Genomic DNA, 56,797 nt, shown 5'->3' with positions numbered 1-56,797 from the left:
GCGACGCCGACGTCCTGTACACCCTGGCGTCCCGCGCCTTGCACACCCTGATCCTCATCGCGCTGGACCGGCCGAGCCCGCTGGTTGCGGCGCTGCCCAAGGACTTGTACGAAACGATCGACGCCGCGGACCATGCGGCTGCCTCAAATCCGGCTCACTAACGCAAACGAGGCGACTGAGACAAAATTGCCTAGTCGCGTTCCATCAAGCAACGCCCAAGTGCACAAACGCCCCTGCACCGCGATTCTAAAAACGAGTCGTGGTGCAGGGGCGCTTTTGCTTTGGGCTAAAACCGCTTGATGTCTCAGCCTCTCGTTTTTATGATACTGCCCGGTGTTTGGCCTCGCGACTGACCAGCCAAATCAGGTAGATGCCCACTGCCAGGTGGACCACTACCATGACCCAGAGGAACAGCTGGTCCTGCCAATTATCCCCAATGTAAGAGCCGGCACTGGCCCCGCCCGGGGAGAAATAGTAGGAGAAAGCGTCAAAGAAGGCATGCAGAAAAATGGTGAACCCAAGGTTGTGCGTCAGCAGGTAAATGCCGGCGGCGCCCAGCCCCAAGGCCGTGGCGTACAGCACCTGGATCAGCGTCTGCTTCAGATCCTGGTTGCTGCCCAAATTGGTCAGGTGAATCGCCCCAAAGCACAACGCGGACATCACCCCGCTCCACCAAAACGCTGACAGGTGCCGCGGCGTGTGGCGATAAAAGAGAAACAAGAGCAGACCGCGCGTTATTACCTCCTCAAAAATGCCAGCGGACAGCCCGAACAGTACCGCCCGCCCCAGCCGGTGCGCCGAAAACGTTGGCAGTGGCCCGTAATCCAGGCAGCCGACGACCAGCATGGTCATCACCGCCAAAATCCCGAGGCGGACGTGTTGCGGCTTAGCCAGCAGCGGCAGGTGCAGCCACCACATCGCAAGGGTCAGCATCACCAGCCCGCCGGCAATTTCACCCAGGCTCTCCCAGGTGTCGCCGTTCAGGCCAAGCCTAGCCGTCAGCAGCATTTCCACAAAGATCCCGACGATACCGGCCACGATGATTGCCGCCATTTTAAACCCAAAGTGTTTGACCTGCGGCTTAAAGAAATCCATTTTCCCCACCCTTTCTCATCGCCTTCATTTTGCCCCTCAGCACGCGGATTGCCAAATAAAAAACCGCCCAGGGCAGCTGGACGTTCGTCTCACAGCATCAGCGCCGCGAGGTTGTTCAAAAAATGGAGGAACATCGAGTACCGAATGTCGCCGGTGTAGGCATAGGTCAGCGCGAAAACCGCGCCCAGAGCACTGTAAATCGCCCAATTGAGCGGATCAGTGAAAGAAGTGTGCGCCAAGCCGAAGACCATCGAGGACAGGACCACAGCCACCACGCGCCAGCCAATTTTTTCCTGGTGCGGGAAGCTGTGCATCAGCAGGCCTCGGAATAAGAGCTCCTCAACAGCCGGGCCGCCGACGCAGGCAATCAGCGTCATGGCCAGCGGCGCCTGCTGCATGATCGCCATCAGACTGCTTTGGTTCGCCGGCTCGCTAGTCGCGCCGTGCGCCTGCAGCAGCCCGCCGGCGATTTGCACCCCGTACATCAGCAGCACCATCAGCGCCTCAAACCCGACCATTTTTAAATCCAGTGGTTTACGGTGCCAGTGCGCGGCATCCTCTTTGCTCAGGAACCACTGGTAGGTGCGCCAAAGCAGGAGCAGCAGAATCCCGAACACCACCGTGAACAGGCCGGCAACCACCAGCGTGCCGGCGCGCCCGTGGGAGCGAAGCGTTGGCACCAGCACCATGTACTCGGCGTAACTGTATGCCAGAAATAGCAAGAAGACGATGCCGAGGCGCTTCAGTGTGGTTTTAATCATGGCTATCCTCCTTCGCGTCACTCGGCGACGATGTCCGCACCCAAGCTGCCGGCGATCACCGCCGCCTGAAACTGGTTGATTTTCAGCCCCTGCAGCAGCGCCGGCGTGAACAAGAGACTGTCAAAGCGCGTTTTGGCCAAGTTGACCTGCGAAAGCTTGGCGTCGGAAAAATCCGCACCGGTCACGTCGCCGCCGAAAATTTTGAGTCCGGGCTTAACCATGCTGGCGGCCTGAAAACTGCTTTCGGTCAGCTTGGTGTCAACAAATTGGACGTTCTTGAGCTTGGCCTCGGCCAGGATCAAGTATGTGGCTTGGCAGTCCTGCACCGTCACCTCGCGCCAAGTGCTGCGCGTGAAGTCGGCGCCCATCAGCTGACAGCCTTCAAAGCGGCAGCGGTACATCACGCTGCCGGTGAAATCCGCGGTGAGAAAGCGACTGCCTTTCACGGTGCAATCCAGCCACTCGCCGCCGCGAAAATCGGTTTGCGCAAAGCGGCAGTTGGCGAACGTCACGCCGGAGAGTCGAATGTCTTCGCTGGACACCGTCAAGCTGCAGCCGCTGTACGTCTGGTCCTCTTGCACCTCGTCTAGGCTCAGGGTCTGCCCCTTGATCATCGCTGCCACCGCCTTGTCAATTATGAGTTCCATCCTAGCATACTTTTAAAAATGGCGAAAAAATAGGCCCGACATCTCTGTCGGGCCACCGCAGCCGTTTACCGGATTTGAACCGGTGACCTCATCCTTACCATGGATGCGCTCTACCTGCTGAGCTAAAACGGCATGGGGTTGTTTACCTAAAAACAACTGCCTAAACAATATACTATATATCCCCAGTGCCTTGCAACCCTACACGCCTAAAAAGTGCCTCATTTTTCGCCACGCCACTCGGCGCCAAACTCAGCCAGGTAATCTGTCATCACCTGCTGGCGATGCGCGGCGAGCCGGCGAGCGGCTGGCGTGTTCATCTGAGCGGCTAAGTGCAGGAGCTTTTCGTGAAAATGGTTGATGATGGTGCTTTCGCCTTGCCGGTAGCTGGCCGCGTCCAGCTGCGTGCGCGGCGGCAAGGCCGGGTCGTACAGGCGGGTAGCATGCGCGCCGCCGTACATCATAGTACGGGCAATGCCGATGGCGCCGATGGCATCCAGCCGGTCGGCGTCTTGCACCAGCTGACCTTCCAGACTTAGCGGCTGTTTACACGCCAGACTGGCCTTGAAACTCATGTGATCGATGATGGCGAGCACGGCGGTTCTCTGTGCCGCCGTCAATCCGGCTGCGGTCATCGCCGCCACGGTCCGCTTTTTGGCTGCGGCCACATCGGCCACCAGTTTATCGTCGTACGTATCATGCAGGGTCGCCGCCGCCAGCGCGATGGTCGCATCGGCAGCCGGCGTGCCTTTGAGCAGCGTCTTAGTGGTCGCCACCACCCGGCGAATGTGGTCCATGTTGTGGCCGCTCGCGTCTTTGCCAAGCACCTTTTGTGCGTAGGCCATCAATTGTTCTTCTTGGGTCATCAGCCGCTCCTTTTCCTTTGCGTTTCACGCCTTCATCTCGGTATGCTTAAGATAGTGACCGAAAGCCCGCCGCGAAAGGACGTGGTACTGTGAAATTGCGCCATTTACAAATCAATCAGACCCTGAATCAGTTTAGCCGCCTGACGCCCAGCGACGGCGCCGAGGGCCGCCCCGTTGCCCAGCAGAACCTGCTGTTTTGGGTTGCGGCGGAACCGGTGCCGCCAACGCCCACTGAGCTTGCTGAGGCGATGGGCTTGTCCAAGGCGGCGATCACCAAAATGATGGGGCCGCTCCTCGATGATCAGCTGCTCATGAAGACCATCGACCCCGATGATAACCGCAGCTTCACCCTGACCCTCACTGAGGATGGCAAGCAGGCGGTGCGGGACATGAGCGATGACTACTTCAAGCCGATGAACGCGCTGCGCGAAGGCCTCGGCAAAAAGAAGTTCAACAAGCTGATCAATCTGCTCGATCAGGCTAATGAGGTCCTGGTCGGCGCCGATGAGTGATCACTGCGGCAGGTGAAAGCCCTGCTCGCGCAAAATCTGACCGATCTCCAGGCGATGATGGAGGTCGGTTTTTGTATACGCCAAAAGGCTGTCGGTGAACGTCTCCTCGCGGGCGTTCCACGCCCGGGTCCGGTAATAATTGTTCAGGGTGGTATCATAATCTTTAAGGTCTTGGGCAGCCGGATAGGCGTTTTCACCGACCACAGCGGCGTGCGGCAGCCGCGGCTTCTGCTGCGGTGCTTCCGCCGGCACGCCGACCATCAGGCCGAGCACTGGGAACGTGAAGCGCGGCAAGGCCAGCAAGGCGAGCATCTGCCGCGGATCATTCAAGACGCTGCCCAGGAAGCACCCACCCAGCCCGTTTCGCTCGGCTTCAGCCAGCACATTCTGCGCGGCCAGTTCAGCGTCGGCAACGCCGCCGAAAAAGCCGGCCCAACCGGTAAAATGAGCCGCCTGTTCTTCTGTCAGGTGAGCAGTTTCGATATTGCGGTACTGGTCCAGCACAAACACGTAAAGCAGACCCTCACCTGCCACAAACGGGCAGTTCGTGAGGTCTGCAATGCGCTGACGCTTTTGCGGATCGGTCACCTTAATCAGCGTGACCTGCTGCAAGAAGTTGCTTGAGGCTGTCGCCTGGGCCACGTCCTCCAGGGTCTGCTGCTGCGCAAGGCTCGGAGCCGCACTGAATTTGCGAATGCTGCGGTGATGCAACCCGCTATGATTATTGGTCATAAAAGTCACTCTTTTCTCAAAGAAGGTTTTCTAATGTCTAAGTCTACCACGATTCCAGAAGCAATTAAGGTGCGCGGGGCAGCCGTGCACAATCTCAAGCACCTCGACGTTGACATCCCCCTGCACAAGCTGGTCGCCATCACCGGCCGCTCCGGCTCCGGCAAGTCCTCACTGGCGATGGGCGTCCTGTACGCGGAAGGCATGCGGCGGTATGTGTCCGCCTTGTCGACCTACACCCGGCGCCGCCTGGGCCAGGTCGGCCACGCGCAGGTCGAGTCGATCGAGCACATTCCCAGTGCCATCGCGCTGCGCCAGCGGCCCGTCGTGCCTGGCATACGCTCCACCGTCGGCACCACGACCGAGGCGCTGAATGTGCTGCGGCTGGCTTTTTCCCGGCTCGGCTCGGTGCGCTGTCCCAACGGCCACCAGCTGCCACCAACGCTGACGATCGCCCGCCTCATGGATCTGCCGAATCAGCCAGGCAGCGGCATGGGCATGTTGACCTGCCCCGTTTGCGGGGCGCAATTTAAGGCCTTTGGCGCCGAGGACTTCGCCTTTAATGCAGCTGGCGCCTGCCCCACCTGCAACGGCACCGGGGTCGCGCGCACCCTTGCGCCAGAGCGGCTGATTCCTGATCAATCGCTGACCATCCGCCAAGGGGCCGTGGCTTCATGGCGCCTGCCTGGCCGCAATTTTATGATGAATGTGGCGCAGCAGATCGGCATCGACATCGACACGCCGTTCAAGGATCTGCCTGCGGCTCAGCAAGAAATGGTCTGGCACGGCAAAAAGCAGACCTACGCTATCAACATTCCGTCCAAGACTGGCAAAATTTTCCACATGAACAACGCGATGTACGAAAATGCCTTTAACGCCGTTGAGGACTCGATGGCCACCACCACTAACGAGCGGGCCATCACCCGCCTGAACCGGTTCTACCGCTTCGACGTCTGCCCGACCTGCCATGGCTCCCGCTTTCGTCCAGAGCTCCTGCACCAGCTAATCAACGGCAAAAACATCGCCGAGGTCTCAGACATGACTCTCAGCGAACTGGAAGCCTTCATTCCGACCATCTACACCTGGCTGCCGGATGACATGCAGGCGCTGGCGCACGATGTGCTGCGCGAGCTGACCACGGTGCTCAAACCGCTTATCGACCTCGGCCTGTCCTACCTGCAACTCAGCCGCGCCGGCGCGACCCTGTCCACCGGCGAGCTTCAGCGCATCCAGCTGGCCCGCACCCTGCGCACCCAAACTACCGGCGTCCTTTACGTGCTGGATGAGCCTTCCATCGGCCTGCACCCGGCTAACGTCGCCGGCCTGATCGACGTCATGCGCAGTTTGGTCAACCAAGGCAACTCAGTCGTTGTGGTCGACCACGACACGGCCATCATTGACGCTGCCGACGAGGTGCTGGAAATCGGCCCTGGGGCCGGTGAGGCGGGCGGTCGCTTGCTGAATCAAGGCACGCCGGCCGCAGTCGCCAAACAGTCGAACTCACTGATTGGGCCGTACCTGACCGGCCGCGCCAAGATGATCGTGCGCCCAACCGCTGAGGCAAAGACAACCACCGCCAAAAAGTGGTACGGCCTGACCGTCACGGACCGGTTCAACCTGCACAACCTGACCGTTCAGTTTCCGGTCAACCAGCTCAGCGTGGTGTCTGGCTTTTCCGGCTCCGGGAAGTCGACGCTGGTCTTTGACGCGCTGGTGCCAGCGCTGACGGCCACCAAAACCAACCCGGCCCCGAGTTTTGTCAAAGACCTGCACCGCGGCGGGCTACGGCGAGTCGTGGCCATCGACGCCAGCCCAGTCGGCAAGAATGTGCGCTCCACCGTTGCCACCTACACCAACATTTTGGACCGCCTGCGCGACTTGTTCGCCAGCTTGCCGGAAAGTCAGCAGCGCGGCTACACCGCCAGCAATTTTTCCTACAACGTCACTGCCGGCGCGTGCCCAACCTGCGGGGGCACCGGGCAGATCAGCTTGGACATTCAGTACCTGCCGGATATGCAGCAAGTCTGCCCGACCTGTGGCGGCCGCCGTTACAACCCAGAAGTTCTGGACGTAAAGTGGCACGGACAGTCCATCGCGGATCTGCTCGACTTGTCGGTCGACGCCGCGCTGCCTGTCTTTAAAGGCGAGGCTGCCATCGAAGCGACGTTGCAGACACTGCACGACATGGGCCTTGGCTACCTGCACCTCGGTGAAAGCACCCCGTCCCTATCCGGCGGGGAGGCCCAGCGGTTGAAGCTGACCGCCCACATGGGCCGGACCCAGAAAGGCACCTTGTTTGTGTTTGATGAGCCTTCCGTCGGCCTGCATCCCCTGGACGTGGCGACCCTGCTGCAAGTGTTCCAGCGCCTGATCGACGCCGGCGGAACCGTTTTGACCATCGAGCATGACTTGGATGTGCTCGCCAACGCGGATTACCTGCTCGATCTTGGGCCGGAAGGTGGGCGGTTCGGTGGCCAAATTGTCACCAGCGGCACGCCAAAAGAAGTTGCACAAAGCACTGACGGCCACACTGGTGCCTTCCTCAAGGCGCACCTGGCCAAATTTACCCATTAAGGCACAGAAAAACGCACCGGCTCGCTTGGCTAACAAGCTTGTCGATGCGTTTTAAGTTTGGCTACGGCACCCGCCGATGCTTCTTGACGGCGCGCACAATGAGCGTGATCACCAGGGCGACTGCCGCCACCGCAACGGCGATGATCCCAGTGTTCTGCCACCAAGCGCGGCGGTTGCCGCGGTCGGCCTCCTTGGCGGTCGCCTCAGAGTACGGCACCCGGTGACCGGTGACCAGCAGGCGGTGAGAATTGATCCCCACCGGGGTGCAGGTCATCAGCGTGGCCAGATCCCGTTCCGCCTCGATCTTGAGGCTGGACGTGTCATCGGGCTCGATCACCTTGATCTGGTGGACCTTGTAAGCCAGGTGCTTGTCGTTCACCGTGATGATGAACTGCTGCCCCTTGTTCAGGTCCTCCAGGTCATCGAACAGCGTCTTGCTCGGGACCCCACTGTGCGCCGAGATCACCGTGTGGGTGCTCTTGCCCCCGGTCGGGTAGCTGGTCCCTGGCAGCACGACGGCGCCAGAGGCCAGCAGGGTGTCACTGACGGTGTCGTACAGTGGCACGTTGACCTTCAACTTGGGGATCGTGACGGCGCCAATCAGGTGCTTCTTCAGGGCGCTGACGTCCTGGATCCCTTTACCCGGCTGCCGGAAGACATCGGCGTTCGGCCGCATCCCGGTTTCTGCCAGGCGCTTGTTGAATTCCTTTTGTGCCTTCTCGCGGTCCGCGGCGTTCTTTTTCGCGGTTTCGGCGTCCCGCTTGAGGCGGTATTCCACCACCACGAAGTTGACGGCACGGGCCACGAACGGATAAGCGAAGACGGCCAAGCCAATGAAAAAGACGATGATCACGAGCAGGTCCGTGAAGAGGGTCGCTTTTTTACGTTTCTTTTTGGCCATCCAGCCTCATCTCCGTTTCGTTGATTACGCGCGGCGCTTCTTGATCATCACCGCCGTGCCCATCGCTGCCGTCCCCACGATCAGGAAGGCCACGATGCCCATGGAACCAGTGATCGGCAGAACGCCGTCGATCGGGGTGTTTTCAACTTCGGCATACAGATTATTATCGGTGTTCAGTTCAAGCTTGCCATCTGCCCCTTTGGTGATCGAGAAATCCAGCGGGGTATCAGACTTAGCGTAGCCGTCTGGCGCCTTGATTTCGTGCAACTTATAGTCACCGGTTTCTAGCCCTCTGATTTGCAGGTTACCCTCGTTACCTACTGAACTACCCGTTTCAAAGGTTGTCCCTGTCTCATTCCAGACAATGTCATCCGTTGCGTACACCCCATCGACATTCTTGAGGGTTGCCTTACCATCAAACTCGGCATACTCAGTGATATCACCGCGTTGGCGTGAAACCTTAAAGGTTGCACCGGCCAGCTTAATATCGTCGTCATTGGAGTCTACCTTAGTGAACTTGTAGCCCCCGGTTTCAACTTCCTTAGCCTTGGCCACAATTGATTCATCACCAAGCGTTACCCCGAATTCGTTACCGATATCTTGAGTCGGTACCGCATATTCGTTAATCACAACAGTATAGGTAAACTTCACCTGCGTGCCGGCAATCGCATTCAGCAGTTCAGTCAGCTTATCCTGATTAGCCGTTGCAAAGTCAATATTGTATGTAAACCCAGCCTTGCTATTTGCGTCACCTGATATGATTGTTCGTTGTGCTAAATCAGTGAAGAGCTGCGTCACGTCCTCCCCATCGGCTTCGATTTTATCAATTCCTTTAAGGGTCGTTCCCACTTCGGTCATTTGGTCCTTGATGTTAAGCTTATTGTAGAGGTATTCTCCGTTGGCTTTCTTATCTTTAATGTTACCCGGAATATTCACGCGAGCATCGTATGAAATTTCTTCACCAACTTCGAAGTTATAGACCTTTTCATCTGAAGAATTTTCATCCTTGGTGTTTGTGATTTGCTTTTCGATGGCACTATTTTTGGCATACAGGTGAATATCCTCGAAGTACTTACCCTCATCGTCCGTGATAGGCATCCCAAAAACTAGCGGCAAGCTCATGAACATGTTGCTGTTACCTAGCGTTTCGCTCCGAACTTCTTCAGCTAGGTAGATTTGATACTTATCACCCGTCTTGGTGACCACGTTATTAAACTTGGCAACACCATCATTGCCTGTGATCACACTGTCGCCCTTTACAGCACCGGCGCCAATCCAGGTGCCCTTGTTTTGCGACCATTCATGACTAATTTGCGTTGTTGCTTTCTTAATCGCCTCTGTCAAAGTCAGTGATTCGTCTTTTTCCATCAAGTCCGGTACCATGGAATCAACTAACCCACGAATGTTATAAAGATCAAACTGAACACCCGGAACAGGCTTTGAGCCTTCAAAAGTCATCTGCGCCCCAGTGTTTTGCTGAGGGGTTGAATCAGCATCAAGGAAGCTGAGCTTATGTACGTTGACGGTGACCGTTTCCGGTAGCTTATTGTCTGTCTTAGCCTTCGCCGCCGTGGTCACGTTTGGGGAAGTTGCGGCAACTGTGGTCATCGTGGTGAGGGCCATCGAGCAAACCATCAGGCCTGCCATCGTGAAGCGAGTCAGTTTAGTTGCTTTTGTCATTGTTGTGTTCTCCTTATCGGTTGAGTTGGTGGCGACGCGTTGTCCGCCAAGCGAAGAGCATCAGAAGCATTCCAAGCGCAATCATCGCAAAACTGATCAGATTGCCAGTCTGCGGTAAGCGGCCGGAAGACGGCTTGTCCGGGGTGGTCGGAGCCGCTGGGGTCGTTGGCGTCGTCGGTTGGAAAGGGTCGGTCTTGCGCGCGTTGTAGACACGCGGGCGGCCCTTTTCAATCGTCGGCTTCAGCACGACACCGGATTCGGTTTCGTCCATTGGTTCCCCGTTGATCAGTACCGGGTTTTTGCTGCCGTCTTCCTTTTCCCAAGAAGTGGGAATTTCAACTTTAACGCCCTTATCACCCAAGTCATTCACATAGCCTGGCACGGAACGCAATTCTTCGAAGTAGTACGTGCCCGACGGAAGGAAGCGTTCGCCGGTGTTCACAAGGCCATCCTTGTCGGAGATGAACTTGTTCACCTTGTCATCGTTGAGCGGGTCTGCGGATTCAACCCATTCGTTCTTCAGGTCGGTCACTTCGGACATGCTCAGGTAGCGCTTCTGCCCATTTTGAATCTCGTAAAGGGCAAACACGGCACCTTCCAGACGAACATCCTCACCGGTCGCGGTCCGGCCAAACTTGAAGAAGTACGGATCGCGAACATAGCCGATGTTCTTGGAGTAGATGTGAATCGTGCTCAAGTACTCATTGGCCGAGTTGCGCTGCGGCAGGACCACCATGAGCGGCGCTGCCTTGCGTGACAAGTCGACGTTGACAAGTGACTCCGCACCAACCCCGGTTTCAATGATCAGGTAGGCGGCGTATTGATCACCCACTTTGGTCGGCACGGTGAAGCGGGCAATCCCGTCTTCAGCCTTGCCGGCAACTGTGCTAGTTTCGGTTGTCTGCTCCGCGATAGTGGCGAAATCCGCTTCGGCTTCTTTCAACGCCTCGCTACGTTTCTTATTCGCCCACTCGTCGACGAACGCTTTCACCGGCTGGCCCTTCGCCCGCGCTTCGTTGTATGCCGAAGTGGCATCAAACAGCTTGAAGGTCGCGCCGTTCAGGCCGAAGGTGTTGTCGGTTTGAATCTGGTCAAGAAGTTCCCCGGTGTTGTTGTAGTTCCAGGAGAAATCCCCCCATTCATCATCCGGCCGGGCGGTGGTGCGAATATCGCGGTTGATCCGTTTGTGGATCACGATCTCCGTGTTCTTAGGCGCCGCCTCGGCCGCAGCCGTGGCCTGCGGTTTCAAAAATGGGATCGCCAACGCCGCGGCGGCGGCAAACAGCAGAAGTTTTTTCAACATGTTAGCGCACCTCCATTTCGCGGGTGTGGCGGAAGAAAAGCCAAAGGCCAACGGCAAGGGCCACGATCATCGCCGCCATCGCGACGAAGGCTGACGTGCCCGGACCACCAGTTGCTGGCAGCACCGGATCGATTGGCTCGTTGTTCACGGTCATATTGATCTGATTATGGGTCACACTGACCGCGGTTAGCTCGGAATCGAAGGTGTAGCCCTTATCCAGCGCAATGTCATCGGCACTGTATTCCAGGCTCACTTCGCCGTTCTTGCCGATAGTCAGGGTGAACTTACCTTCCAGCGTTTTATAGCCGCTTGGTGCGACCAATTCTTCAAGGGTGTAGACACCAGCAGTGAGATCGGTAAAGTTTAGCTTGCCGTCCTCGGTGGTTGCCTCTTTGTCATAGTCGTCGCCAGTGATCTTGAAGACCGCCCCATTAAGGTAGTCCTCAGGTTCACCCTTCTTGGTCAAATCAAGGCGGAATGGCTTAAGGGCATTCTTAAACTTTCCGGCTTCACCCCACTTGGTATCCCAAGTAATACTACCGTCGGCCTTGATCTCTACTTGAATACCTTCTGCTGGCAATCCTTTATGACCAGTCGGGGTCTCAATTTCCTTCATGGTGTATTTTCCCGGACGCACCTTGGTGAAGTTAACCACGCCGTTATCTCCGGTGATGTTGGAAACGTACTTTTCAATCTCATCATCGTAGAGGGCAAACTTTGCACCCTTCAGCGTTTGGCCTGCGTCGCCGATCTTGGTGAAGGAAACATCGACTTCTTCCTTTTCTTGGAAGATTTTGACCATGTTCGTTTTCTCGCTATAAACCTTTTCCTCTTGATTCTTTTCATCTTGCATAAACCATTCGGAGGTGGCAACGTTCTCCATCCAGAATTTACCATCTGGCAGGTCAGCTTCTGCAGTGGTCGGCTCAATGGCCAAGCGAATACTGAAGAATCCCTTAGTAAATTTGAGCTGTTTGATCTGCTCCGCATCAAGCTTCACTGTCACCCTCGTTCGGCCGCCTTCGTCTTGCGTGACGATTTGGTTAGCTGGTAGGGAAATGACGCGAGAAGCGCTGGTTACCGTACGATCACCAAACAAGCTAACTGCTGGTTGCGTGCGGGAGCTCGAAAGCTTAACCCCTGCTGGCAGCAGATCAGTAATCTCAATTCTGTCTGGCCGAGCGATGTAGTCACCAACCTGGCTGTACAGCTGTTGGTTGAGGTAGTAGTAAAGTTGCTTGCCACCTGCGTTATTTTGACCGGTTTGCGGATTAACGTAATAGTCGTTGACCTTCTCTCCGTCCATTTCGTTAGGCGTGTAGATCGCACCTTTATCACGGATGTCTTGCTCCGTGCCACCACCCGCATCAGAATTAGTCGTGACACTCTTATTGACTGCAACGTCCGGGTTAAAGAGCTTGATGTCCCCACTGGCATTGGCCAGCCACGTTGAGGTCGCCTGCGAGCCAGTTCCGCGAACAAACTTAAATGTGTGACCAGTCAGGTTGAAAGCGACGGCACCATACTCAAACCGGTCGCCAGTGATGTTATCGCCCCACTCGTCGTCTTCTAAGTTGTTAGGATTGTCCCAGTTGCCCCAGTAACGAGCCGTGTACCCCGTGACATCGCCTGCGCCTGCCTTATCGGCTTCGACCCAGGTGTTAGGCGGAGTCCCATTACGCCACGAATTAACGGAAGTTTTACTGTTGCTCGGCCCAAGCCGGGTTGCGTTAAACGCGGTGTTTTTTACCCAGTCGGTCTTAACAACACTCGCCGTCAAGCCTTGCATTGAACCAGCGAATTCCCCTGGGTTAAGTGACGTGAACGTCAGTTGAGGACTGCCAGTCGCGTTTTCGGAAGTGACAAAGTTGATCAAGCGGCTCGGATCGTTCGCCTGGAAGAACTGAACCTCCCAGTCCAGGGCAAAGATATTCGCGATCGAGATCCCTGAGTAGAAGTTACTAGAAAAATCGATTCCCATCGGATTAGGGTAATTCCATTCGAGGTTGTTCTGGCGCCGTTGGATATTGTTTACCGTCACATACGCGCCAATGTCGACCGGATTGAGATTTGTATCCAGAACTTGGCCGACGTTGCTGTAATAAACGCGAATTTCGAATTTTGTCGGTGGGTTAGTACGCGAGAAAATCACTGCGGCTGAAGTGCCAGTCGTGTAATCAGTCGAGACCTTTTTTTCCATGTCTTCCCGCGAACCATACTTGCCACGGCCAGCCTGACTGTTCACGCTTTTGTCGTAGTAATTAACACCTTGACTATTGTTGAGAGGTATTTCTACGCCGTCAGAATAGGCGGCTACCCGGAAGTTCTGGGCCTGAACCGAGCTACTGAGCATCAGGTTAACGGCATTGAGATCTGCGCCGCCGCCTGGCTTGGTAATATTGCCGATCGCTTTTGTTTCTGGCAATACTGCCGCCAGTTCTTCGGCTGCTTCGGCCTCGTCTTCAGTCGCTTCTGCTTCTGGCGCTTCCGGAGCAGCTTCTTCAACTGCCGGGGCTTCCGGCAGTGCCACTTCGTGCGGGCCGGCCTGATCCTCGTTCAGGATATCAGCTTGAACATCCGCATCAGGGTCGGCGTCGGCGTCAGGGTCGGCATCCCCTGCCGCGGCTGCTTCATCGCCAGCGGTGTGAACCGCAACGCCCGCAGGCATCTGGGCGGTTCGGCCGCCTTTTTGGTTAGCCTGGACAGCGACGAAGATCTTGCGCACGTCCTTGCGGGTCGTATATTTCAACGTGCCCTTAGCCGTTTGACTATAGTCTTTTTCAATTTGCCATTGTTCCGCCGGGGTCGTGGCCTGGGTCGCTTGAACCAGATCATTCTCCTGCGGTGCGAGCTGATCGTTGCCCGCCTCATCGGTGCTGACCCGCAGCTTTAATGCGCGCAGGTCAGTGGTGTGATAGCGCTGATAGTTCAGCGTCCAGGTGATCTCATCGCCTGTCTCCTCGCCGCTGACCGTCACCCGCTGCTGCTCATCATCCAGGATGACGTGTTCTTCGGGCGGAGCGACCGCATTGACGTTCACTCCGCTCAGGCTGGCGGCCTGAGTCAAGAGCAACACCAGCACCATGAGGCCGTGCATGATAGTTTTTTTCATGTGGTTCCTCCTTAACGTGTGATCCCTACCTCAGCGAGACACGCTAACCGTCGTCATAGTACGGTTTAAAAAAACGCATACATTCCCCTCCAAACTTATGAATACGGTTATTTTTTACCTATTTAAATCCTAGCATGTTGCCTCACTCACAAGAAAATCAGACATTTGTTATTTATATAATTATGTAAAGAAAAAGCCCGGACCCCTTTGATAAGAGAATGCGGGCTTTTTGGCAATTGATGATAACGTCTAGCTACTTGATGATTTTCTCAATTTCCGTCAATTCATCAGGAGTAAAGTCCAGGTGTGAACAAGATCTTAAGTTATCCACTAAGTGATCCGTACTGGTGGTTCCAGTGATCACGCTGGTGACGACCGGATCACGCAGCAGCCAGGCCAGCGCCATCTGGGCCAGTGTCTGGTCGCGGCCTTTTGCCAGCTCGTTGAGCGCATTGATCTTGGTGACGACAGCGGCCCGCCCATTGGCAAACGTGGCCTCGTTCGTCGGGTGGATCTTGAAGGTCTCCGGAATGCCGCCGAGGTAGCGGTCAGAGAGCAGCCCCTCCGAAAGCGGGCCGTACGCCACCAGACCGGCCCCGGCGTCGCGCAGCACATTAAGCAGCCCGCTGGTTTCGACGCTGCGGTTAAACATGTTGTAGCTCATCTGGTCGACCACAAACGGGGTGCCGAGGTCCTGGAAAAGAATGAACAATACAAAAAGGCCTGCATCCCTGATTTAACAGGAATACAGACCGATAGTTAACCTAGTGAATCTTATCTGTTAGCTAATGATCTTATCGATTGTCGCCAACTCATCCGCCGTAAAGTCCAGGTGTGAACAAGCTTTCAGGTTATCCTCGAGGTGCGCCACGCTAGTCGTGCCAATGATCACGCTCGTGACGACCGTATCCCGCAGCAGCCAGGCCAGCGCCATCTGTGCCAGCGTCTGGTCGCGTCCCGCGGCCAGGTCGTTCAAGGCATTAAGCTTGGTGACCACCGAAGCGCGGCCGGCGGCAAAGGTCGCCTCGTTGGTGGGGTGGATCTTGAACGTCTCCGGAATCCCCGTCAGGTACCGATCGGAAAGCAGGCCCTCAGACAGTGGCCCATAAGCAACCAGCCCTGCCCCGGCATCACGCAGCACGTCCAGCAGGCCGGTGGTTTCGACACTGCGGTTGAACATGTTGTAGCTCATCTGGTCGACCACAAACGGCGTGCCCAAGTCCTGGAACAAGCGGATTGCACGCTTAGCCTGCGGCGTGTCATAGTTCGAGACCCCGATGTACAGCGCCTTGCCCTGCCGCACGACGTCATCCAGCGCCCGCACGGTTTCGGCCACATCCACAGTGTCGTCGAAGCGGTGCGCGTAAAATAAATCGACGTAATCTAACTGCAGGCGCTGTAGCGAGTCGTCGATGCCTTGCAGCACCGCCTTGCGCGAGGTGCCCGTGCCGTAGGGGCCGGGATGGATCTCGTAGCCGACTTTGGTGGAAATCACCAACTCGTCGCGATACGGTTTCAGCTCATTGCCGAGGATCTGGCCCAGTAAGCTTTCGCTGGAGCCAAAGTCCCCGTCGCCGTAGTGGTTGGCCACATCAAAGTGGAACACCCCGCGGTCAAAAGCAGCCAGGATGACCTCCCGGCGCGCTGCGAGTGGGTCCGCTGAGCCGAAGTGCTGCCAGAGCCCCAGCGAGATCGCCGGCAGCATCAGGCCGCTTTTCCCGGCATGCCGCACTGGCACGTTCGCGTAACGATTTTCGTCTGCGTGATACATGTGATCACTCTCCTTTAGTTTGCCTTAACGGTACCACGAAGCCGGCCAAAAGCATAAGAAAAGCGCCGCTGGGTGCGGCACTCACAGCTTGAAGTAATCAGCCAAAAAGTTAGCCAGGCCGTCCTCGGTGTTGGGGCCGGTTTCGTACTTGGCGGCCGCCTTAACGGCTGGCACCGCGTTACCCATCGCGACCGAGATGCCGGCACTTTGCAGCATCCCGATGTCATTTTGCCCGTCGCCAAACGCAATGGTGTGATCTGCCGGAATGGCGAGCTTTTCCTGGAGTTCGGCGACCGCGTTGGCCTTGTCGACGTGCTTAGGAATCAGCTCGATGTTGTTGGTGAAACTGGCTGACAGGTGCAGCAGGTCTTGTTGGGCGAGTTCGGCTCGGACCGCGGCTAGCTCACCATGGTCGTGCAGTGAAAACACATTGCCGTTGATGATCTCACCGGCGTGCGCCACCAGGGCGGAAACGTCAGGCAGCTGTGTGACCGCCATGGCCAGATCTTTGGGCGCAAAAGAATACATGTACTGCTTCAGCACGGGATCAGGGTCACTGACGTAGTACACGGCATCGTCGGTGTAGTAGACACCGGTCAGTCCGTGCTTGGTCGTGGCGGCCTCAATAGCGGCCAAGGCTTTGGCTCCCAGCAGATGGTGAACCCGACCGCCTGGGGCGTCGTAGGAGGCACCGTTAGAGGCGATGATCTCGGCCCGCGGCCCGATTTGCTTGGCCATGTTTTCGGCCAGCGCGTGCATGCGCCCGGTGGCCAGGTAGAACTGGTGGCCGCGGTCCAGCAGCTGATTGATCACCGCGCTGGTGCGCGCGGTGATGGTGGTGTTGTCGATGGCCAGGGTACCGTCGACGTCTGAAACGATCAAATATGGGGTCATGCTCTCGCCTCCCAAAGAATATCAGGTTATTATACAGGAACCCCGCGCATCAAAAAAGCAGTGATCACTCACTGCTGCAATGGATTAACGACCTTGCGGGGCCTTTGCAATCGTCTTGTCGTACCATTCCGACCATGGCTGTGCGGGCTTCCCGTTGGCGTTAAACTTCGCCTTCACGGTCGTCAGCAAGGCGGCAAAGTTGTCGCTGCGGTCACGAACCAGGCCATCATGCAACTCGTCCGGCAGAAATGAGTCGTTGACCAGCAGCCACTGGTTAATATCGGCAATGTGTCCGGTCAAGTCGATCTGCGCCAAAGCGTCTAGCCCCTCGTGCTGGTACTGATCAATGTAAAACGTGGCAAAATCCGAGATCGCCGTGTGTTTTGCGGCATCGCTCAGATCCTTGAACAAAAGTGTGGTCTCAGCCAAAAATCGTCATCCCTTCTCGTTTTCTTTCCTCTATACGATAAGCCTTCTACAGGCTTTTTGGCAAATCATTCTGGTTCGAGAAAAGTTAAGCAATATCTATTGCTTTCACCCTAGTGATGCGTTAGTATCCTTCCTATCCGTTAAGGAATAGAGCGAAAGGAACTGAAAGTCATGAAGAGAGAAGAAATCCTGCTCGGCGATACCGTGAGAGCCAAAGTCAAGGAAGATATGGCGCACGTCTTCACTGGCACCGTGCAGAAAAAGTACGAAAACTCAGCACTGCTCAACATCACCGACTATGATCCCAGCGACAAGCAAAACGCCGCCGAACTCAACTTCAAAATTGTCATCAACTTCAAAGCCGTCACCAAAAACCTCGGCGGCGGCCATCCCGATCCCGAGCCAGAACCGGAAGACCAGCCGGCTCGCAACGCCAAAAAGTAAAAACCCTAGCGCCTGAAATCAGGCGCTTTTTTGATGCCGCAAGCCGCGCTCCAGCACGGTGCCGACCACCAGGCCCAGGACGGCCGGCACGACCCAGCCGAGGCCGTAAGCAAACCCCGGCAGAAAGTGACCGAGCCGCAGCAACTGGGCGATCCAGCCATGGTGCAGACCAGTGGGCAGCGCGTTGAGGCCATCGAGCAGCGCCGGCACCAGGGTGAATAACGTCACCGTGCCAAACAAGCCGCGCGCGTGGCCCAGCCACGGCGTCAGCAGGCTGAGCAAGATCAGCGTGATCGCCAGCGGGTACAGGAAGTACATCACCGGGGTGGCCACGCTGAGAATGGCATCGAGCCCAAAATTCGCAAACAGCAGCGCGGCCCCAGAGGCCAAACTGATCAGCGTGAAGTAGGAGATTTTCGGAAACAGCTCGTGCAGCGCATCGCCGAACGCGGAGATCAACCCGATCGCCGTTTTCAGGCAGGCCAAGATCACAATCGCCGCCAGCAGCATCGCCCCCACCGGCCCAAAGTAGGCCCGTGCGACGTTCGCCAGAATCGGTCCACCGTTGCTGGCCCGGGCAAAGACACCTAACGAATCGCGGCCTAGCAGTGCCAAGAGCGCGTATAAGATGCCCATCAACACGACGGCCAGCGCCCCGGCTTTAATTGTGTTACCGGCAATGGCCGTGGGCTTGGTGACGCCCAGGTCCTTGAGCGCATCGACGACGATGATGCCAAAAGCCAAGGCGGCCAGCGCGTCCATGGTCGAATACCCGGCGGTGAAGCCAGTGAGCAGCGGCTGGCTGCGGTAGACCCCAGCAGGAGCGCCGCCTTGGCCCAGCGGATGAACCACGACGGCGACCAGCAAAATGCCCAGCACGATCAGAAATGCCGGCGTCAAGATTTTCCCGACATAATCCATGATCTTGCTCGGCCGGCGGGCAAACCACCACGCCAACCCGAAGAACAGCACCGAGTAAACCAACATTCCCAGCGTCTGATGGCCGCGGCCAACCACATCGGCCAATCCAATCTCGTAGGAAATCGGCGCCAGGCGCGGCAGTGCGAACGCCGGTCCAATGCAGAGATACAGCACCAGCGTGAACCAAAAGGCGTAATGTCGGTTCACCTGCTTGGCCAGCTCGTAGACGCCGTCGGTTTTGGTGATGCCGATTGCCGCCACTCCGAGCAGCGGCAGCCCGACGCCGGACAGCAAGAAGCCCAGCAGTGCTGGTCCCAGGTGGCTGCCGGCCTGCTGACCCACAAACACCGGAAAAATCAGATTGCCGGCGCCAAAAAAGAGCCCAAACAGCATCGAGCCGATGACAAGTTGTTCCCGTTTCGTCAGTTGATGTGAGGCCATGGCTCCTCCTTAGGCGGCAAGGTGAAGGTACGACTGCAAAAAGCGGGCGACCCCGTCATGCGCATTGTCAGCCGGGGTAACCGCATTGGCCGCGGCCAGAACCTCCTGGCGGGCATTTTGCATGGCCACGCCGACTCCGGCGTATTCGATCATATCCAGGTCGTTGAGGTCATCCCCGAACGCAAGAATATCCGGTTGCGCGATGCCGTAAGCGCCGGCGACGTAAGCCACAGCGCGCGACTTGGAGGCGTGCGCCGTTGTGATCTCAAGTGCCGTGTGCTCACCGCTCCACGCGCCCCAGGTCTTGGCGACCAGCTGCGGGAAGCGCTGGTGGACGGCGGTAGTCAGCGGCGCCAGCAGGTCGCCGTCGACAAACAGGGTCACCGAAATTGGGGCCTGGGTCAAGCCGACCTGATCAAACAGGTGGGCCGGATGTGGCAGGTCGGGCAGGAAGGGAATGTTGGTGTACGGGTGGTCGGCGCGCAGCAGCTGCTTGCCTTCCGCCACCATCACGCGAATGTCAAAATCCTGGCGCAGGTCCAGCAGCTGCAACGCCGTGGCGATTGGAATGGTCGCCTGCAGCTCGCGGTCCCACTGCTGGTGCGGCTTTTGAATCAAGCCGCCGTTAAAATTGATCATGGGCCCGGTCAGGCCGATTTGATCGTAAAAATTTTCGGTGATCGAATCCGGCCGGCCGGTGGTGATGACCACCAGGTGGCCGGCAGCGATGGCCGCCCGCAGCGTCTTAATGGTTTCAGCACTCAGCTGGCTGTCCTGGTTCAGGGTCGTGCCATCCAGGTCTAAGGCAATCAATTTTTGGTTCATAAGCGTTCCTCCTACTCTTGGTTCGGATCAGTACACGGCGCCGGGATAGAAATTGGCGGTCAGGCTGGAGAAGTCGTAAGTGGCCATCTCGGACAGCCGCATCACAATATCGGCGGCACCCCAGGCCATCAGATTGATGGGCTCGCCAAACTGCGCGTCGGGAACGATGAGCACCACCGGCTTGCCAAGCGCGTGCGCGTACCCGATCTCCACGCCGCAGCCGACGTCTTCCGCCTTGGGCAGATAAACGGCCGCCACGAGGTCGGTTTGCTTGATGCCCAGCAGGTCGCCCTTATAGGTGGCCGTGGCCCATTCCGGGTCCTTCAGGTACTCAGGGTGCTGGCCCACGTCCAAGTTTTTGTACGGGTGGGCCAGCGGGATGTATGACTGATCAGCCGCCAGGGTCGGGTTTTGGGTCATGGCGGCTAAGGCCTGGTCGTAGGCTTGTTTTTGCGCCGGCGTGAACCAGCCGGCGGCAAAGTAGATGCTTTTGGGATTGGTCAATGGGTTCTCCTTCTTGCTTGAAGCCCACCAGCACGTATAATGATTGCTGGAGGTGGCAGACATCAACATTCAACTGTACACAGACGGCGGCAACCGCAACACAGGCAACGTCAAGGGCGGCTCCGTGCGGCCGACGGACAAAAGCGCGTGGGCCGCGCTGCTGATTTACGGGGCGCATAAGAAAATGCTTTCCGGCGCGGATTACGGTCGCACCAACAACTACATGGAGATCACCGCGGTCATCGAAGGCCTCAAGGCGATCACCAAGCCGAACTACCAGGTCGATGTCTATTCCGACTCCGCCTATGTCATCAACACGATGAACGAGCGCTGGTGGGTCAAGTGGCAGCAAAACGGCTGGCAGAAAAAAGGCAAGCCGGTCATCAACAAAGAATTGTGGCAGGCGCTGTTGGCGCAAGTCGACCGCTTCGCCGAACCGCCGGTGTTTCACAAGGTCAAGGGCCACGCGACCAACCAGCACAACAACGAGGTCGACGCGGCGCTCAATGCCGCCATGGACAAGCTACCGGCCCGCGGGCATTAAGTTATCCGGATACGTCTTTTGAACGAACTGCGCGATCACCGTCAGCATGTGCTCCACTGACGGTGATTTTTGCGTGGTCGGATTCGTGACGAGACACAAAGTCCGGGCGAAGGGCTCGGAAAACGGCCAAACGTTGACATCACCGGTCAGCTTCTGCAAGGCCAGCTCAGGCAGCACGCCAAAGCCCAGTCCCGCCTCGACCATCGACAGAATCGACTGGTCATCGATCGAGTAATTCAGCGAGTTAGTCGACACCTGATAGCGGTCCAGGGCCGCCTTGGTGTCGCGGTCGTAGTCGCCTTGCTGCAGGATGAAGGTCTGCTTATTCATGTCGGCATCGGTCATCGTCTTGCCGTTTTTCGGCGTAAAGTCGCGCGGCGTGATGCAGTAAATCGGGTCCTTGAGCAGCGGCACGACCACCAGCGACGACTCCACCGGCAGCAGTGAAAAACCGATGTCGAGCGTGCCGGTGCGCACCTGCTCGCCGATTTCGTTGAAGCCGCCTTGCATCACCGACACGTCAACCTTCGGCGTTTCGGCCTTGAATTGGCGAATCACCGGCGGCAGCCAGTTGGTCGACACTGAGGAAAAAGCCCCCAGCCGAACGCGGCCGGTGTTTTGGCCGTTGATGTTGTCTGCAATCTGGGTGAGCTGATCCTCAAGGTTCAAGATGGCCTGCACCGTCGGCAGCACCTGCCGGCCGTCCGGGGTCAGCTCAACGCCAGTGCGATTACGAATGAACAGTGGAAAGCCAAGGGCGGTTTCCAGCTGCGAGACGCTGTGGCTGATCGCGCTGGGCGTGACATTGAGCGCCGCGGCGGCGCGGATAAAGGTTTTCTCCGTGACCACGGCGCGAAAAACTTGGTAACTGAAGTTGGACATGGCGGCTCCTCACGTGATGAATTTTCACAGTAAATCATGTTATGTGAATAATCATACGCCTGTCCGGGCGGCGGTCAAGCCCTCGTGTCATGCAAAAACGCCTCGCTTGCCAGCGAGGCGTTACCAGTTAGCCCAAGTACCCAATGACCATTGCACCGATCAGGATGACCAGCACCACCGTGGTGATCCAGGTGTACAGGCGGTCTTTTTCCTTGATGAAGGCGTAAATGGAGACGACGACCCGCAGGACCGGGGTCAGGATCAACAGAAACAACCCCAGCATCAGCACCGCGTATGGTTTCAGCGCGATCACTCCTTGCAGGATGGCCGCTGGGCGGCTTGGGTGCGCGCCGGCTGGATAACCGCCGGTGCCTTCAATCAGGAACATCAGAAGGCCAATCCCGATCACGGTCGCGGCGACGATCACGCCGATGCGCAGGATCTTGCCGATGATCAGCTCAATGTCTTTGGTTTCGGTTTCGATTTTCTGGTTCATCCGATGTTCACCCCGAATCCTTTAAGCAGCATCTGCAGGCCCATGTAGCCAATCGCCGGAATGAAGATCCAGCGCAGCACCTTGGTCGGCATGATCTGCATCAGCCGGGTGCCGAGCGTGGCGCCAATCAGGATACCGATCGCCAGCGGCGCGGCAATTTGCGGCTGCAGCGAGCCGTTGAAAAAGTACACGGTCGCACTGGCGGCAGCGGTGACCCCCATCATCAGGTTTGACGTGGCAGTCGACGGCTTCAGCGGCATTTTCATGATGGTGTCCATTGCCAGGACCTTGAAGGCCCCAGACCCGATGCCCAGCAAACCAGATGCCAGCCCGGCACCGAACATCATGGCAAACCCGCCTGGGACATTCGTGACCTGGTACTCAACGCGTTGACCGGTGCTTTTGTCGAAGTACTCGCCGTTCAGATTCAATTTTTCGGCCGCCTTGTCCGGCACCGGCGCCTTGATGTTTTCCGGCTTCATCAGCATCTTGCGGATCATGTTGTAAACCGAAAACAGCAGCAGCGCCCCGAACAGGAAGTACAGGATGTTGGCGTTGAACAACCCGGTTAAAATCGCGCCGAGCACCGCGCCAACCGTGGTCGCAATTTCCAAAAACATCGCGACGCGCAGGTTGAGCATGTCGTCCTTGAGGTACGCGATGGTGGCGCCGCTGGAGGTGGCGATGACCGCGACAATGCTGGCGGCGATCGCGTACTGGATCGGCAGACCCATCATCAACGTCAACACCGGCGTGATGATGATGCCGCCGCCCAGCCCCAGCAAGGCGCCCAGGATGCCAGCCATCAGGCCAACGCCGGCGAGCAAAAGTGCTTGACCCACCATCGGCTAGTCCTCCTTTTTGCGGCTAGTCGTGCTGCGCTTTTTGGCCGCGGGCTTGCGCGTCGTGCGCTTGCGGGTCGCCGGCTTCTTGGCCGCCGTGCGCCGCGTGGTGGTTTTGCGGGTGGTCTTGGCGCGGCTCGCCGGGACTTCCTTGACGATTGGCTTTGGCGCCTCACGGGTCGTCTTGATGACGGCCAGCTTTTCGTGGACCTCGGCCGCAACCGCCGCCATGTTGGCCCGCTTATCGGCGAGGTAGGCGTCCGCCGTCGCGATCTCATCGATGCGGAGACCAGACGCGTTGACGTATGGCGACACCACGATCAGGTTGAGGTCGATTGGCGTTTCTTTGTCCGCATCGAGGAAGTTGGTGACCTTCTTGCTGTCCTCAAACGGCAGGTTGATGATGCCGGTTTCGATCCGAACATAGGTGGGCTCATCCCCTGCAATCGTCAGCTGCGCCGAAATGAGCTTGCCGGTTGAAAGCGCCTGGTCCACGTCGTTAAACACCGGCGCCAGGGCCTTTTCGATATCGGACGTCGCCGCTGCCTCGGTGATTGGATAATTGGTCTGCTCGAAGTTTTCCGCTTCAATGGCTTCCTGAAAAGCCTTCACGTTGATTTCCATGTTTATCCCTCTTTACTTATTCTTTGGCCATCATATCCTATGTAAGCGGCTCGGTTCAAGCCGGCTTCCCTTTTCAAGCCCGAACATCCGTTTTATACTGGAAGGAAAAGCCGGCGCGACGAGTTTCACTGCGCCGGTTAAAATTGCTTAAGAAAGGAGCGTTCTCATGGCAGACAACCGCATTGGCGTGCGCGAGCTCGTCGAACTCACCGTCCGCACCGGTGACCTGGACCCGGTCACCACCAATTCCAATAACACCGCCATGCTGGGCGCTTCGATCCACCGCCGCCTGCAGGCCGCCCATGACGGCAACTATGAAAAGGAAGTCTACCTGGCCCAGACGGTCACGGTCAACGGTGTGGCCTACACCATCGACGGACGCGCAGACGGCGTGGACACCAGCAAGAAGCGTACCGTGGTCGAGGAGATCAAAACCTCAGCGCGCGACTGGGCCGACGTCACCCAAAACACCAAGGACCGCTACTGGGCGCAGGCCCGGGTCTACGGCCATTTTCTGTGCGACGAGCGGGACTTGGCCGAAGTCGAGCTGGATCTGATCTACTACCAAACCACCACCGACCAAATCACGCGCTTCACCGAGGTCAAAACCGCGGCTGAGCTCGCCGATGATTTTCAGGACCTGCTGAACGATTTTGGTGACTGGCTGAAAATGCGCAGCGACATTGTCGTCCGCCGCGACGCCAGCATTGAGCCGCTGCCGTTTCCCTTCCCGGTGTACCGCAAAGGGCAGCGCGAACTGGCCGCGGCGGTGTATCGCACCGTCGCCAATTCGACGCGGCTGTTTGTCGAGGCCCCGACCGGCACCGGCAAAACCATTTCGACGCTGTTTCCGGTGATCAAGGCGATGGGCGCCGGGCTCATCCAGCGCACCTTCTACCTGACCGCCAAGCAAAGCACTAGGCACGTGGCCGAAGAGGCGATGGCGCTGATGACCAAACACGGCCTGCACGCCAAAAGCATCACGCTGACGGCCAAGGACACCATCACCTTTGCCGACGAGCCCGACGACCCCAGCATCAACCCCTACATGCTCGGCTACTACGACCGCCTCAAGCCGGCGCTGAAAGATCTGTTGGGCCACGAGGACGCCATCACGCGGCCGGTGATCGAGCAGTACGCCAAGAAGCACACGCTGGACCCCTTCGAGTTTTCGCTGGACGTCAGCCTGTTTTGCGATGTCATCATCTGCGACTACAACTACCTGTTCGACCCGGCGGTGTTCCTGCAGCGCTTCTTTGCCGAGCCGGACACCGGCAACTTCTTCCTGATCGACGAGGCGCACAACCTGGTGGCAAGGGCGCGGGAAATGTACAGCGCCGAGCTGCTCGACACCGATTTTGCCACGTTACGGTCTGCAATCGATAAGCAAAAGGGCAAGGGTCTGCCGCCAGTCAAAGGCGCCTTGTCCAAGGTCCTGACCGCCTTTGACGCCGTGCGCCTGACAGTCAATGACCAGCCGCTGACGTTTCAAAAACCACAGCTCGACGACTTCATCGCGCAGCTGACCGGCTTCACCAGCGCCGTGCACGACTGGCTGGGCCAGGACCCCGACACGCGTGACCAGGCCGTCGTCGATCAGGTGCTGCCAGTGTTCTTCAGCGCCACCAGCTACCTGCGCATCGCTGATTACTACAACGACGCCTACGAAACGGAAATTGAAAACGCGGCCGGGGCCATCCACCTCAAGGAGCTGTGCCTGGATCCCAGCCAGTTCATCTCGGACTGTCTGGACAAAGGCCGCGGCGCCGTGCTATTTTCAGCGACCCTGTCGCCTTTGCCCTACTATCAGGACATTCTCGGCGGCCGCGACCAGTCGCTGGCCTACCGCCTACCGTCGCCGTTTCCCCAGGAAAACCTCAAGGTGTTGGTCACCAATTTTATCACCCCGACTTATCGCAATCGCGAGTCCAGCCTGCCGGCGCTGATCGCCAGCCTCACTATGATGGTCAGCACCAAAGCTGGGCACTACCTGATCTTCCTACCGTCGCACAGCTACCTGACCACCGTCGCCGACGCCTTCAAGGCTGCCAACCCGGACTTGGCCACCGTCGTGCAAGGCGGCAGCATGACCAGCGACGAACGCACCACGTTTCTGGCCCGGTTTCGCGATGACCCCAGTCCCGTGGTCGGTTTTGCCGTGCTCGGCGGGATTTTCAGCGAAGGCATCGACCTGGGCGGCGACCAGTTGATCGGCGTCGCCATTGTCACCGTCGGCCTGCCCGGCCTGAACGCAGAAACCGACCGCCTGCGTGCGTATTTTGACGCGCAGGGCCAGGACGGGTTTGCCTACGCCTACCAGCTGCCCGGCTTCAACAATGTCCTGCAGGCCGGCGGGCGGGTCATCCGCGGGGCCAAGGACGTCGGCGTCGTGCTGCTGGCCGACAGCCGCTTCGCCGGGCCGCGATACGCGCCGCTGTTTCCGCCGCACTGGACCCATGCCACCGTCGCCACTGACCTTGACGACATGGCCGCGCAACTGACCGACTTTTGGGAGGCTCATCGTGAAAACACCCCTAACGCTTGATTTGGAAAAAACGCTGTACGCCTACTGGGAAGACCTGGGGGCGGTGGCGGTCGAAGAGGTCACCATGCCAGCCGACCGCGGGATCGTCGACACACTGGTCATGCAGCCCGGTGACCCGCTGACCTGGCGGTGCTTCGAGCTGAAGGTGACCAAAAGCGACTTCCACAGCAGCGCCAAACTCAGCTTCATCGGCGACTACAACTATTTTGTGCTGCCGTTAACCCTTTACCAGCAGGTGGCCGATGAGATTCCCGCCGGTATCGGGGTCATGACATACCAAGCCTTTGACCCGGCGGCCATCAAAGCGGCCACGGTGCCGATCACGGTGCCCAGCCAGCTGACCATCAGCCGCCCGCCGCGCCGGCAGGCCCTGCAGGTGCCGCAAACGGCACTCCTCGAGCGCTTCATCGCCAGCCTTAACCGCGAGGTGCAAAAAGCCAAGCAGGTGGACAAAGGCCTTTCGCACTTTTCCGACGAGCAGCTGCTGGCCGAAATCAAGCGGCGCTCGGATCAGTACCGCGTGTACGACCCCGAATCGAACCTTTACGATCGCGTCATGGGCGGGGTCGAAGGCACCGCTGTCAGCACGCTGCAGGCCGAAGTAGACGCACTCGCTGAGGAATTGGCCTTGCTGAGGCAGCCATCATGAACTACTACCCGCTGATTCGTGGACGCCAGTACGATCTGCTGGCCCTGAAAGAGGCCGTCGAAAAAGACGCCCTTTCGCCGCACGTGCTGCCGGTGATTGAACCGGTCAAAGACCTGCCGGCCCTGACTGCCGTGGCCAAGGCCTTCACCGCCCGAAAACATCTCCTGTTTGTCGTGCAAAACCCGCAGGTCGGCCGCTACGGCCTCCTAGCCAGCCCGGTCCACCGCGCTGGGCTATCGCCTTGGGTTCGGTCCGCGCGGTATTTTGACGGCCAGGCAGGCGCCTTGATCATCGCCGAGACCCTGGCGCAGGTGGTGGCCCTGCCAAAAGGCCAAGCCAGCCTGATTCCTGCAGGCGCCCGGTTTCGCCGCCTGCACCTGAAACATGCGGCGTACTTGGAAGACCACACCCCCACGCGCGAGCGCACCGAAAACTACCGCCTGGTCCAGCGTGAATTTTATCAGTACCCTCAACAGACTTTGCCTGGCAGCGGCTTTGCCGATTACCCGCTCGCGACGCGGCACTACGACGAACGCGGGTACCCGCAGCGGGCGCTGTCCCTGCACCTACTATTTGAGCAGCACGAGCAGCTGTGGGTGCAGCATTTCACCTCAGTGAACAATGAGGACTTTAGCCGCCCCCAGGACAAATTTTTCGAGGCGGCCGCCCCACTGCCGGCGTGGCTGGCCGCACACCCCAAAGCGGCCACGCCAGCCCTGCGTGAGCTGATCGAGCTGGCCGCGGCCCGTCATTTTCCCGGTGCCGGAGTGTTGCGCAAGTTGCAGCTGCGGCATTTTCTCAGTGTGATGGGCCACTACCTCGACACCTCATTCTAACCACCAAAAAAGCGTCCATCTCTTTGATTAGATGGACGCTTATTGATTGTCGAAATTGGTTTTAGAACGCCACGCGAACCGCGAAGCTTGGGTTGAAGTACTGGGAAATCGTCCCAATTTGGACCGGGACGCCTGGCTTGACTGCATTGATGTACTGGTTGTTACCAATGGCCAGTGCGACGTGGTAAGGAGTCCCATTAGTGGCCCAGAAAATCAAATCGCCAGCCTGGACCTGACTCATGGAGATCCGTGTCCCATTGTTTTGCTGGGTCCCGGTGTAACCGCCAAGCGTAATGCCCAGCGCATTCTTGAATGTGTAGTACATGAGGCCAGAGCAATCGAAGCTATTCGGCCCTTTGGAGCCCCATAAGTAAGGTTTGCCAATCTCCGCACGCGCAGTGGAAATCAGACGCTGAACCTTGGCTGCCCGGCTAAGGGTCGCCGTGGCTGCTGGCGCTGGCGTCGCGGTGGCCGGCTTGCTTGCCGTGGCCGTCGCGGTCGCAGGCTTAGCTACTGGTGCAGGGGTGGCCGCAGGAGCAGCTGGTGCTGCAGGTGTGGCAGTTGCCGCAGGAGCGGCTGTTGCTGCAGGAGCAGCAACCGTGCCAGTGGTAACCGTGTTAGCTGGCACATAACCGCCAGAAGTCAGCTGGTACCATGTGGCACCGCCGGCAGTAACTTTGCCGTTGGCCGTGACCTTTTGGCCATTGCTCAGGTACTTGCCAGAAGCGGTCGTGAAGCTAGGGGCATTCCATACCGTCACCGCACCAGCGTAGTTGACCGTCAGGTTGAAGCTGCCAGCAGTGACTGCTGGGGTGACGGCCTGGGGAGCACTGGTTGCAACCGTCGTCCCAGTGCTTGCAGCAGGCGCAGCACTAGAGGCTGCAGGTGCTGCAGAAGAAGCAGCCGGTGCGGCGCTTGAAGCGGCTGGTGCAGCGGCACTAGCGACTGGCGCAGCAGAAGCAGCGGGTGCTGGCGTTGCCGCCGGCGCCGCCACTGTCCCATTTTCAGAGGTAAAGCGTGCCGGAACGTAACCGCCAGAACTCAGGCGGTACCATGTTTCACCATTGCTGGTGGTCTTGGCAACCGCTGTGACCTGTTGGCCAGCAGTCAAATAACGGCCAGTCGCCGTCTGGTAGTGAGTCGAAGCCCAAACCGTCGTCGCACCGCCTTCGTAAGTCACTGTCAGCGTGTACGACCCCACCTCGGTGTCGCTGGCGGAATTTGAACTGGTTGCCTGATCGGCTGCTGCGTTGGCGTTGGCAGTCTGGCCATCATCGGCCTGCAGATAAATAGCCGGGATCCATTCGTTAGCGCCAATCTGATACCAGATTGCCCCGTTAACGACCTTGGAGCCCTGAATTGCAATGCGCTGGTTGAACAGGACGTAGCGCTTGACCTGGTTAAAGGCCGGCGTCTGCCAAACAGTTGTTGCACCCTGTTGGTAAGTCACTGTACCGGTAGTTGCCGCGCTGACCTGATTCGGTGCAGACACCAGCGCTGCTAGTCCCGCAACCCCCGCGAGACCAGCGGTCAGTGCAATTGCCTTAGTCGATTTTCCCATACGTAAGTGCCTCCAATTTCAACATCACATTTACTGATTAAAAAAGCTGTTTTAAGATTTCTTAACGATTAGTTTCAGCTTAGCACCATGCCTCGGTGTTTTCACCGAATGGGCGTTCGTTTTTGTCCAAATTGACGTGGCCAAAGGCGATAAGGCCCGTGAGCAAGCGGCCTCAGCTGTCCAAGCACGTTATTTTTCATTTATGTTACAAACTGCACACAGTCTGCAACGCCAGACGGATCATATCGTCGAAGCTGGTTTGACGCTCTTGGGCAGTCGTTTCCTCACCGGTCACCAGGTGGTTGGACACCGTAAGAATAGCCAGCGCCCGCCGATGGTACTTGGCTGCCAGCAGATACAGCGCCGGCGTCTCCATTTCCGTGGCGAGGACCCCGTAGTCAATCAGCTTCTGCCGGTCCATCTCATCGTTGTAGAAGCGGTCCTCACCCAGCACGTTGCCGACGTGGCAGCGCAGGTTTGTCTCACGCGCCAACTTGGCCGCCGTTTCCAGCAGACCGAAGTCAGCGAGCGGCGCAAAGTAGAGCCCGGCCCCGAACGTGTTCAAAATAATCGACGAATCAGTGGTTGCGCCTTGTGCCAGCACCAGGTCGCGGACCTTGACCTGCGGGGCAAGGCCCCCGGTGGTGCCGACGCGGATCAGCGTTTTGACGCCGTAATCCTTCATTAACTCGGTCGCGTAGATCGAGATCGATGGGATCCCCATGCCGGTCGCCTGAACGGACACCCGCCGGCCCTGGTACGTGCCGGTGTAACCGAACGCGTTGCGCACGGTGTTGTACAGCACCGGGTCGTCCAGGTAGGTTTCGGCAATGTACTTGGCGCGCAGCGGATCCCCTGGCAGCAAAACCACGTCGGCAATCGCGTCTTTTGGCGCATCAATGTGTGTGCTCATGATTGTCCTCCATTCGAGCTATTTCAGTTCAGCCAAAAATGAGTGCCCAACGCCGGTGCCTTGAACGCCAAAGTTGTCCAGAATCGTCGCGCCCATGTCGGCAAACGGTGAGCGAATCCCGAGGCTGCCACCGCCTGGCAGGGACTTGCTGTATACGACCAGCGGCACATACTCGCGGGTGTGGTCGGTGCCGCGGAACGTGGGGTCATTGCCGTGGTCCGAGGTGATCATCAGAAGGTCGCTGTCTTGCATCGCCGCCATCAGCTCCCCGAGTTGCTTATCGAAGGCCATCAGCGCCTCGCCATCGCCTTGCGCGTTGCGCCGGTGCCCGTACATGGCGTCAAAGTCGACCAGGTTGGTGAAAATGAAGCCTTCCCGAGCCGATTTGACCTGCTTAATGGTCTGGTTCATACCGTCCTCGTTTGAGACCGTGTGAATGCCATCGTCCAGGCCCTGGCCGGAGAAAATGTCGTTGATCTTACCGACGCCGTACGTCGGGATCCCGGCGGCCTGCAGGCGGTCGAGGTCCGTTGGCGCGTTTGGCATCAGCGCGTAATCGTGGCGGTCCGAAGTGCGCGTGAAATTGTCCGCCTTGTCGCCCACATACGGCCTTGCGATGACCCGGCCGATTTTGTAAGGCTGGTCGGTGGTGATGCTCCGGGCGTACTCGCAGATCTTGTAGAGCTCCTTGAGCGGAATGACCGCGGTGTTAGCGGCAATCTGAAGCACGGAGTCGCCTGACGTGTAAACAATCAGGTCGCCCGTTTTCAGCTGCTCTTCGCCGTACTTTTTGATGACCTCAGTGCCTGAGTATGGCAGGTTGACGATCACCTTGCGGCCGGAAAAGTCCTCGATCTGCTTAATTAGCTTTGCAGGAAACCCTTGCGGGAAAAAGCCGAGCGGCTCGGTGACCGGCAGGCCCATCATTTCCCAGTGGCCATCCATGCTGTCCTTGCCGGCAGAAATCTCGTACATTTTGCCAAAGTAGCCAATGGGCCGCGCGATCGGTTCGACGCCCTTGATCGGCGCGTCTTCGCGAATGTTGCCCAGGCCGAGTTTCTGCCAGTTTGGCAGCGCCCAGTCGCCGTGAAAGAACTCACCGATGTGACCCAGGGTGTCCGACCCCTCATCGTTGAACTTGCCGGCATCCGGCGCGGCGCCGATCCCGATGGAATCCGTGACGATACTGATGACGCGTTTAAATTTTGCCATCAGTCGATCACCCCGGCTTCCTGGAGAATGGTGACCCCGGCGCTGGCGCCGAGGCGGTCCGCCCCGGCCTCGATCAACGCCTTGGCTTCTGCATAGGAGTGAATGCCGCCGGCCGCCTTGACGCCCAGCCGTGTGCCGACCGTTTCGCGCATCAGCGTCACGTCGTGCACGGTGGCGCCGCCGCTGGCAAAACCAGTCGAGGTTTTCACAAAATCGGCCCCGGCCGCTTCGGCCGCCTGGCAGGCCCGAACCTTTTCGTCATCGGAGAGCAGCACGGCCTCAATGATCACCTTAAGCACCGCCGCCTTGGCATGCGCGGCATCAGCCACGGCCTGAATGTCCGCCTTGACCTGATCGTCATGGCCGCCCTTCAATTCGCCAATGTTTAACACCATGTCGACTTCCTTAGCGCCATCGTCAATGGCGTGGTTGGCCTCGTCGACCTTGATGAACGTGGTGTTTGCGCCCAGCGGAAAGCCGATGACCGTGCAGACATTCACGTCGGTGCCGCGCAAGGCGGCCGCCGCCCGCGGGACCCAGTATGGGTTGATGCAGACGCTGGCAAAATGGTACTGCTTGGCCTGCGCGAGAACCGTGTCGATTTGATCCTGCGTGGCGTCCGGCTTGAGCAATGTGTGATCAATGTATTTCGCTAATGGCTTTTCCATGTTTTGCTCCCTCTTTTTAAATGTTCCAAACTAGTTAAATAGTACCATAGAACCGCTTTCTAAAATTGCCAAGAAACGATTCGGCTCGCATAATGTAGGCGACCAAATAGGGGGAAAACGCCATGAGTTGGGCAACGAAACTAGAATCCACGCGCGTGCTGCGCAGCTTGCGTGAGGCCTTAAAGACACTACGGCCGGTGCTGGTCATTGCAGCAGTGACACAGGCATTCAACTTGAGCGTTGTGGTGAAGGACGGCTTTTTTGCCCAGATCTACCATCTGCGCTGGCCGCGCTTTTTGCCGGTGCTGCTCAGTAACTTGACCACCGTGCTGTGGGGCAGTCTGGCCTTGATGGTGGCGGGCCTCATGGTGGCCGAGCTGGGCCACCGGTACCTGGCCTTGGCCGTGATCGGGGTGCTCAGTTTCATGGCACTGGCGACCGCGGATCCGACCCGGACGCTGAGTTGGCCGCACCTGGGTCCCAGCGCGCTGCTGCTGGCGGTAGTGGTCGCACCGCCTGTGGCCTGGCTGTTTGACCACGCTAAAAATGACCACTGGGCCGCGACCTGGCTGATCGGGGTCGTACTGCTGGGCCTGGCCATCGGCGCCGGCGCCAGAGTGCTCGCCAACCACCTGTCCTGGTCGTGGCTGACGCTGCCGGATTTCCTGGTGCTGCCCGCCAATCTTGCGCTGACGTGGCTGGGACTGCCACCACTGCTGGCGCCGCTGACGAACTTTGCAATGAGCCCAGAAGCCGCTGCCAACTTGAACGCTGCGCTGGCCCACCCTAGTTTAAGCACCATCCCGTACCGCTTCACGACCGGCACCATCTTTGCGCCGTTTGCCAACATGGGCGGCACCGGGTCAATGCTGGCGCTCGTGCTCGCGCTTGCGCTAGTCAATCGGCGCGTCGCGGTCCCAGAGCTGGTGACGGCCACCGTCAACCTGCCATTGTTGACGCTGCTTTCAACGCCGGTCATATTAGATCTGCGCATGCTCATCCCCTTTTTTCTGGCGCCGCTTGCCAGCAGTGGCATCGCCGCGCTGGCGCTCTGGCTGCACCTAATGCCGCCAGTGGTTTACCCGGTGCCGCCGAGCACACCAGGGCCGCTTTTCGCTTTTTTGGGCACTAACGGCAACTGGTCTGCCCTGGTTGTCAGTCTGCTGTGCCTGGCCGCGAGTGTCGCGATTTACTACCCGTTTGTCCAGGGCTTAACTCAGGAGGCGAAGGCCGATGCGAAAATGGTTCGTTAAACTGTTGGTGTTCTGCGTCCTCCTGGTGGGCATCGGTTTTCCAGCCTACCGGTGGATGCACACCAGCGTCGAAAACGCCCGCGTCGTCCACCGCTCCCGCATGCGGCCGATTTTTCTGGTGCCAGGCAGCTCGGCTAGCCAGAACCGGTTCAATGCCTTGGTCTCCGCCCTCAACCGCCAAACCACCGGCCACAGCTACGTTAAAATCACCGTGACCGAGTCAGGGCAGCTGAAACAGTCCGGCCGCATCGCCCCCCGCGACCGCCAGCCCTATATCGTGGTCGCGTTTGCCAATAACAAGGACGGCTACCCGAACATTCAGCGCCAGGCGCGCTGGTTCAACATTGCCTTCACCGCCATGGCCAAGAAATACCACTTCGACCGGTTTTCCGCGATCGGCCACAGCAACGGCGGCCTGGTCCTGACCCTGTTTTTGGAGCGGTACATGGACCAGTCTAAGTACACCATGCAGCGCATGATCACCCTGGGCTCGCCGTATAATCTGGAAGAAAGCAAGCCCGCCAACCGCACGCAGATGCTGACGGACATGATTCGGCAGAAAAAGCGCCTGCCGGCTGGTCTGACCGTGTACTCGGTGGCCGGGTCTGAGAACTACACGTCCGACGGCATCGTGCCGCTGGCCTCGGTAGACGCCGGCAAGTACATTTTTCAAAACCAGGTCAAGCATTACACCATGATCACCCTGTCCGGCAGCAACGCTGAGCACAGCGATTTACCCCAAAACCAGGAAACCATTGACCTGATCAAGCAGGACCTGCTGATCAAGAATCAGCGGCCTCAGCTGCGGCCATAACCTTCAATCGCCTCACGCCGGTTTGCAATGAACCGGCGTGAGGCGTTTTTTCGTCCAGCCAGAAAAAAAGTCTGTCCCCATCAGGGAACAGACCTTAATCGAACCTCAATGACACCCTCAGCCGCCCAAGTATGCCGCGCGCACATCATCGTTTGCGAGCAGGGCCTTGCCGGTGCCGGTCATTTTGACCTGGCCGCTGGCCAGCACGTAGCCGCGGTCGGCGACCTGCAGCGCCTGGGCCGCGTTTTGCTCAATCAAAAGCACCGTCACCCCTTGGGCGTGAATGTTTTTGATGATGTCGAAGATCTTGTTGATGTAAATTGGCGCCAGCCCCATCGACGGCTCGTCCAAAAGCAGCAGCTTGGGCTTAGCCATCATGGCGCGACCCATTGCCAGCATCTGCTGCTCGCCACCGGACAGCGTCGCGGCATCCTGGCTGCGCCGCTCCTTCAGCACCGGAAACTGGTCGTAGACGGCAGTCAGCTGCTCATCGCGCGTCTTGGGTGAGAGGTACGCGCCCATCCGCAGGTTCTCGGTGACCGTCAGGCCTTCGAACACGTGCCGCCCTTCCGGCACCTGCGCAATGCCGGCCGCAACGATTTTAGAGGGCGACAGCTTGGCCAGGTTCTGATCTTTGTAGGTTATCGTGCCGGCGCTGGGCCGCAGCAAACCGCTGATGGTTTTCAGGATGGTGCTTTTGCCGGCCCCGTTGGCCCCGATCAGCGTGACGATCTCGCCGTCATTAACGGTGAAGTCGACGCCTTGCACGGCCTGAATAGCGCCGTAGTTGACCTTCAGGCCTGCCACGTTAAGCATGAACGCCACCTCCTAAATACGAATCGACCACGGCCTGGTTCTTTTGAATCTCGGCGGGCGTGCCCTCGGCAATCAGCTTACCCTGATTCAGCACGTAAATGCGCTCAGCAATGTTCATGACCAAGCTCATGTCGTGCTCGATCAGGACCACCGTCAGCTGAAAATCAGTGCGCAGCTTGCCGATCAGCTTCATCAGCGCCGCGGTTTCCTCTGGGTTCATCCCCGCCGCCGGCTCATCGAGGAAAATGATTCGCGGCGACGTGGCCGTGGCGCGGGCGATCTCCACCCGCCGCTGAGTCCCGTATGGCAGGTTACCGGCGTCGTAGTCGGCCACGTCTGTCAGGTCAAACTCGCGCAGCAGCGCATCGGTCCACGCCCCCACCTTGGCCTCTTTTTTGTAATAGGCGGGCAGGCGGAAAATCTCGGCAAAGAAGTTTTCCGTGTACCGGTGCGTCATCGCCGCAAGCAGGTTGTCGCGAACGGACAGGTTAGCAAACAGCCGGATGTTTTGAAAGGTGCGCGCCAGGCCAAGCTTGGCCACCTGGTATGGCTTGTGGCCGAGCAGGGAAATCGTGCCAGTCGCCGTGGTCAGCGTGATCTTGCCAGAAGTGGGCGGGATCACCCCGGTCAGCATGTTGAACAGCGTGGTTTTGCCCGCGCCGTTCGGGCCGATCAGGGCCACCAGCTCACCGTCGTCCACGTGCATGTCGACGTTTGACACGGCGTCCAGGCCGCCAAACTTTTTACTCAGATTCGTGACTGTCAGCAGTGCCATGGCGGACTCCTTTCTTTTCAAACAGTTTGCGAATGGACACCTCGTAGCGGCCGAGTAGCCCGCTTGGCTTGAAGACCATGATCAAGATCAACGCCAGCGCGTAAATCACCATCCGCAGCGTACCAAAGCTTTGCAGGACGGTGTCGAGCACACCCAGCACGGTCGCGGCCACAAAGGTGCCGGTGATCGAGCCCACGCCGCCCAGCACCACGATGATCAGGATCGAGATCGAGTTCATGATGCCAAAATCACTCGGCGCAATGGTCTGAATGTACACGGCGTGCAGCGAGCCGGCAACGGCGGCGGTCGCGGCCCCCATCACGAAGGCGGCCAGCTTCCACTTGGTCGGGTTGATGCCCACCGCCTCGGCGGCGATGTCGTCTTCGCGAATCGCCTGAATCGCGCGCCCAGCGCGGCTGCGGGCGAAGTTGACGATCATCAGGGTCGTCAGACACACCAGCACATAGACGGTCGGCCAGTTGGCCAGCGCCGGAATGTTGTACATCCCCGCCGCGCCGTTAGTGATTTTCAGGTTGTTCAGAACCACGCGGATGATTTCAGACGCGCCCATGGTGGCAATCGCGAGGTAGTCCCCGCGCAGCCGCAGCGTCGGAATGCCGATGATCACCGCGACGATCATGGCGATCACGACCCCGACAGCCATCGACAGGTAAAAACCGAGCGCATTGCCCAAGTACTGGGTAATGATGGCCGTGGCATAGGCGCCAAGCGCCATAAAGCCGGCGTGGCCCAGCGAGAACTGGCCGGAAAACCCGATAATCAGGTTCAAGCCGGTGGCCAAGATGATGTTGATGCCAATGGTGACCAGCATGTTTTCGATGAAACTATTGATCACACCGACCACGATCAGTTCATTGATCAGGTAGAAGCCGGCAACGGCGATCGCCAGCCAGACCAGCGCTGCTTTCCATCTTGCTGCCATGCTCACACCTTCTCCTTCACGTTTTTGCCAAAGATCCCGGCCGGCAAGACCACGAGGATCACGATGAGGACCACGTAAACCGCCGCGTCCTTATACGCCGACAGGCCGATCGCCTGCACGAAGGTTTCCAAAATGCCGATGAGAAATCCGCCGAGCGCGGCGCCTGGAATCGACCCGATGCCGCCGACAACCGCCGCCACGAAGGCTTTGATGCCGGGCACCATGCCCATCAGGGGGTCGATCGAGTTGTAATACAGTCCGATCAGGACGCCGGCCGCCCCGGCCAAGGCGGAGCCCAGGCCGAAGGTGAAGGAAATGACGTGGTTGGGATTGATGCCGACCAGCTCGGCGGCCTCTTGGTCGACCGCCACGGCACGCATCGCCGTCCCCATTCGGGTGTGCTGCACAATAAGCTGCAGCGCAACCATCAGGACCAACGACACCGTCACGATCAGCAGCTGAATGTTGGTCACCGCCACGCCGAACACGGTGAAGCGGTGCGAGGCCACCACCTGCGGGAAGTTGCGGGTGTTGGCACCGAACAGGAAGGACATGCCGTTTTCAAGGAAGTACGAGACGCCGATCGCGGTGATCAGCGCGGTAATCCGCGGCGAGTTGCGCAGCGGCTTGTATGCGAGATATTCGATCAGCATCCCCAGGGCGGCGCAAATGACCATTGAAGACACCAAAGCCACGCCGAAATCGACGTGGTATTGGTTGATCACATAGTAGCCCCAAAAGGCCCCAATCATATAAATGTCCCCATGCGCAAAGTTGATCAGCTTAATGATCCCGTAGACCATGGTGTAGCCGAGGGCCAGCAGCGCGTAAATGCTGCCGAGACTCAAGCCGTTGATCAATTGCTGGAAAAAGGTTTGCACGAGAGCGCCTCCTAATCTGGGTGGCATCAGGCGTAAGCCCGGTGCTTCAAGCAATCATTACTTCTGTTCGACAGCGGATACGACCTTGCCGTTGGTCAGCTTTTCGATCATGATCGGCTTTTCCGGATCATGCGTCTTGTTGACGGTCATGGCACCGGTCACAGCTGGCATGTCTTTGATCTTGGCCAGGGCCTGCGCGATCTTGACGGAATCGGTGGATTTGGCATCCTCAATCGCCTGCTTAACCATCAGGACCGAATCGTAAGCCAGCGCGGAGAACGTCGGCGCGTCGGTGTGATACTGCTTCTTGAAGTCACCCATGAAGGTCTGGGCCATTTTGTTCGTGGAACCAGACTTGGTGGAAAATGGCGTGGTGTAGTAAATGTCAGACGCGTTCTCGCTGCCAGCGATTTCAGCCAGCTTCGGGTCTGCCATGCCGTCGGAGCCGATGATCGGCACGGTGATGCCCATCGAGCGGGCCTGCTTGATGATCAGGCCGGCCTCAGAGTAGTAACCCGGAACGTAAATGGCATCGATATTCTTATTCTTGATCCCGGTCAGCAGGGCGTTGAAGTCCTTGTCGCCTTCGGAGAAGGACTGCGTCGAGACAACGCTGCCCTTGAAGGCGGACTTGAAGGCCTTGGCGAGCCCGGTACCATAATCGCTTGAGTTGTCTTCAAGAATCGCGACGTTCTTGGCCTTCAGGGTGTTGTTGGCAAAGTGCGCTGCGGTTTCGCCCTGGAAGTTATTTTCAAAGCAGGCGCGGAACACGTACGGCTGAACCTTGCCGTTTTTTTGCAGGGTGTAATCCGGGTCGGTGGCACTTGGGGAAACGGATGGCACCTTGGCCTTGGTGATGTTCGGAATCGCCGCGGTCCCGTCGTTGGTGGTGGCAGGGCCGACAATCGCGGAGACGCCATCGGAGCCGGCGAGCTGGGCGGCAACGGAGCTGGAACCGGAAGTCGTGGACTTGTTGTCGCGGATCACAGTCTTGATCTTCAATTTCTTACCGTTGACCTTGATCCCGCCGTCTGCGTTGATCTGCTTAACCGCCAAGTCAAAGCCCTGCTTCATCTGGTTCCCATAGCCGGCAGCGGCGCCGGACAGCTCCATGTTCATGCCGATTTTCACGGTGTTACCTGTACTAGAATTGCCTTTATCGCCGGCGGAAGTCGTCGCACACCCAGCCAGGGCAATCGCACTCACGGCCGTGATCGCGCCCAGCATCACTTTTCTCATCGAAATCTTCATAACTGATCTCCCTTTTCCCTTAAGTGTCAGATGCTTTTCAAAAAAAGTGGCCTCATCAATGATGAGGCCGCATCTGGCAGGCCCCATCATCACGCGAATGAGGGCCTGTTCACATCAGCTTGCGCTAACGGACCGGGTCCTACTCGAGCAACAACAAGGCCAAACTGCGGAAAGAGCGAGCTGCACAGAACTGATCGATTGATTGTTTCATGAAAGCTCACCCTTCCTTAAATTAGTTAATGATTAGAATTTACACCAACTACTCATTATCGTCAACCGCTATTTTAAAATTTGCCAAAAAAACCCGTAACGGCCACTGCCGCTACGGATCAACTAATTAATCACGCGTGCTGCCACGTGTCACTAATTCTGGCGTCACCAGGACCTCGCCCTGTTGCGCGCCGCTTTGCGCCAATTTCTGCAGCAGCATGCGAGCCAGCAGCTCACCCAGCTGCTGAACCGGCTGCTTCACCGTGGTCAGTTGCGGGTTCGCGACCTGATCGAGAAAGACCCCGTCGAAGCCGATAATGCCAAAATCGCGGGGCACGTTGCCGCCGTTTTCGAGAATGCCGCGCTCCACGCCCACCGCAATGCGATCAGACGCGCAAATAAAGCAGGTGTCCGGCGCAAACTTGTGCCAGTTATCGGTGATAAAGGCCTGAGACACGTGCGAGTGATTCGCCAGCCGGTAAATCTGCGGGATCTTTTGGTGTTGCTGGAGGGTGTTGATGTACCCCGCCTCTCTTGAGTACTCAAAGGACTCTTTCACGTCCAGCCCGATGAAGACGATCGATTGATAATTCTTGGCCAAGGCGTAATTCGTTGCCAAGGCCGTGCCAGCCTTATTGTCGCTGTCGATGTAATCAAAACCGTAGCGATTCTCACCAAAAATGACGAACGGCTGGGTCAGCTGTTCGATCAGCGGAATATCCTTGGCCCGCTCACCAGTCACGATGAACCCATCGGCCCGGTTTCCCCCAGTGAGGTGCGCTCGGTCAGTGACCAGCTGAAGCGCATAGCCTTGTTTATCCAGCCCCTTGGCAATGCCAAAAATCAGGCTCATGTAATACGGCTCCGTTGTATCAATGTCTTCCAGGATCACCACTTTGATGACGTTCGTGCGATTGTTGGCCAGGGCCTTGGCTGCTGAGTTGGGATGATAATTTAACGCCGTCATCGCCTCTTCGACCAGGCACCGCAATTCCGGCGTCACCTGTTCTGGATGATTGATCACTCGCGAAACAGTCATTTTAGACACGTTAGCCTGTTTTGCGACATCTGACAAAGTAACCATGAGGACCCTCCTGAAGATTCACCACTGATTTGTACCACTCATTTTACACCAACTCAGACAGCGCCTCACGCGGCGGCCGGACAACTAAAGGGACCTGACCGTTACCAGTCAGATCCCTTCCGGTTGGAGGCCGAAGCCGAGTTCAGACACTCACCAGCGCTTGAACGACGCTGGATCCATTAACCTTTGTCCGCCCCGGCAGTGATCCCGTTGACATAGAACTTCTGCATGATCACGAACAAAATGGTGATTGGGACCGCGATCATGACACACCCGGCAATAAACTGGGTGAAGAACGTGGTTGAGGTGCCCTTAGCACTGTGCAGCATGTTATAAAGCCCGTACGCGATCGTGTAGTTCTTCGGGTTGCCTGAAGAAGACAGGATGATCCCGGAGAAAATGAAGTCGACCCATGGGGCGATGAACGTGGTCAAGGCCGTGTAAACGATCATCGGCTTGGACAGCGGCAGCCCAATGTGCAGGAAAACCTGCCACCTGGTCGCGCCATCCATCTCTGCGGCCTCATCGATCGACCGCGGAATGGTGTCAAAGAACCCTTTTGCGATGTAGAAGGAAAGTCCCGCACCGCCGACATAGACCATCGTCAACCCCGCAAGGTTCAGCATGTTGAAGCTCTTTAGAATGTAGTACAAGGCGATCATCGACATGAACCCGGGGAACATCCCCAGAATCAACGCGATCTGCAAGAACTTCTTCCGAAAAGCGAAGCGAAGCCGCGACAGGGTGTAGGCAACGGAAATCGTGATGAAGGTCGATAAAATCATCGACACTGTGGACACGAGCAGGGTGTTACGCATCCAGTCCAGGAACGGGTACTGCTTGTTCAGCAGCATTCCCGTGTAATTACTCAGCGTGAATTTCTCGGGCCAAATGGTCGACACAAACCCGGTATCGTTGTACGAGAGACTCGCCAAAATGATCCAAACAATGGGAAACAACCACACGACCACCAACACGGCCAGCAGAACGTAACGGAGGCTCAGCGAAAGGCGCCGCTGTGCTTTGTATGATTTCATGATCTCAGCCCTCCTTGAAAGCGTTCGTCCGCCGGTAAGCAAACAGTGAGAATACCGCACTGATGATGAAAATCAGGATCCCTAAGACCGCCGAAGCGTTGTACCGCTGCGTCTGGCCAAAGGTCAAGTTGTACAGCCAGGTCACCAGCAAATCGGTATCACCAGCCCCACTGTAGTTGTTGTTCATCGGGTAGCCCCCGGTCAACAGGTAAATGACGTTGAAGTTGTTGATATTGCCAATGAACTGCTGGATCAGGGATGGTGCCATCACGAACAGGATCTGCGGGAAGGTGATCGACTTGAAGACCTGGAACGGGTTAGCACCGTCCATCCGGGCCGCCTCGATCTGATCTTCCGGCAAGTTCTGAATGATCGCCGTGGACACCAGCATTGAAACTGGAATCCCGACCCACATGTTGACGACGATCACCGTGATCCGAGCCACGAGCGGATTAGCAGAGGCCCCAATAAAGTTGATTGGCTTGGCGATCCAGTGCCAGGATAACAGCAGGTTGTTCAGTGGCCCCTGAAGGTCAAGAAATTGTGCCATCATCAGCAGAGAAACAAACTGCGGGACCGCGTACACAATGATGAACATGGTGCGCCAGAAGGCCTTGTGCTTGATTCCCTTGGATTCGATCAGCATCGCCAGCAGGACGCCGAAGAAGAACGTCGTCGCCGTCGCACAAACCGCCCAGATCAAGGTCCAGCCGAGCACGGGGAAGAAGGTTCCGGCTAAATCACCAGAAAGCACGTTGTGAAAGGCTTGGAACCCAGTCCAGGAGAAGCCGATCGAATGGTGGGAATCATAGTTCGTGAACGCCATTGAGATCATGTACACCGTGGGCAGGATAGTGAACGCCACGATCCCAATAATCGGGATCGTCAGCAGGACACTGTGCAGCCGCTCGTCGAGCAACGACGCCAATTCCTCACCGTTGGTTTCAATGTGACCGTGGTCGCGGTTCAACACATATAACTTCCGGGTCGAACGCAGGTTGACCCAGTACAGGCCCACCATCGCGATCAGCAAGATCACCGCCAGCACCCCGAAGAGTAAGATCACGACGGAATTGTCCGGCAGCTTGGTTAAATAGACCCCTTGCGACTGATCAAAAACGACTTTCTTGGTCTTGAGCGTCCCCAGGTTGCTCAGCATGCTGAGCGAGGAAATGCCGCTGAAAACCAGCCAAATCAGAAAGGCCACTTCTGTGATCAGGAACGCTGCCCCTTTGACCCACTGGCGATTCTTCAGCGCCGATGCGCCCATGACAAAGAATGAGAGCTTTGTCGTCCAATCGCCCTTGCGCCAGACTTCCCGATAAGTTGCTGCCGGTGGGAGTTTATTTTTTCTCCTGAACATACGCTACCTTCTCCTTTACGTACAAGATTGGTCAAGCTCAACCATCAGAACGTTCAACGCCTAGTTGGCTTTAGAAACGGCATTGTGGAATGAAGTCAGCTTCGTCATGTAGTCGGCAGGCTTGATTGAACCGCTGTAAGCACCGTTGATCAGTGGCGCGGCCTGATCCCAAAGCGTCGCAATTTCAGGCATCTTCGGCATCAGTGTGGAGTGACCTGGCTGCGACATCGTCTTGACGGCGACAGCCACTGGATCGTTCTTGAAGGTTGCAGTCTGCTGGGCTGACTTATCAACTGGGATCTGACCCTGATCTTTGTAGATGACCAGCTGCGACGCTTTGTTGGTAATGTACTGAGCCAGCGTGGCTGCGGCTTTTTGGTTCTTGGTGGCAGTGTGAGAGTTGACCGCAAAGGTTTCAATTCCAAGGAAGGCCTGCATTTGAACTTTCTTGCCGCCGATCGTGATGGTTGGGTACGGCGCAACGCCGAAGTTCTTGCCCAACAGTTTCTTGATGTTCACAGCGTCCCAAGGGCCGTCGAGAATCGCACCGGCCTTGCCAGACTTGAGCTGGTTGAGCATGCTAGAGGTCTGCATGACGCCTTTGTTGTTCTTTTGCGCGGCGTACCATTCCATCGCGTTGACCCCTTCTTGGGTGTTGACGTTAGTCCCCTTCAGATCTTCGCCGCTCTTCCCGTACATGTAAGTGCCGGCCGACAGGAAGATCGGGTAAACGTTATAAGGAACCGTGAAGTCCGTTGCCACAACGCTCTTCGCCGTCATGGTGTCCCAGTCTTTGACGTCTTCAGCGCTCAGCTTAGACTTGTTGTAGTACAAAGTCTGCGCCTGCATCGCAAACGGAAAGGCGTAAAGCTTGTTCTTCCAGGTGACGCCTTTAACGGCGCTATCAACGTTATCCTGCTTGATGGTCTTGGTGGCATCTGGAGAAAGCGGGTTGATGTAGCCGGCAGAAGCCATTTGACCGAGTTGGTCATTTGGCACTTCAAACACGTCTGCAGCCTTCGAAGGATCCTTAGCCACATCAGTCTTCGCGTTCGAGGACCCGTTAGGACTCTGGGTCACTTTGACCTTCACGTCTGGGTACTTCTTGTTGAAATCCTTCACGATTGACTTGTAGGAGCTGACCTGCGTGTTGTCGACCCAAAGCTTGACCGAACCGGACACGCCATTTTTGCCTGAACTACTGCTTGAGGAGCCGGAACCAGAATTGCCGCAAGCAGCCAGAACCGTTGCTGAAAGTAGTGCAGTGCTGCCTAAAGCAAATTTCTGCCATAATTTCATGATGTTATTCCTCCCAAAAAATGTTTTATAAGAACATGAAACCTAAATTAATAACGAAGGTCGACATGCAGGCGGTTTTGCCACCTGCGAGAAAAACTGACTGCCGCGACCCAATCGGTGTCTGTTGACACCCAGTCCGCCGGCGCGGCACGCCGAACTCACATTAGCCCTCTAACGGCACTGGGTCCTTCGTGATCGCCATCTCCGTGTCCTTGTCAAAGAAGTGGGCCTTGTTGACGTCAAACCCCATTTTGACTGCGTCGCCAGGACTGTGGAAATCGCGGGCGTTGACGTTGGCAATGTATTCGGTATCGTCAACTTTCAGGTAAAGCTGCTCCGTAGCGCCCAGCAGTTCGGAAACCGTGACTGTCGAATCGATCACGGCATCCGGCCAGGTATCCAAGAAGGCCTGCTCGGAGTGAATGTCTTCAGGCCGAATCCCAAAGATCAACTCCTTGCCGTCATAGCCCTGATCGTCCAAAATCTTCGCGCGGCCTTCCGGCACCTTGAGGGTCACGTGCTTACCGTCGGAAACCACGCCATTGTGATAGGTCATGTTGAAGAAGTTCATCGACGGCGAGCCCATGAAGCCCGCGACGAATTTGTTGCGAGGATTCTCGTATACCTGAGCCGGTGTCCCAATTTGCTGAACGTGGCCCACTGACATAACCACCACCCGGTCCGCCATCGTCATCGCCTCAGTTTGATCATGGGTGACGTAAATCGTGGTGGTGTTCAGGCGCTGGTGAAGCTTAGCAATTTCGGCTCGCATCGAGACCCGCAACTTGGCATCCAGGTTGGAAAGCGGCTCGTCCATCAGAAAGATTGGCGCATCCCGCACAATCGCCCGGCCAAGCGCGACCCGCTGGCGTTGGCCGCCGGAAAGCGCAGCCGGTTTGCGGTCAAGAAACGGCTGGAGGCCCAGAATCCCTGCTGCATTTTGGACCCGGTCATCAATGTCGGCTTTCTTGTAGTGCCGGAGCTTGAGCCCAAAGGCCATGTTGTCGTATACCGTCATGTGCGGGTACAGCGCGTAGTTTTGGAAGACCATGGCGATGTTGCGATCCTTGGGTGCCACGTCATTCATGACCTTGCCGGCGATTTTCAGCTCGCCTTTGCTGATGTCCTCCAGCCCCGCAATCATGCGCAAGGTCGTGGATTTCCCACACCCAGAAGGGCCAACAAACACGATGAACTCTTTGTCCTTGATGTGAAGGTCAAAATCCTCGACTGCATAATTTTCGCCGTCGTCGTATTTTTTATATAGGTGGTCCAGATCGATTTCAACCATTTGTCCTCATGCTTCCTTTCTTTCCAGCCACGTTGTATAGGCACGCTGAATATCCTCGAGCTTTAGCGCTGCCGTACTTGGCACAATGTAATCTGCCTGGTAGAGCACTGCCGGATCGCCGATCCCAACGGCGAACTGACCGGCTGCTTTGATTGCCGAAACGCCCACCGCAGCATCTTCAAACGCCGCAACTTCTGTGGTGTTCAGTTTGGCTAAGGCCTGCGCCCGTTCGTAAATCTCAGGATCAGGCTTGCCGCGGTGTAGCGTGGCCGGATCCACGATCCCGTCGAACTGCTCGGCCAGCCCGAGGCGGCTTAGGATCGCCGGGGCGTTGCGCGAGGCCGAGGCGATCACCATCGTGAGGTGGGCAGCCTTTGCTGCCGCGAGCAAGTCACTAATGCCGGGCAGAATGTCTGCCGGGGTCATCGCCTCGATCAGGTGCAGATACATCTGATTCTTGGTCTTGGCGAAGGCGGCCTTTTGCGCGCTGGTGTAACGATTCTCCTGGTGCCCGTAACTGAGGACCAGATTCAATGAATCCAGCCGTGAGCGCCCCCGCAGCTGCTGATTGGCCTCTGGCGGCAGCGTAATATTGAGATCTTTTGCCAGCTGGTTCCAGGCCTGCAGGTGATACTTGGCGGAATCAGTCAGCACCCCATCAAGATCAAACAACAATCCCTTAAGCATGGGCTGCCTCCTTCACCAGATGAACCGCATGCCCATCGACTTCAATGTCGAGAGGGGCGCCAGTCAGCAGCGTGACCAACGTCTTTTGCCCAACGTCGACGGCCAGCAGCCGGCCGCGGTAGTTGAGCTTGAAACTGTAATGCGACCACTGCTTGGGCAAGAACGGCTTGAAGCGCAACTGATCGTGGTCGTACCGCATCCCCGCAAAGCCCTGGACAATGGCGAGCCACGAACCGGTCATAGACGTAATGTGAAGCCCATCGGCCGTGTCGTTATTGTAATTGTCAAGGTCCAGGCGCGCGGTCCGCCGGTACAACTCAACGGCTTTTTCCTGCTTACCCAGCTCCGCCGCCAAAATGGCGTGGATCGAAGTCGACAGTGAACTTTCGTGCACCGTGAGCGGCTCGTAGAAATCGAAGTTGCGCTCCTTTTGGGCCCGCGTGAAGCGGTCATTCAAGAAGTAAATGCCTTGCAAAACATCCGCCTGCTTGATGTAAGGGCTGCGCAGGATGTGATCCCAAGACCAGTGCTGATTGATGGGGCGCTGATCTTCTGGAATCGCGCTGGCCGGCTGCAGGTCCTTGTCCAGGAACGTATCGTTTTGAACGAAGATGCCAAGCTGCTTGTCGACCGGGTAGTACATCCGATCGATGATGTCCTGCCAGTGCGCCTTCTCCTCGGCGGTGACGCCAAGTGCCTTGACCAGCGTTGAATCAGCCTTGGGCAGCCGGGCCAACGTGTACTCGAGCACCCAGGCGGCCATCGTATTGGTGTACCAGTTGTTGTTAACGTTGTTTTCGTACTCGTTGGGGCCGGTCACGCCGTGAATCATGTACTGGCCTTTGCGCTTGGAGAAATGGACCCGATCGGCCCAGAAGCGGCTGATCCCGACCAACACTTCCATCCCGTCGTGGTTAACGTAACTCTCGTCGCCGGTGTATGCGGTGTACTGATAAATCGCAAACGCGACTGCCGCGTTGCGATGAATCTCCTCGAAGGTGATTTCCCATTCGTTGTGGCACTCGATGCCGTTGAAGGTCACCATGGGGAACAGCGCACCCTTAAGGCCTTGCTGCTGGGCGTTGTGGTAAGCGCCGGCCAACTGATCGTGCCGGTATTCCAGCAGCGCTCGGGTCACATCTGGCGGCGTCACCGCCAGATACATCGGCACGACATAGGCTTCAGTGTCCCAATACGTCGCACCGCCGTACTTCTCACCGGTGAAGCCCTTGGGCCCGACATTCAGCCGCTTGTCTTCGCCGTAATACGTCATGAACAGCTGCGCGATGTTGAAGCGAATCCCTTGCTGAGCTGCCGCATCGCCGTCGATCACCACATCGCTTTGCGCCCACCGGCGGGCCCAAATGGCTGTGTGACTGGCCAGGCGCTGATCAAATGAGGCAGTTTGCAACTGCGTCATCAAGGCACTTGCGGTTTGCGGCTGCTTTTCCGGGGCCACGTCGCGGCTGGTCACCACAATCACGTCTTTTTCTAACGTGAGACTTTGGCCGGCGGCAAGTGTGGCGCTCAGATGGGCGGCCGCTTGACCACTCGCTGTTTCATTGCTCGTTTGGGCAGTCTGGCCGTTGACCCGCAGTGCTTGTTTCAGCAGCACGGTGAAGCGCGGCACCTGGTAAGGGTTCGCCTTCGTGATCAGCTGAATGCTTTGGGCCTGCGCATCTTCCGCAACCGGCTGCCAGAAGCGCTCATCGTAGTTGCTGTCTTCGTTGCTGACGTTCCCGTCAAGCGTGGCAGCAAAGGCGATGGTGGCGTGGCCGCTGAGGACTTGGGCGCGGACTTCGATCAAGGCTGCTTCTTTAATTTCGTTGGACAAAAAGCGGCGAAAAGTGAGTTGAACGGTCGCGCCTTGGGCTTCGTAAATGAACGTCCGCGTCAGCAGTCCTTGATGCATGTCTAAGGCAATGCGGAAGTCGTGATACTTGCCAGTTGCCAGGTCGACGGCTTCACCATTAATGCGGATCCCAATCCCAATGAAGCTCGGCGCGTTGATCGCCTTGCCAAAGTATTGGGGGTAACCGTTTTTCCACCAGCCGACGCGCGTCTTGTCTGGAAACCACACGCCGCCAAGATAAGTTCCCTGCAAGTGGTCGCCGGAATAGCCTTCCTCAAAATTACCTCGCATCCCCATGTAGCCATTGCCGATCGCCGTCAAGCTTTCCTGCAGGCGCATTTCCTGCGGATGGAGTTCGTGGCTTTGAACCAGCCACGGGTCAATTTCAAAAATCCGTTTCATCATTTATATCCCCAATTGCACCGCCGAGGCGGTTCACTGATTTACAACTTGATTATCTCGTGGTGAAAGCGTTTTTAATAGGCCGAATATTCTGTTACCGCTATCAAGATCTCACAACACCACCAGCGCAAACCCCTTAGGTGCCAGCTGACCGTCCTGATACGCCTGGGCCAAAGCCGGGTCGACGGGCAAGGCAACGGGCTGGTCGGTCGTGTTGAAGTACCCCTCGATGTGCGTCTTACCGTCGCGGGCCACTTTGATCAGCCCGCTCGGCGTCACGGTCAGGCGGGTCGTGCCTGTGCCGAGCGTTTCGGCGTACTGCCTGCGAAAGGCGATCAGCGCATGGATCCGCTGCCAAACCGGCCCGTTGAGTTTGGACCAGTCCATTGGGCGCCGGCAGTCGGGATCATTTTCACCGGCCATGCCCATTTCTGTGCCGTAGTAGATGCACGGCATGCCGGTTTGCGTGAAGGTGAAGGCCAAAGCCTGCATGGCCAGGTCTTCATCCCCGTGCGCCACGGTCAAAAGCCGCGCGGTGTCGTGAGAATCCAGCATGTTCAGCATCACTTGATCATTTTGCGGTCGGTACATCATCAGCTGGTCAGTCAACAGCGCGACTAGGCTCTCGGCATCCAGCTTGTGGGTCAGAAAATGATCCTCGATTTGCTCGGTGTAGGCGTAGTTCATGACCCCGGAGAACTGATCCCCATTCAGCCACGGCTGGCTGGAATGCCACACCTCGCCGATGATCAGAAAGTCCTTCTTGGCCTGTTGCGTCGCCTGGTAGAACCGCTTCCAGAAGTGGTGATCGACCTCGTTGGCCACGTCCAGCCGCCAAGCGTCGATGTCGAACGTCTTGATCCAGTAGGTCGCCACGTTCAGCAGATAATCCTGCACTTCCGGATTGGCTGTGTTGAGCTTAGGCATGTGCGGCTCGAAAGCAAAAGTCTCGTACTGCGGCGCTTTCGCCCCTTGGTTAGGGTCTTTGAAAGGTGTCAGTGGATAAGAATTGATGTGGAACCAGGAAGCAAACCGCGACTTTTCACCATTTTTCAGGACGTCCTGCCACTGCAGGCTGCGCTCGCCAATGTGGTTAAAGACGGCGTCCAGCATCACTTTCATCCCGCGCTTGTGGGCCTCAGCAACCAGCTTGGCAAACAGCGCCTTATCGCCGAAGTCCGGATCGATGTCAAAGTAATCGATAGTGTCGTACTTATGATTCGAAGCCGCCGTGAACAACGGGCAAAAATACAGCCCGTTGACCCCCAGCGCCTGCAGGTCGTCCAAGTGGTCAAGCACCCCCTGGAGATCCCCGCCGTAATAGTCCTCCCGACCCGGGTGATCAGCCGGCCGCCATGGCTTGGTGCCAGCCGGGTCATTGCGCTTATCCCCATTGGCAAACCGTTCAGGGAAAATCTGATACCAAACCGTCTCCTTGGCCCAATCAGGCGTCTTCACCCGGTCAAGCTCGTGAAAGTAGGGCATCCGAAAAACATTTTCCGTACGGTTGGCCGGGGTATCCTCGCGCAGGCCCCGATCCGAATACAGAACCGTGGTCCCATCTGCGCCTTCAACCAAAAACTGATATTGCAACCGCGAATACGGCATCCGCAGATCAACGGACCAGTAGTCCTCAGTTTGGCCCGTCCCGATTTTGCGCATTGCCAGCGTTTGGTACCGCCAAACCGGCTTGTTCGTCGCCGGATCAAGCACCGTCAGGTAGGGATCCCCATAGATCAAAGTGACCTTGGCCACATCGTCCTTGGCGGTGTGGAAGTGCAACGTCAACAACCCCTTGGTGTACAGGTAGCAATCTTCACTTTCCGGCCGGTGCCGGAGTGCTGCAGTATTCATTATGCTTGGTCTCCTTCATTATTGATTAGAACCGCGCCCGCATATGGGGCAAGCGTCAACTGATTGCCGTTCAGCTTTGCCGAACCGGCAGTTAAACTTAAGTGGTAGTCGCCACTGGGCAGTGTCACTGTTGCCGCGCGGCCGCTCAGCTCAACCGCCACGAGCGCGCGCGCAGCTCCCAGCGTCCGCTGGTACACGTAGAGGTCTGCCGATGTCGTGAGCATCAAATAGTCCCCATCTTGAAACACCGGACGCTTCTTCAACGCAATCAGCTGCCGATAAAATTGGAGCATGCTCCCAGCCTTCCCGGCTTGCTCGGCGGCGCTGGTGTCTTCTGCCGCGCGCCCGGTCAGCCAGGGGGTGGCTGGCGAAAAGCCGTGATGTGCGGTCTGGTCCCAGGGCATGGGCCCTCGGGCAGGCAGCTTGTGCGTTTGTGACACCAGCTTTAAGGCGGCAGCTTCGGTCATGCCAGCCGCCTTTGCCTGCGCCACAAACGGTGCCACCGTTTGATCATGAAAAGCGGCGACCGAATCAAATTCAAGATTCTTCAGTCCCAGTTCATCGCCGTAGTAAATCACCGGAATGCCGCGCTGCAGATACATGAGCATCGCCAGTGACCGCGCCTGGGTGTCATTTTTCGCAATGCGCGTGCGCAGCCGGGCCAAGTCGTGGTTACTCCACCATAACGTCGGCGGCGCCACCTTGTTCAAGGTTTGCTGCCAAATGAGCTGGTGATGCTTGAACGCGGCAAAATCCAGCGGCTTGGGCTGAAACGTGGCGGGCAGCCGAGGATCCAGGTGCGATTCGTCATCCGTGAAGTAGCGAAACGTGATCACCGAATCCATCAAGCCATTGTGCGGCGCGGTGTAATCAACCGCCAAATGCGGATCTGCAGATGAAGCCTCACCCAGCAAAAACACATCGGGGTAATCGCTGCGAAGCCGCTGGCAAAACGGCCTGAGCCATTCTTGGACCTGAGGCAGGTTGGCGAAGAATGGTTCCGCGACAACCGGATTCTCATTGTCCGCCGGAAAATCCTGATGCAAATTGGCCTTGGCAATGTGGATGAACGCATCCAGCCGCAGCCCGTCGATCCCCTTGGCCAGCCAGAACTCAGCAACGTCCCCCATGGCCTGACGGACCTCGGGATTGGCCCAGTTGAGGTCTGGCATGCGCTTGTCAAACAAGTGGAAATAGGACTGCCCGGTGCCTGCCGGATCCGGCTCCCAGACCGAGCCGCCAAAAAAGCTGCCCCAGTTATTCGGCCGCCGCCCGTCTTTGCCGTCAAAGATGTAGTAATCGCGGTAAATGCTGTGCGGGTCGCGAATCGCGTCCTGAAACCACGGGTGCTGATCAGACGTGTGATTAAGCACAAAATCCAGCAGCACGCGAATGCCTGCGCGATGAAACGCCGCAATCAGCGCCTCCATGTCCGCCATGGTCCCCATCCGTTTGTCGATAGCATAGTAATTGGCCACGTCGTACCCGTTATCCACTTGGGGCGATACAAACAACGGATTCAGCCACACCGTGTTGATCCCCAGCGCCTGAAGGTAGGGGATCCGACTCTCGATGCCTTTCAAATCCCCGATGCCGTCGCCGTTGCTGTCTTGAAACGACTTGGGGTAGATCTGATAAATGATTGCGTGCTCATACCAAGCGCCCATATTCACCCTTCCTTTCGCTTCTCAGCTTAGGGGATGAGGCTAGTTGCAGACAAGCATTAAGGCCATGTTACCGCTATCAAAAACCGGTCCCACCCGATTTTGCCCACACAAAAAACGCGCGAGCCAAGTTTGATCCTGGTTCGCGCGCATATGTCAGAACTGTTTCCAGTCAGGTCCGCTGGCTCCACAACCTAAGACCACTGATCCCCGGAATCCGCTGGGTGTCGGGACGCGCCCGACTGATCAGCCGACCTTTCACCATTACTGGTTACTCGACTCATCGCATAACGGTATTATATCATGCTTTCGCGGTTTTTGCAGGCTTGCGGTAGGTCATTTCGGCCACCAGCTGCGCGAGCAGGAAGCCGACCGCGATCGCGCCGGCCACCATGGCGACGCGAAACGTCAACGACAGCGCCTGATCCAGATTACCGAGCACCAGCGCCCGCACCGCCTGGTACGCGGTCGCCCCTGGCACCAGCGGCACTAGGCCGGGAATGTTGAAAATGATCACCGGCATTTTTTTGATGCGAGAAAAGACAATTCCGCACAGCCCGATGGTCAGCGCGCCGAGCAGGTTCGCCAGCATGCGGCCGGTACTGAGCTGCATCAGCGTCCAGTACACCAGCCACCCGGCGGCTCCGGCCCAACCGGCCAGGTTCAGCGCCTTGTGCGGCACATTAATGATGATGGCAAACGCAATGGTGGACAGATAAGAGAAGCTGACCTGAACCAGCACTTGTAAGGCTAATGGCATGACGCCCCTCCTTGCCTAGAAAAACCGAAAAATGATCGCGATCCCGACGCCGATGGCACAGGCCGACAGAATGGCCTCCATGCCGCGCGCCATGCCGGAGAGCAGGTGTCCCGCCAGCATATCCCGGATCGAGTTGGTGATCGCCACCCCAGGCACCAGCGGCATGACCGCGCCGATGATGATGTTGTTGATGTCACGACCCACGCCTAGGCGCACGCCCACCCAGGCGGTCAGCCCGACCACAAACGCGCCCAAAAGCTCGGAAATGAACTGCAGCTTGGTCAGGCTGGAGACCTTGTAGTAGGCGGCAAACCCAAGCGCGCCGACCAAAGCGGCCAGTGGCATGTCGAACCAGTCATAGGTCTGCGCAAAAATCACCATCAAGGTCGTTGAGCACAGCGCCGCAGCCAGGATCTGCAGCCACACCGGGAAAAATGGCGTGTGCGCGTCAAGGGTCTCCAGCGCCTGGTGAAGCTGGCTGAGCGTCAGCTGACCGGCCGCAAACTGCCGCGACAGATTGTTCACCCCGGCCACTTTTTCCATGTCAATGCCACGCTGTGCCACCGGGGCAATTTGAACGGTCGCTGGCCCGTCAATGCCGATGAACAGCCCAGTCGGCGTGGTAAACACCCGCGCCGAATGCGCACCGGCGTTTTGCGCAATGCGCGTCATGGTGTCATCAACGCGGTACATTTCGCTCCCGCCTTCGATCATGATGCGGCCGGCAAGCAAGCACGTCGTCAGCAGTTCATTTTCCATCGTGCGCCTCCAAAAACTGGGTGAAGTGGGCACGCAGCTTGGCCTTGGGGTACGCCCCGGTGACTTTTTCCACCGGCTTGCCCTGCCAGTAAAGCAGCATCGTGGGAATGCTTTGCACGTGGAACTGATCGGCCACGGCGGTGTCGCCTTCGACGTTCAGCGTCAACACGCGCATGGGCAGCTCCTGCTCCAGCTCGGCAAGCAGCGGGCTCAAAATCTTGCATGGGCCGCACCACTCGGCCCACAAATCGACCACCGTCAGGCCCTCACTTAGGTGGGTCGTCATCGTCTCACTCGTCACTGCTGTCGGCATCCTCATCCCGTCCTTTCATTTTTTGATTGTAGCATGCACCCGGCGCGTTTGAATAGGCACGCCAGCAGCGGCTGATCTCAGCCCAGCTGCCACTTCAAAGAATGGCGCCCAAGTTGAACCTGGACGCCTCATCACCAACCTAGTTTATCATTTTCCAGTTGCCATTTGGATCCACGACAGCAAAAAAGCCGTGTCACCACGGCGCTAATGGTTATTCTTTAGTGAATTCATCGTACGCGGCCTGATCCATCACGTAATCCAGCTCGCCAATGTACTCGTGAACCGGGGTGTCAGGCGCGAACGGGTGCTTGAAGCGGTACAACCCATCGGAGCTGTCCAGGCCCCATACGCCGCCCATGTCGTACTTGGCCTTGCCTTCCTGGCAGGCCCAGTTGATCATTTCGTACTGCAGCAGGTAGGGGATCATCAATGAATTCTTGATTCGCATGGAGCCGCCGTACATGTGCCAAACTTTGTCGCCGAACGCGAAGGCAATCGCAGAAGCCTGCAGCTGGCCATCGACTCGCGCGATGAAGACCTTCATCTGATCCTTGCCGGCAAACGCCTCAGACATCCGATCAAAGTACGCCAGCGGCCGATAAGTGATGCCGTGGATCTCGCTCATCGTCTTGTAGGCCTCAAAAAACTCCGGCATCAGCTTTTCGCCATCACCGACTTCGACTTCGACGCCGCTCTTCATGGCGTGGCGGATCTTGGTCCGGGTCTTGCCGGTCATTGTGGCCATCACGCCATCAATGTCCTTGTCCTTGATGTCCAGCACAATGTTGAACCGCGGCTGGATCGTGTCATGGTTGCCATGGAACTTGCGATTGCGAGTCACGTAGCCATGTTTCTGAAAGGCAGCGTTCAGCTCATCCGTGTAATCCAGCTCCGGATCCATCCGCAGTAAGAAAGCATTGCGCTTCTTTAGTTCAGGCAGCGCCTCCTGGACCAGCGCATCGATCGTGTCAATGTCAGTCGGATCGCAGACTGGACCCTTGCTGCAGTAGGCAAAAGTGTTACCAGCCTTGTCCGTGACGGTCAGGATCGACATACCGGCCGTGATTTGGCCATCCTTTTCCAGGTAAGCGTACAGCGGGGACCAGTTGTTTTTGACCTTCGACCAGGCAACGGACTGGGTCACCGAGGTGTACGGGGCGTCTTCCACGAATTTTTCGTAGCGGGCAACGGCTTCTTGATTGTTTAAATCAACGATTGGCATTGTTTACTTCCCTTCATTTTTGGCCGCAAAGCGGGCCTTGTAACTCGCGTAGTATTTCTTGATCCGGTGATTGCGCAGGAAACTCTTGTCCGCCGGATACTCTAGGGTATTGCCCCACTTGCCGTCATCGATCAGTGTCTGCATATGCTTTTTGATCTCGGGATCGGTGACATTAGCCACGGCGTCGTCGGGATTGACCCCCAGCCAGAGGTAATCGTTCTTGGCCAGCTCGGGTGCCGTGAACGGCTGGTGGAACACGCGGTCTTCGACCATCGGCTTGATCAGATTGTGGCCTGAAGCCGTGGTGTAAAAGCCGCTGCGGCCCTGGCGCGGGTTCAGCTCAATCAGCTTGAACTCCTGATCGCGCACGTCGTATTTAAGGTCGAAGTTGCCAAACCCGGTGTAGCCCATGTTCTTGATAAACTTAGCCAGGCGCGCCTCAATGTCCTGATGGTACTCGATGAAGGTGGCAACGTAATTACCGACCAGAAAATCGGATGGGTCCTGCAGCAGCTGCCGGCCCATCGTCATCTGCCGCACGTTGGAATCCAGATCCGCGTAGAAATTGATGGTATACATCGCGGTGTCGCCGCCGGGAATGAAGTCCTGCAGCAGAAAGTTGCCGCGGTAACCGGCATCATAAGTCCGCTTCAGCATCGTCAGGATCTGGTCCTTGGCGGTGAACTTGTACGCCTTGCGCTGCCCGGGAAAATCCATCGCGATCTGCTGCGCCGCATCAGCGGGCTTCATCGCAACTGGAAACGCGAGCGCCAGGTCGGCCACTTTTTGCTCGTAGTTCTCTTGGTTGACCACCACTGTCTTGGGGTACGGCAGGTGATTTTCCTCGCATTGCTGATAGAAATGATCCTTGTAGTAGACGCTGTCCAGGACCTTCACGCTCGGGTACGGAATGATGTAGGTATCCTCCAGTGCCTCGCGGTTGCGAATGGCTAGCTCCGTGTACTCGTCGCCTGCTGTGATCAGGATCGGCTTGACCCCAGGCTTGCCGTACTTTTTCGCCATGTCGAGCAGCGCGGCAACAAACTCTTCGTTTTCCTTGAAGTGATCAACAACTGTCACGTCGCAAATCTGCGAATCCTTAGTCATCGCCAAGGCGGCCACGCCGATGCAGTGACTTTTGACCCCATAAGCTTCGTGGAACGAACGCGCCATGCCGTAAATGTTGACATCGGTGCCGACAAGGACTGGAATAATCGAACTGGTATCTACCATAGTGAACTCCTTTGATATGCAGGCTTAGTTACATTGTCCATTATCGCACAACTGCCCATGCGGGCAAGGCTGCAGAGCCGGCTTTAACAATAAAAAATCGTCTCGGGGAACCCCCGAGACGACCGGCTTTAAGGAGAGCGAAGGAGTCGAACCCCCCTACGCATTTCTGCGCTCACAGGCTGCAAGCAGCCCGCAGCATTACCGCTCTGCCAACTCTCCATATGACTAACAGTGTTTAGTATAGGACACGGTCCAAGCGATGTAAATGAATTTCATGAAACCATCATAAGATTCTCATGAATTAACAGTTCTTTAGTGTGATACCCTGCGCTGATCCCAGGTCCACGTAGTATTTGGTCCTTTGAAAAGTTTCATTTAGCTCCTTGTTGACCAACTCTGTGAGACTGAAAAGCCATTCCCCTGCAACACAAAAAAGGACCGATCACTCGGTCCTTACTTTAAGCGCGGCAGCTTCCTACCCTCGCAGGCAGTCACCCACCAACTACTCTCGGCGTAGAGAAGCTTAACTTCTGTGTTCGGCATGGGAACAGGTGTATCCTTCTCGCTATCGCCACCGCACTTATTTTGTTGAAAGCTTTGCGCTCTCAAAACTGGCTATCATTGTTTTAAATGCTTTGAACCGTATTTGCTTCGCTAGTCGTGCTCCGCTTTGGCAACGGCCAAGTGTCTAGCTACGCTTTGGCCTTCACCGGCTGCGCCGGCAAAGTCCCAAGCTAGGCTAGCCATTGGCCTAAGATCGCCAAAGCTGCGCACTGTACTTGGTTAAGTCCTCGACCGATTAGTACTGGTCCGCTCCATGCATCGCTGCACTTCCACTTCCAGCCTATCTACCTGA

Annotated in this window: 52 protein-coding genes, 2 tRNA genes, 1 rRNA gene and 1 pseudogene (1 of these 56 cut by a window edge); 10 read left to right on the top strand and 46 right to left on the bottom strand. The window is 57.4% G+C overall.

All coding sequences use genetic code 11. The annotated features are described in order from the left end of the window. Positions 1–161: the 3' portion of an RNA polymerase recycling motor HelD gene (helD, locus tag JUF21_RS04940; RefSeq protein ID WP_203663274.1), read on the top strand. Its footprint begins 2,143 nt before the window's first position; 161 of the gene's 2,304 nt are visible here — the last part of the coding sequence; its start codon lies beyond the left edge, outside the window; it ends in the stop codon at positions 159–161. A 157-nt stretch (positions 162–318) separates the two neighbouring features. Here the strand turns inward: helD and JUF21_RS04935 are convergent, their stop codons facing one another. The 5 genes from JUF21_RS04935 to JUF21_RS04915 form a co-directional block, all read right to left on the bottom strand. Continuing rightward, complete coding sequence (locus tag JUF21_RS04935) at positions 319–1,095, bottom strand: CPBP family intramembrane glutamic endopeptidase (protein ID WP_203623960.1); 777 nt, start codon at positions 1,093–1,095, stop codon at positions 319–321. Between the two features lie 89 nt (positions 1,096–1,184). Then, positions 1,185–1,856 carry a CPBP family intramembrane glutamic endopeptidase gene (locus tag JUF21_RS04930; RefSeq protein WP_203623959.1) on the bottom strand — a complete coding sequence of 224 codons (672 nt, stop codon included), beginning with the start codon at positions 1,854–1,856 and terminating at the stop codon, positions 1,185–1,187. Positions 1,857–1,873: 17 nt separating this feature from the next. Then, entirely contained in the window at positions 1,874–2,503 is a 630-nt protein-coding gene (locus tag JUF21_RS04925) for a pentapeptide repeat-containing protein (RefSeq protein ID WP_203623958.1), read from the bottom strand. 59 nt (positions 2,504–2,562) lie between these two features. Then, positions 2,563–2,635, bottom strand: a tRNA-Thr gene (locus JUF21_RS04920). Positions 2,636–2,721: 86 nt separating this feature from the next. Continuing rightward, a complete protein-coding gene (locus JUF21_RS04915; RefSeq protein ID WP_203623913.1) occupies positions 2,722–3,366 on the bottom strand; it encodes an HD domain-containing protein in 645 nt (214 codons plus the stop codon). 89 nt (positions 3,367–3,455) lie between these two features. Between JUF21_RS04915 and JUF21_RS04910 the strand changes: the two genes are divergently transcribed. Then, positions 3,456–3,878 carry a MarR family winged helix-turn-helix transcriptional regulator gene (locus tag JUF21_RS04910; RefSeq protein WP_203623914.1) on the top strand — a complete coding sequence of 141 codons (423 nt, stop codon included), beginning with the start codon at positions 3,456–3,458 and terminating at the stop codon, positions 3,876–3,878. On the opposite strand, the gene JUF21_RS04905 is transcribed toward JUF21_RS04910, so the two are convergent. After that, complete coding sequence (locus JUF21_RS04905) at positions 3,879–4,610, bottom strand: nitroreductase family protein (protein ID WP_203623915.1); 732 nt, start codon at positions 4,608–4,610, stop codon at positions 3,879–3,881. A 33-nt stretch (positions 4,611–4,643) separates the two neighbouring features. On the opposite strand from JUF21_RS04905, the gene JUF21_RS04900 reads away from it, so the two are divergent. Continuing rightward, positions 4,644–7,181 (top strand): excinuclease ABC subunit UvrA, encoded by a 2,538-nt coding sequence (locus JUF21_RS04900; protein ID WP_203663266.1) that lies wholly within the window; start codon positions 4,644–4,646, stop codon positions 7,179–7,181. A gap of 61 nt (positions 7,182–7,242) precedes the next feature. Here JUF21_RS04900 and JUF21_RS04895 read toward each other — a convergent pair whose 3' ends face one another. The 8 genes and pseudogenes from JUF21_RS04895 to JUF21_RS04860 all read right to left on the bottom strand — a co-directional run bounded on the left by JUF21_RS04895 (position 7,243) and on the right by JUF21_RS04860 (position 17,271). Further along, positions 7,243–8,082: a class C sortase gene (locus tag JUF21_RS04895; protein WP_203663264.1), complete on the bottom strand. Its 840-nt coding sequence runs from the start codon at positions 8,080–8,082 to the stop codon at positions 7,243–7,245. A gap of 24 nt (positions 8,083–8,106) precedes the next feature. Next, positions 8,107–9,762, bottom strand: a complete 1,656-nt coding sequence (locus JUF21_RS04890) for a SpaH/EbpB family LPXTG-anchored major pilin (RefSeq protein ID WP_203623918.1) — start codon at positions 9,760–9,762, stop codon at positions 8,107–8,109. 13 nt (positions 9,763–9,775) lie between these two features. Further along, a complete protein-coding gene (locus JUF21_RS04885) occupies positions 9,776–11,065 on the bottom strand; it encodes a pilin N-terminal domain-containing protein (RefSeq protein WP_203623919.1) in 1,290 nt (429 codons plus the stop codon). Position 11,066: 1 nt separating this feature from the next. After that, on the bottom strand, positions 11,067–14,177 hold the full coding sequence (locus tag JUF21_RS04880; protein ID WP_203663262.1) for a collagen binding domain-containing protein: 3,111 nt from the start codon (positions 14,175–14,177) through the stop codon (positions 11,067–11,069). 253 nt (positions 14,178–14,430) lie between these two features. Continuing rightward, positions 14,431–14,880 (bottom strand): annotated as a pseudogene (locus tag JUF21_RS04875) (aldo/keto reductase); the annotation flags it as partial. Positions 14,881–14,958: 78 nt separating this feature from the next. Then, complete coding sequence (locus JUF21_RS04870) at positions 14,959–15,948, bottom strand: aldo/keto reductase (RefSeq protein WP_203623921.1); 990 nt, start codon at positions 15,946–15,948, stop codon at positions 14,959–14,961. Positions 15,949–16,029: 81 nt separating this feature from the next. Then, positions 16,030–16,842, bottom strand: coding sequence for an HAD family hydrolase (locus tag JUF21_RS04865; protein ID WP_203623922.1), 813 nt, complete (start codon positions 16,840–16,842; stop codon positions 16,030–16,032). 84 nt (positions 16,843–16,926) lie between these two features. Further along, a complete protein-coding gene (locus JUF21_RS04860; protein ID WP_203623923.1) occupies positions 16,927–17,271 on the bottom strand; it encodes a hypothetical protein in 345 nt (114 codons plus the stop codon). Positions 17,272–17,442: 171 nt separating this feature from the next. On the opposite strand from JUF21_RS04860, the gene JUF21_RS04855 reads away from it, so the two are divergent. Beyond that, complete coding sequence (locus JUF21_RS04855; RefSeq protein WP_125757498.1) at positions 17,443–17,715, top strand: DUF2187 domain-containing protein; 273 nt, start codon at positions 17,443–17,445, stop codon at positions 17,713–17,715. A gap of 18 nt (positions 17,716–17,733) precedes the next feature. On the opposite strand, the gene brnQ is transcribed toward JUF21_RS04855, so the two are convergent. From brnQ to JUF21_RS04840, 3 genes are read right to left on the bottom strand one after another with little or no spacing between them, the layout of a single operon-like run. Continuing rightward, positions 17,734–19,077 carry a branched-chain amino acid transport system II carrier protein gene (brnQ, locus tag JUF21_RS04850; RefSeq protein ID WP_203623924.1) on the bottom strand — a complete coding sequence of 448 codons (1,344 nt, stop codon included), beginning with the start codon at positions 19,075–19,077 and terminating at the stop codon, positions 17,734–17,736. Between the two features lie 9 nt (positions 19,078–19,086). After that, entirely contained in the window at positions 19,087–19,902 is an 816-nt protein-coding gene (locus JUF21_RS04845; RefSeq protein ID WP_203623925.1) for a Cof-type HAD-IIB family hydrolase, read from the bottom strand. A gap of 27 nt (positions 19,903–19,929) precedes the next feature. After that, positions 19,930–20,406, bottom strand: coding sequence for a nucleoside 2-deoxyribosyltransferase (locus tag JUF21_RS04840; RefSeq protein WP_203623926.1), 477 nt, complete (start codon positions 20,404–20,406; stop codon positions 19,930–19,932). Positions 20,407–20,467: 61 nt separating this feature from the next. Here JUF21_RS04840 and JUF21_RS04835 point away from each other — a divergent pair, with 61 nt between their 5' ends. After that, entirely contained in the window at positions 20,468–20,950 is a 483-nt protein-coding gene (locus tag JUF21_RS04835) for a ribonuclease H (protein ID WP_374706435.1), read from the top strand. On the opposite strand, the gene JUF21_RS04830 is transcribed toward JUF21_RS04835, so the two are convergent. The 4 genes from JUF21_RS04830 to JUF21_RS04815 all read right to left on the bottom strand — a co-directional run bounded on the left by JUF21_RS04830 (position 20,930) and on the right by JUF21_RS04815 (position 23,794). After that, positions 20,930–21,832, bottom strand: coding sequence for a LysR family transcriptional regulator (locus tag JUF21_RS04830; RefSeq protein ID WP_203623928.1), 903 nt, complete (start codon positions 21,830–21,832; stop codon positions 20,930–20,932). The two genes, JUF21_RS04835 and JUF21_RS04830, sit on opposite strands and share 21 nt — an antisense overlap. Before the next feature lie 127 nt (positions 21,833–21,959). Further along, entirely contained in the window at positions 21,960–22,328 is a 369-nt protein-coding gene (locus JUF21_RS04825) for a DUF1634 domain-containing protein (protein WP_125757510.1), read from the bottom strand. Then, entirely contained in the window at positions 22,325–23,170 is an 846-nt protein-coding gene (locus JUF21_RS04820; RefSeq protein WP_203623950.1) for a sulfite exporter TauE/SafE family protein, read from the bottom strand. The genes JUF21_RS04825 and JUF21_RS04820 overlap by 4 nt, the downstream gene beginning before the upstream one ends. A 6-nt stretch (positions 23,171–23,176) precedes the next feature. Further along, positions 23,177–23,794, bottom strand: coding sequence for a hypothetical protein (locus tag JUF21_RS04815; RefSeq protein ID WP_203623929.1), 618 nt, complete (start codon positions 23,792–23,794; stop codon positions 23,177–23,179). 166 nt (positions 23,795–23,960) lie between these two features. Between JUF21_RS04815 and JUF21_RS04810 the strand changes: the two genes are divergently transcribed. The 3 genes from JUF21_RS04810 to JUF21_RS04800 are packed head-to-tail and all read left to right on the top strand — an operon-like array spanning position 23,961 to position 27,824. Then, positions 23,961–26,339 (top strand): ATP-dependent DNA helicase, encoded by a 2,379-nt coding sequence (locus tag JUF21_RS04810; RefSeq protein ID WP_203663260.1) that lies wholly within the window; start codon positions 23,961–23,963, stop codon positions 26,337–26,339. Next, positions 26,317–26,988, top strand: coding sequence for a hypothetical protein (locus JUF21_RS04805; RefSeq protein WP_203663258.1), 672 nt, complete (start codon positions 26,317–26,319; stop codon positions 26,986–26,988). Before JUF21_RS04810 ends, JUF21_RS04805 begins: the two co-directional genes overlap by 23 nt. Beyond that, positions 26,985–27,824, top strand: coding sequence for a sce7725 family protein (locus JUF21_RS04800; protein ID WP_203623932.1), 840 nt, complete (start codon positions 26,985–26,987; stop codon positions 27,822–27,824). The genes JUF21_RS04805 and JUF21_RS04800 overlap by 4 nt, the downstream gene beginning before the upstream one ends. A gap of 61 nt (positions 27,825–27,885) precedes the next feature. Here JUF21_RS04800 and JUF21_RS04795 read toward each other — a convergent pair whose 3' ends face one another. From JUF21_RS04795 to deoC, 4 genes are all read right to left on the bottom strand, one after another. After that, positions 27,886–29,385 carry a C40 family peptidase gene (locus JUF21_RS04795; RefSeq protein WP_203663257.1) on the bottom strand — a complete coding sequence of 500 codons (1,500 nt, stop codon included), beginning with the start codon at positions 29,383–29,385 and terminating at the stop codon, positions 27,886–27,888. Between the two features lie 205 nt (positions 29,386–29,590). Further along, positions 29,591–30,298, bottom strand: a complete 708-nt coding sequence (gene deoD / locus JUF21_RS04790; protein WP_203623934.1) for a purine-nucleoside phosphorylase — start codon at positions 30,296–30,298, stop codon at positions 29,591–29,593. An 18-nt stretch (positions 30,299–30,316) separates the two neighbouring features. Continuing rightward, the gene (locus JUF21_RS04785) at positions 30,317–31,510 is read right to left on the bottom strand and encodes a phosphopentomutase (protein ID WP_203623935.1); all 1,194 of its coding nucleotides are present in this window, start codon (positions 31,508–31,510) and stop codon (positions 30,317–30,319) included. Next, positions 31,510–32,178 carry a deoxyribose-phosphate aldolase gene (deoC, locus tag JUF21_RS04780; RefSeq protein WP_203623936.1) on the bottom strand — a complete coding sequence of 223 codons (669 nt, stop codon included), beginning with the start codon at positions 32,176–32,178 and terminating at the stop codon, positions 31,510–31,512. The genes JUF21_RS04785 and deoC overlap by 1 nt, the downstream gene beginning before the upstream one ends. A gap of 122 nt (positions 32,179–32,300) precedes the next feature. Here deoC and JUF21_RS04775 point away from each other — a divergent pair, with 122 nt between their 5' ends. Together JUF21_RS04775 and JUF21_RS04770 are read left to right on the top strand one after the other, a co-directional pair. Further along, positions 32,301–33,431 (top strand): hypothetical protein, encoded by a 1,131-nt coding sequence (locus tag JUF21_RS04775; RefSeq protein ID WP_203623937.1) that lies wholly within the window; start codon positions 32,301–32,303, stop codon positions 33,429–33,431. Further along, the gene (locus JUF21_RS04770) at positions 33,412–34,245 is read left to right on the top strand and encodes an alpha/beta hydrolase (protein WP_203663249.1); all 834 of its coding nucleotides are present in this window, start codon (positions 33,412–33,414) and stop codon (positions 34,243–34,245) included. The genes JUF21_RS04775 and JUF21_RS04770 overlap by 20 nt, the downstream gene beginning before the upstream one ends. A 117-nt stretch (positions 34,246–34,362) precedes the next feature. On the opposite strand, the gene JUF21_RS04765 is transcribed toward JUF21_RS04770, so the two are convergent. The 21 genes from JUF21_RS04765 to rrf all read right to left on the bottom strand — a co-directional run bounded on the left by JUF21_RS04765 (position 34,363) and on the right by rrf (position 56,520). Next, positions 34,363–35,061: an ABC transporter ATP-binding protein gene (locus JUF21_RS04765; RefSeq protein ID WP_203623939.1), complete on the bottom strand. Its 699-nt coding sequence runs from the start codon at positions 35,059–35,061 to the stop codon at positions 34,363–34,365. Continuing rightward, positions 35,054–35,836: an ABC transporter ATP-binding protein gene (locus JUF21_RS04760; RefSeq protein ID WP_203663247.1), complete on the bottom strand. Its 783-nt coding sequence runs from the start codon at positions 35,834–35,836 to the stop codon at positions 35,054–35,056. The genes JUF21_RS04765 and JUF21_RS04760 overlap by 8 nt, the downstream gene beginning before the upstream one ends. Continuing rightward, positions 35,805–36,779: a branched-chain amino acid ABC transporter permease gene (locus tag JUF21_RS04755; RefSeq protein WP_203623941.1), complete on the bottom strand. Its 975-nt coding sequence runs from the start codon at positions 36,777–36,779 to the stop codon at positions 35,805–35,807. Before JUF21_RS04755 ends, JUF21_RS04760 begins: the two co-directional genes overlap by 32 nt. 2 nt (positions 36,780–36,781) lie before the next feature. Continuing rightward, positions 36,782–37,660, bottom strand: coding sequence for a branched-chain amino acid ABC transporter permease (locus JUF21_RS04750; protein ID WP_203623942.1), 879 nt, complete (start codon positions 37,658–37,660; stop codon positions 36,782–36,784). A gap of 57 nt (positions 37,661–37,717) precedes the next feature. Beyond that, complete coding sequence (locus JUF21_RS04745) at positions 37,718–38,911, bottom strand: ABC transporter substrate-binding protein (protein ID WP_203663245.1); 1,194 nt, start codon at positions 38,909–38,911, stop codon at positions 37,718–37,720. A 337-nt stretch (positions 38,912–39,248) separates the two neighbouring features. Then, positions 39,249–40,205: a LacI family DNA-binding transcriptional regulator gene (locus JUF21_RS04740; protein WP_125758232.1), complete on the bottom strand. Its 957-nt coding sequence runs from the start codon at positions 40,203–40,205 to the stop codon at positions 39,249–39,251. Between the two features lie 179 nt (positions 40,206–40,384). Next, the gene (locus JUF21_RS04735) at positions 40,385–41,242 is read right to left on the bottom strand and encodes a sugar ABC transporter permease (protein ID WP_203623944.1); all 858 of its coding nucleotides are present in this window, start codon (positions 41,240–41,242) and stop codon (positions 40,385–40,387) included. Between the two features lie 4 nt (positions 41,243–41,246). Continuing rightward, a complete protein-coding gene (locus tag JUF21_RS04730) occupies positions 41,247–42,605 on the bottom strand; it encodes a carbohydrate ABC transporter permease (RefSeq protein ID WP_125758228.1) in 1,359 nt (452 codons plus the stop codon). A 60-nt stretch (positions 42,606–42,665) separates the two neighbouring features. Then, the gene (locus tag JUF21_RS04725; protein ID WP_203623945.1) at positions 42,666–43,904 is read right to left on the bottom strand and encodes an extracellular solute-binding protein; all 1,239 of its coding nucleotides are present in this window, start codon (positions 43,902–43,904) and stop codon (positions 42,666–42,668) included. Positions 43,905–44,067: 163 nt separating this feature from the next. Further along, a complete protein-coding gene (locus JUF21_RS04720; protein ID WP_125758226.1) occupies positions 44,068–45,195 on the bottom strand; it encodes an ABC transporter ATP-binding protein in 1,128 nt (375 codons plus the stop codon). A 6-nt stretch (positions 45,196–45,201) separates the two neighbouring features. Continuing rightward, positions 45,202–45,882 (bottom strand): beta-phosphoglucomutase, encoded by a 681-nt coding sequence (gene pgmB, locus JUF21_RS04715; protein ID WP_203623946.1) that lies wholly within the window; start codon positions 45,880–45,882, stop codon positions 45,202–45,204. Continuing rightward, positions 45,875–48,136: a glycoside hydrolase family 65 protein gene (locus JUF21_RS04710; RefSeq protein ID WP_203663289.1), complete on the bottom strand. Its 2,262-nt coding sequence runs from the start codon at positions 48,134–48,136 to the stop codon at positions 45,875–45,877. The genes pgmB and JUF21_RS04710 overlap by 8 nt, the downstream gene beginning before the upstream one ends. Before the next feature lie 111 nt (positions 48,137–48,247). Then, positions 48,248–49,990 (bottom strand): glycoside hydrolase family 13 protein, encoded by a 1,743-nt coding sequence (locus JUF21_RS04705; RefSeq protein WP_203623947.1) that lies wholly within the window; start codon positions 49,988–49,990, stop codon positions 48,248–48,250. Continuing rightward, positions 49,990–51,657, bottom strand: coding sequence for an alpha-glucosidase (locus tag JUF21_RS04700; protein ID WP_203663242.1), 1,668 nt, complete (start codon positions 51,655–51,657; stop codon positions 49,990–49,992). Before JUF21_RS04700 ends, JUF21_RS04705 begins: the two co-directional genes overlap by 1 nt. Before the next feature lie 298 nt (positions 51,658–51,955). Further along, the gene (locus JUF21_RS04695; RefSeq protein ID WP_203624859.1) at positions 51,956–52,414 is read right to left on the bottom strand and encodes a threonine/serine exporter family protein; all 459 of its coding nucleotides are present in this window, start codon (positions 52,412–52,414) and stop codon (positions 51,956–51,958) included. 15 nt (positions 52,415–52,429) lie between these two features. After that, entirely contained in the window at positions 52,430–53,173 is a 744-nt protein-coding gene (locus tag JUF21_RS04690; RefSeq protein WP_203624860.1) for a threonine/serine exporter family protein, read from the bottom strand. Beyond that, positions 53,163–53,486 (bottom strand): co-chaperone YbbN, encoded by a 324-nt coding sequence (locus tag JUF21_RS04685; RefSeq protein ID WP_203624861.1) that lies wholly within the window; start codon positions 53,484–53,486, stop codon positions 53,163–53,165. The genes JUF21_RS04690 and JUF21_RS04685 overlap by 11 nt, the downstream gene beginning before the upstream one ends. Before the next feature lie 211 nt (positions 53,487–53,697). Beyond that, positions 53,698–54,708, bottom strand: coding sequence for a peptidoglycan bridge formation glycyltransferase FemA/FemB family protein (locus JUF21_RS04680; RefSeq protein WP_203624862.1), 1,011 nt, complete (start codon positions 54,706–54,708; stop codon positions 53,698–53,700). A 3-nt stretch (positions 54,709–54,711) separates the two neighbouring features. Then, positions 54,712–55,941, bottom strand: a complete 1,230-nt coding sequence (locus tag JUF21_RS04675) for a carboxylate--amine ligase (protein ID WP_203663240.1) — start codon at positions 55,939–55,941, stop codon at positions 54,712–54,714. Positions 55,942–56,072: 131 nt separating this feature from the next. Continuing rightward, positions 56,073–56,160, bottom strand: a tRNA-OTHER gene (locus JUF21_RS04670). 243 nt (positions 56,161–56,403) lie between these two features. Beyond that, positions 56,404–56,520, bottom strand: a 5S ribosomal RNA gene (gene rrf / locus JUF21_RS04665). Positions 56,521–56,797: the final 277 nt, after the last annotated feature.

The organism is Lacticaseibacillus sp. 53-4 (assembly GCF_016861805.1).
In the GTDB taxonomy this organism is placed as follows: domain Bacteria; phylum Bacillota; class Bacilli; order Lactobacillales; family Lactobacillaceae; genus Lacticaseibacillus.
Note: the sequence above shows the minus strand (reverse complement) of the source record. Positions and strands in the feature narration are given on the sequence as shown.

Excerpts from the sequence above, each read along its gene's own strand:
- JUF21_RS04935 (WP_203623960.1), bottom strand. The coding sequence starts at position 1,095 with ATGGATTTCTTTAAGCCGCAGGTCAAACACTTTGGGTTTAAAATGGCG.
- JUF21_RS04930 (WP_203623959.1), bottom strand. The coding sequence starts at position 1,856 with ATGATTAAAACCACACTGAAGCGCCTCGGCATCGTCTTCTTGCTATTT.
- JUF21_RS04925 (WP_203623958.1), bottom strand. The coding sequence starts at position 2,503 with ATGGAACTCATAATTGACAAGGCGGTGGCAGCGATGATCAAGGGGCAG.
- JUF21_RS04915 (WP_203623913.1), bottom strand. The coding sequence starts at position 3,366 with ATGACCCAAGAAGAACAATTGATGGCCTACGCACAAAAGGTGCTTGGC.
- JUF21_RS04905 (WP_203623915.1), bottom strand. The coding sequence starts at position 4,610 with ATGACCAATAATCATAGCGGGTTGCATCACCGCAGCATTCGCAAATTC.
- JUF21_RS04900 (WP_203663266.1), top strand. The coding sequence starts at position 4,644 with ATGTCTAAGTCTACCACGATTCCAGAAGCAATTAAGGTGCGCGGGGCA.
- JUF21_RS04895 (WP_203663264.1), bottom strand. The coding sequence starts at position 8,082 with ATGGCCAAAAAGAAACGTAAAAAAGCGACCCTCTTCACGGACCTGCTC.
- JUF21_RS04890 (WP_203623918.1), bottom strand. The coding sequence starts at position 9,762 with ATGACAAAAGCAACTAAACTGACTCGCTTCACGATGGCAGGCCTGATG.
- JUF21_RS04885 (WP_203623919.1), bottom strand. The coding sequence starts at position 11,065 with ATGTTGAAAAAACTTCTGCTGTTTGCCGCCGCCGCGGCGTTGGCGATC.
- JUF21_RS04880 (WP_203663262.1), bottom strand. The coding sequence starts at position 14,177 with ATGAAAAAAACTATCATGCACGGCCTCATGGTGCTGGTGTTGCTCTTG.
- JUF21_RS04870 (WP_203623921.1), bottom strand. The coding sequence starts at position 15,948 with ATGTATCACGCAGACGAAAATCGTTACGCGAACGTGCCAGTGCGGCAT.
- JUF21_RS04865 (WP_203623922.1), bottom strand. The coding sequence starts at position 16,842 with ATGACCCCATATTTGATCGTTTCAGACGTCGACGGTACCCTGGCCATC.
- JUF21_RS04855 (WP_125757498.1), top strand. The coding sequence starts at position 17,443 with ATGAAGAGAGAAGAAATCCTGCTCGGCGATACCGTGAGAGCCAAAGTC.
- brnQ (WP_203623924.1), bottom strand. The coding sequence starts at position 19,077 with ATGGCCTCACATCAACTGACGAAACGGGAACAACTTGTCATCGGCTCG.
- JUF21_RS04845 (WP_203623925.1), bottom strand. The coding sequence starts at position 19,902 with ATGAACCAAAAATTGATTGCCTTAGACCTGGATGGCACGACCCTGAAC.
- JUF21_RS04830 (WP_203623928.1), bottom strand. The coding sequence starts at position 21,832 with ATGTCCAACTTCAGTTACCAAGTTTTTCGCGCCGTGGTCACGGAGAAA.
- JUF21_RS04825 (WP_125757510.1), bottom strand. The coding sequence starts at position 22,328 with ATGAACCAGAAAATCGAAACCGAAACCAAAGACATTGAGCTGATCATC.
- JUF21_RS04815 (WP_203623929.1), bottom strand. The coding sequence starts at position 23,794 with ATGGAAATCAACGTGAAGGCTTTTCAGGAAGCCATTGAAGCGGAAAAC.
- JUF21_RS04810 (WP_203663260.1), top strand. The coding sequence starts at position 23,961 with ATGGCAGACAACCGCATTGGCGTGCGCGAGCTCGTCGAACTCACCGTC.
- JUF21_RS04800 (WP_203623932.1), top strand. The coding sequence starts at position 26,985 with ATGAACTACTACCCGCTGATTCGTGGACGCCAGTACGATCTGCTGGCC.
- JUF21_RS04795 (WP_203663257.1), bottom strand. The coding sequence starts at position 29,385 with ATGGGAAAATCGACTAAGGCAATTGCACTGACCGCTGGTCTCGCGGGG.
- deoD (WP_203623934.1), bottom strand. The coding sequence starts at position 30,298 with ATGAGCACACACATTGATGCGCCAAAAGACGCGATTGCCGACGTGGTT.
- JUF21_RS04785 (WP_203623935.1), bottom strand. The coding sequence starts at position 31,510 with ATGGCAAAATTTAAACGCGTCATCAGTATCGTCACGGATTCCATCGGG.
- deoC (WP_203623936.1), bottom strand. The coding sequence starts at position 32,178 with ATGGAAAAGCCATTAGCGAAATACATTGATCACACATTGCTCAAGCCG.
- JUF21_RS04775 (WP_203623937.1), top strand. The coding sequence starts at position 32,301 with ATGAGTTGGGCAACGAAACTAGAATCCACGCGCGTGCTGCGCAGCTTG.
- JUF21_RS04770 (WP_203663249.1), top strand. The coding sequence starts at position 33,412 with ATGCGAAAATGGTTCGTTAAACTGTTGGTGTTCTGCGTCCTCCTGGTG.
- JUF21_RS04765 (WP_203623939.1), bottom strand. The coding sequence starts at position 35,061 with ATGCTTAACGTGGCAGGCCTGAAGGTCAACTACGGCGCTATTCAGGCC.
- JUF21_RS04760 (WP_203663247.1), bottom strand. The coding sequence starts at position 35,836 with ATGGCACTGCTGACAGTCACGAATCTGAGTAAAAAGTTTGGCGGCCTG.
- JUF21_RS04755 (WP_203623941.1), bottom strand. The coding sequence starts at position 36,779 with ATGGCAGCAAGATGGAAAGCAGCGCTGGTCTGGCTGGCGATCGCCGTT.
- JUF21_RS04745 (WP_203663245.1), bottom strand. The coding sequence starts at position 38,911 with ATGAAGATTTCGATGAGAAAAGTGATGCTGGGCGCGATCACGGCCGTG.
- JUF21_RS04740 (WP_125758232.1), bottom strand. The coding sequence starts at position 40,205 with ATGGTTACTTTGTCAGATGTCGCAAAACAGGCTAACGTGTCTAAAATG.
- JUF21_RS04735 (WP_203623944.1), bottom strand. The coding sequence starts at position 41,242 with ATGAAATCATACAAAGCACAGCGGCGCCTTTCGCTGAGCCTCCGTTAC.
- JUF21_RS04730 (WP_125758228.1), bottom strand. The coding sequence starts at position 42,605 with ATGTTCAGGAGAAAAAATAAACTCCCACCGGCAGCAACTTATCGGGAA.
- JUF21_RS04725 (WP_203623945.1), bottom strand. The coding sequence starts at position 43,904 with ATGAAATTATGGCAGAAATTTGCTTTAGGCAGCACTGCACTACTTTCA.
- JUF21_RS04720 (WP_125758226.1), bottom strand. The coding sequence starts at position 45,195 with ATGGTTGAAATCGATCTGGACCACCTATATAAAAAATACGACGACGGC.
- pgmB (WP_203623946.1), bottom strand. The coding sequence starts at position 45,882 with ATGCTTAAGGGATTGTTGTTTGATCTTGATGGGGTGCTGACTGATTCC.
- JUF21_RS04710 (WP_203663289.1), bottom strand. The coding sequence starts at position 48,136 with ATGAAACGGATTTTTGAAATTGACCCGTGGCTGGTTCAAAGCCACGAA.
- JUF21_RS04705 (WP_203623947.1), bottom strand. The coding sequence starts at position 49,990 with ATGAATACTGCAGCACTCCGGCACCGGCCGGAAAGTGAAGATTGCTAC.
- JUF21_RS04700 (WP_203663242.1), bottom strand. The coding sequence starts at position 51,657 with ATGGGCGCTTGGTATGAGCACGCAATCATTTATCAGATCTACCCCAAG.
- JUF21_RS04695 (WP_203624859.1), bottom strand. The coding sequence starts at position 52,414 with ATGCCATTAGCCTTACAAGTGCTGGTTCAGGTCAGCTTCTCTTATCTG.
- JUF21_RS04690 (WP_203624860.1), bottom strand. The coding sequence starts at position 53,173 with ATGGAAAATGAACTGCTGACGACGTGCTTGCTTGCCGGCCGCATCATG.
- JUF21_RS04685 (WP_203624861.1), bottom strand. The coding sequence starts at position 53,486 with ATGCCGACAGCAGTGACGAGTGAGACGATGACGACCCACCTAAGTGAG.
- JUF21_RS04680 (WP_203624862.1), bottom strand. The coding sequence starts at position 54,708 with ATGCCAATCGTTGATTTAAACAATCAAGAAGCCGTTGCCCGCTACGAA.
- JUF21_RS04675 (WP_203663240.1), bottom strand. The coding sequence starts at position 55,941 with ATGGTAGATACCAGTTCGATTATTCCAGTCCTTGTCGGCACCGATGTC.